General features: G+C 34.4%; 50 protein-coding genes (2 of these 50 running past the window's edge). 18 read left to right on the forward strand and 32 right to left on the reverse strand.

Annotated features, from left to right (window positions below):
• The 4 genes from ACNQGJ_RS00560 to ACNQGJ_RS00575 all read right to left on the reverse strand — a co-directional run.
• On the reverse strand, window positions 1-74 hold the 5' portion of the coding sequence (locus ACNQGJ_RS00560; RefSeq protein WP_417971132.1) for a response regulator. Its footprint begins 613 nt before the window's first position; 74 of the gene's 687 nt are visible here — the first part of the coding sequence; it begins with the start codon at window positions 72-74; its stop codon lies off the left edge, out of view.
• Window positions 75-94: 20 nt separating this feature from the next.
• Window positions 95-2,119: a tetratricopeptide repeat-containing sensor histidine kinase gene (locus tag ACNQGJ_RS00565; protein ID WP_417971130.1), complete on the reverse strand. Its 2,025-nt coding sequence runs from the start codon at window positions 2,117-2,119 to the stop codon at window positions 95-97.
• A gap of 116 nt (window positions 2,120-2,235) precedes the next feature.
• Window positions 2,236-2,520 carry a 3-oxoacyl-ACP reductase gene (locus tag ACNQGJ_RS00570; RefSeq protein ID WP_417971128.1) on the reverse strand — a complete coding sequence of 95 codons (285 nt, stop codon included), beginning with the start codon at window positions 2,518-2,520 and terminating at the stop codon, window positions 2,236-2,238.
• Between the two features lie 175 nt (window positions 2,521-2,695).
• A complete protein-coding gene (locus ACNQGJ_RS00575) occupies window positions 2,696-3,508 on the reverse strand; it encodes a LytR/AlgR family response regulator transcription factor (RefSeq protein WP_417971126.1) in 813 nt (270 codons plus the stop codon).
• Between the two features lie 491 nt (window positions 3,509-3,999).
• On the opposite strand from ACNQGJ_RS00575, the gene ACNQGJ_RS00580 reads away from it, so the two are divergent.
• Window positions 4,000-4,545: a DUF3575 domain-containing protein gene (locus ACNQGJ_RS00580; RefSeq protein WP_417971124.1), complete on the forward strand. Its 546-nt coding sequence runs from the start codon at window positions 4,000-4,002 to the stop codon at window positions 4,543-4,545.
• Between the two features lie 42 nt (window positions 4,546-4,587).
• Here ACNQGJ_RS00580 and ACNQGJ_RS00585 read toward each other — a convergent pair whose 3' ends face one another.
• A complete protein-coding gene (locus ACNQGJ_RS00585) occupies window positions 4,588-6,129 on the reverse strand; it encodes a glycine--tRNA ligase (protein ID WP_417971122.1) in 1,542 nt (513 codons plus the stop codon).
• Between the two features lie 97 nt (window positions 6,130-6,226).
• On the opposite strand from ACNQGJ_RS00585, the gene ACNQGJ_RS00590 reads away from it, so the two are divergent.
• The 3 genes from ACNQGJ_RS00590 (at window position 6,227) to ACNQGJ_RS00600 (ending at window position 9,040) form a co-directional block, all read left to right on the forward strand.
• The gene (locus ACNQGJ_RS00590; RefSeq protein ID WP_417971120.1) at window positions 6,227-6,910 is read left to right on the forward strand and encodes a ComF family protein; all 684 of its coding nucleotides are present in this window, start codon (window positions 6,227-6,229) and stop codon (window positions 6,908-6,910) included.
• Window positions 6,911-7,290: 380 nt separating this feature from the next.
• Window positions 7,291-7,899, forward strand: a complete 609-nt coding sequence (locus ACNQGJ_RS00595; RefSeq protein ID WP_417971118.1) for a superoxide dismutase — start codon at window positions 7,291-7,293, stop codon at window positions 7,897-7,899.
• 517 nt (window positions 7,900-8,416) lie between these two features.
• A complete protein-coding gene (locus ACNQGJ_RS00600) occupies window positions 8,417-9,040 on the forward strand; it encodes a hypothetical protein (protein ID WP_417971116.1) in 624 nt (207 codons plus the stop codon).
• A gap of 409 nt (window positions 9,041-9,449) precedes the next feature.
• Here ACNQGJ_RS00600 and ACNQGJ_RS00605 read toward each other — a convergent pair whose 3' ends face one another.
• From ACNQGJ_RS00605 to purN, 4 genes are all read right to left on the reverse strand, one after another.
• Window positions 9,450-11,348, reverse strand: a complete 1,899-nt coding sequence (locus ACNQGJ_RS00605) for an amidophosphoribosyltransferase (RefSeq protein WP_417971114.1) — start codon at window positions 11,346-11,348, stop codon at window positions 9,450-9,452.
• 138 nt (window positions 11,349-11,486) lie between these two features.
• The gene (locus ACNQGJ_RS00610) at window positions 11,487-12,410 is read right to left on the reverse strand and encodes a PfkB family carbohydrate kinase (RefSeq protein ID WP_417971112.1); all 924 of its coding nucleotides are present in this window, start codon (window positions 12,408-12,410) and stop codon (window positions 11,487-11,489) included.
• 106 nt (window positions 12,411-12,516) lie between these two features.
• The gene (locus tag ACNQGJ_RS00615) at window positions 12,517-12,996 is read right to left on the reverse strand and encodes a ribonuclease HI (protein ID WP_417971110.1); all 480 of its coding nucleotides are present in this window, start codon (window positions 12,994-12,996) and stop codon (window positions 12,517-12,519) included.
• 42 nt (window positions 12,997-13,038) lie between these two features.
• Window positions 13,039-13,608: a phosphoribosylglycinamide formyltransferase gene (gene purN, locus ACNQGJ_RS00620; RefSeq protein WP_417971108.1), complete on the reverse strand. Its 570-nt coding sequence runs from the start codon at window positions 13,606-13,608 to the stop codon at window positions 13,039-13,041.
• 176 nt (window positions 13,609-13,784) lie between these two features.
• Here purN and ACNQGJ_RS00625 point away from each other — a divergent pair, with 176 nt between their 5' ends.
• The 6 genes from ACNQGJ_RS00625 (at window position 13,785) to ACNQGJ_RS00650 (ending at window position 19,191) form a co-directional block, all read left to right on the forward strand.
• Window positions 13,785-14,021: an acyl carrier protein gene (locus ACNQGJ_RS00625; protein ID WP_007137004.1), complete on the forward strand. Its 237-nt coding sequence runs from the start codon at window positions 13,785-13,787 to the stop codon at window positions 14,019-14,021.
• Window positions 14,022-14,205: 184 nt separating this feature from the next.
• The gene (gene fabF, locus ACNQGJ_RS00630) at window positions 14,206-15,462 is read left to right on the forward strand and encodes a beta-ketoacyl-ACP synthase II (protein ID WP_417971106.1); all 1,257 of its coding nucleotides are present in this window, start codon (window positions 14,206-14,208) and stop codon (window positions 15,460-15,462) included.
• A gap of 4 nt (window positions 15,463-15,466) precedes the next feature.
• Window positions 15,467-16,207 carry a ribonuclease III family protein gene (locus tag ACNQGJ_RS00635; RefSeq protein WP_417971104.1) on the forward strand — a complete coding sequence of 247 codons (741 nt, stop codon included), beginning with the start codon at window positions 15,467-15,469 and terminating at the stop codon, window positions 16,205-16,207.
• Window positions 16,208-16,321: 114 nt separating this feature from the next.
• Window positions 16,322-16,810 carry an IPExxxVDY family protein gene (locus ACNQGJ_RS00640; RefSeq protein ID WP_417971102.1) on the forward strand — a complete coding sequence of 163 codons (489 nt, stop codon included), beginning with the start codon at window positions 16,322-16,324 and terminating at the stop codon, window positions 16,808-16,810.
• Window positions 16,811-16,815: 5 nt separating this feature from the next.
• Window positions 16,816-18,246 carry a pyruvate kinase gene (pyk, locus tag ACNQGJ_RS00645; protein WP_417971100.1) on the forward strand — a complete coding sequence of 477 codons (1,431 nt, stop codon included), beginning with the start codon at window positions 16,816-16,818 and terminating at the stop codon, window positions 18,244-18,246.
• Window positions 18,247-18,420: 174 nt separating this feature from the next.
• A complete protein-coding gene (locus tag ACNQGJ_RS00650) occupies window positions 18,421-19,191 on the forward strand; it encodes a Bax inhibitor-1/YccA family protein (protein WP_417971098.1) in 771 nt (256 codons plus the stop codon).
• A gap of 58 nt (window positions 19,192-19,249) precedes the next feature.
• Here the strand turns inward: ACNQGJ_RS00650 and ACNQGJ_RS00655 are convergent, their stop codons facing one another.
• The 3 genes from ACNQGJ_RS00655 to ACNQGJ_RS00665 form a co-directional block, all read right to left on the reverse strand.
• The gene (locus tag ACNQGJ_RS00655; protein ID WP_417971096.1) at window positions 19,250-19,765 is read right to left on the reverse strand and encodes a PAS domain-containing protein; all 516 of its coding nucleotides are present in this window, start codon (window positions 19,763-19,765) and stop codon (window positions 19,250-19,252) included.
• A gap of 96 nt (window positions 19,766-19,861) precedes the next feature.
• Window positions 19,862-20,944 carry a DNA polymerase IV gene (dinB, locus tag ACNQGJ_RS00660; protein WP_417971094.1) on the reverse strand — a complete coding sequence of 361 codons (1,083 nt, stop codon included), beginning with the start codon at window positions 20,942-20,944 and terminating at the stop codon, window positions 19,862-19,864.
• Between the two features lie 53 nt (window positions 20,945-20,997).
• Window positions 20,998-23,061 carry a recombinase gene (locus ACNQGJ_RS00665; RefSeq protein WP_417971092.1) on the reverse strand — a complete coding sequence of 688 codons (2,064 nt, stop codon included), beginning with the start codon at window positions 23,059-23,061 and terminating at the stop codon, window positions 20,998-21,000.
• A 425-nt stretch (window positions 23,062-23,486) separates the two neighbouring features.
• Here ACNQGJ_RS00665 and ACNQGJ_RS00670 point away from each other — a divergent pair, with 425 nt between their 5' ends.
• Entirely contained in the window at window positions 23,487-23,954 is a 468-nt protein-coding gene (locus ACNQGJ_RS00670; protein ID WP_417971090.1) for a CYTH domain-containing protein, read from the forward strand.
• 1 nt (window position 23,955) lies between these two features.
• Here ACNQGJ_RS00670 and ACNQGJ_RS00675 read toward each other — a convergent pair whose 3' ends face one another.
• From ACNQGJ_RS00675 to uvrC, 11 genes are all read right to left on the reverse strand, one after another.
• Window positions 23,956-24,438 (reverse strand): septal ring lytic transglycosylase RlpA family protein, encoded by a 483-nt coding sequence (locus ACNQGJ_RS00675; protein WP_417971088.1) that lies wholly within the window; start codon window positions 24,436-24,438, stop codon window positions 23,956-23,958.
• A gap of 81 nt (window positions 24,439-24,519) precedes the next feature.
• Window positions 24,520-24,954 (reverse strand): hypothetical protein, encoded by a 435-nt coding sequence (locus tag ACNQGJ_RS00680; RefSeq protein WP_417971086.1) that lies wholly within the window; start codon window positions 24,952-24,954, stop codon window positions 24,520-24,522.
• Between the two features lie 93 nt (window positions 24,955-25,047).
• Entirely contained in the window at window positions 25,048-28,290 is a 3,243-nt protein-coding gene (locus ACNQGJ_RS00685; RefSeq protein WP_417971084.1) for a TonB-dependent receptor, read from the reverse strand.
• Window positions 28,291-28,660: 370 nt separating this feature from the next.
• A complete protein-coding gene (gene pgi, locus ACNQGJ_RS00690; protein WP_417971082.1) occupies window positions 28,661-30,304 on the reverse strand; it encodes a glucose-6-phosphate isomerase in 1,644 nt (547 codons plus the stop codon).
• Window positions 30,305-30,491: 187 nt separating this feature from the next.
• Complete coding sequence (locus ACNQGJ_RS00695; RefSeq protein WP_417971080.1) at window positions 30,492-31,712, reverse strand: peptidoglycan DD-metalloendopeptidase family protein; 1,221 nt, start codon at window positions 31,710-31,712, stop codon at window positions 30,492-30,494.
• A 20-nt stretch (window positions 31,713-31,732) separates the two neighbouring features.
• Window positions 31,733-32,668 (reverse strand): tryptophan 2,3-dioxygenase family protein, encoded by a 936-nt coding sequence (locus ACNQGJ_RS00700; protein ID WP_417971078.1) that lies wholly within the window; start codon window positions 32,666-32,668, stop codon window positions 31,733-31,735.
• On the reverse strand, window positions 32,668-33,438 hold the full coding sequence (locus ACNQGJ_RS00705; protein WP_417971076.1) for a DUF3108 domain-containing protein: 771 nt from the start codon (window positions 33,436-33,438) through the stop codon (window positions 32,668-32,670). The genes ACNQGJ_RS00700 and ACNQGJ_RS00705 overlap by 1 nt, the downstream gene beginning before the upstream one ends.
• A 294-nt stretch (window positions 33,439-33,732) precedes the next feature.
• A complete protein-coding gene (gene hppD / locus ACNQGJ_RS00710) occupies window positions 33,733-34,893 on the reverse strand; it encodes a 4-hydroxyphenylpyruvate dioxygenase (protein ID WP_417971074.1) in 1,161 nt (386 codons plus the stop codon).
• Window positions 34,894-35,106: 213 nt separating this feature from the next.
• Window positions 35,107-36,264 carry a homogentisate 1,2-dioxygenase gene (locus ACNQGJ_RS00715; protein WP_417971072.1) on the reverse strand — a complete coding sequence of 386 codons (1,158 nt, stop codon included), beginning with the start codon at window positions 36,262-36,264 and terminating at the stop codon, window positions 35,107-35,109.
• A 189-nt stretch (window positions 36,265-36,453) separates the two neighbouring features.
• The gene (locus tag ACNQGJ_RS00720; protein WP_417971070.1) at window positions 36,454-38,652 is read right to left on the reverse strand and encodes a patatin-like phospholipase family protein; all 2,199 of its coding nucleotides are present in this window, start codon (window positions 38,650-38,652) and stop codon (window positions 36,454-36,456) included.
• A 67-nt stretch (window positions 38,653-38,719) separates the two neighbouring features.
• Window positions 38,720-40,519, reverse strand: coding sequence for an excinuclease ABC subunit UvrC (uvrC, locus tag ACNQGJ_RS00725; RefSeq protein ID WP_417971068.1), 1,800 nt, complete (start codon window positions 40,517-40,519; stop codon window positions 38,720-38,722).
• A 127-nt stretch (window positions 40,520-40,646) separates the two neighbouring features.
• Here uvrC and ACNQGJ_RS00730 point away from each other — a divergent pair, with 127 nt between their 5' ends.
• From ACNQGJ_RS00730 to ACNQGJ_RS00740, 3 genes are read left to right on the forward strand one after another with little or no spacing between them, the layout of a single operon-like run.
• Entirely contained in the window at window positions 40,647-41,630 is a 984-nt protein-coding gene (locus tag ACNQGJ_RS00730) for a succinylglutamate desuccinylase/aspartoacylase family protein (protein WP_417971066.1), read from the forward strand.
• Window positions 41,631-41,640: 10 nt separating this feature from the next.
• A complete protein-coding gene (locus ACNQGJ_RS00735; RefSeq protein ID WP_417971064.1) occupies window positions 41,641-42,204 on the forward strand; it encodes a 5-formyltetrahydrofolate cyclo-ligase in 564 nt (187 codons plus the stop codon).
• A gap of 43 nt (window positions 42,205-42,247) precedes the next feature.
• Window positions 42,248-42,445: a hypothetical protein gene (locus ACNQGJ_RS00740; protein WP_417971062.1), complete on the forward strand. Its 198-nt coding sequence runs from the start codon at window positions 42,248-42,250 to the stop codon at window positions 42,443-42,445.
• A gap of 63 nt (window positions 42,446-42,508) precedes the next feature.
• Here ACNQGJ_RS00740 and ACNQGJ_RS00745 read toward each other — a convergent pair whose 3' ends face one another.
• The 7 genes from ACNQGJ_RS00745 to gdhA all read right to left on the reverse strand — a co-directional run bounded on the left by ACNQGJ_RS00745 (window position 42,509) and on the right by gdhA (window position 53,268).
• Window positions 42,509-43,105, reverse strand: a complete 597-nt coding sequence (locus ACNQGJ_RS00745; protein WP_417971060.1) for a lipoprotein signal peptidase — start codon at window positions 43,103-43,105, stop codon at window positions 42,509-42,511.
• Window positions 43,106-43,190: 85 nt separating this feature from the next.
• Window positions 43,191-43,571 (reverse strand): TraR/DksA family transcriptional regulator, encoded by a 381-nt coding sequence (locus ACNQGJ_RS00750; protein ID WP_417971058.1) that lies wholly within the window; start codon window positions 43,569-43,571, stop codon window positions 43,191-43,193.
• A gap of 7 nt (window positions 43,572-43,578) precedes the next feature.
• On the reverse strand, window positions 43,579-47,037 hold the full coding sequence (ileS, locus tag ACNQGJ_RS00755; RefSeq protein WP_417971056.1) for an isoleucine--tRNA ligase: 3,459 nt from the start codon (window positions 47,035-47,037) through the stop codon (window positions 43,579-43,581).
• Between the two features lie 309 nt (window positions 47,038-47,346).
• A complete protein-coding gene (locus tag ACNQGJ_RS00760; RefSeq protein WP_417971054.1) occupies window positions 47,347-48,384 on the reverse strand; it encodes an alpha/beta hydrolase in 1,038 nt (345 codons plus the stop codon).
• 334 nt (window positions 48,385-48,718) lie between these two features.
• Window positions 48,719-49,432, reverse strand: coding sequence for a DNA repair protein RecO (gene recO, locus ACNQGJ_RS00765; RefSeq protein WP_417971052.1), 714 nt, complete (start codon window positions 49,430-49,432; stop codon window positions 48,719-48,721).
• A gap of 72 nt (window positions 49,433-49,504) precedes the next feature.
• Window positions 49,505-51,802 carry a type IX secretion system anionic LPS delivery protein PorZ gene (gene porZ, locus ACNQGJ_RS00770; RefSeq protein ID WP_470303543.1) on the reverse strand — a complete coding sequence of 766 codons (2,298 nt, stop codon included), beginning with the start codon at window positions 51,800-51,802 and terminating at the stop codon, window positions 49,505-49,507.
• Between the two features lie 122 nt (window positions 51,803-51,924).
• Window positions 51,925-53,268: an NADP-specific glutamate dehydrogenase gene (gene gdhA / locus ACNQGJ_RS00775; RefSeq protein WP_417971048.1), complete on the reverse strand. Its 1,344-nt coding sequence runs from the start codon at window positions 53,266-53,268 to the stop codon at window positions 51,925-51,927.
• A 270-nt stretch (window positions 53,269-53,538) separates the two neighbouring features.
• Between gdhA and ACNQGJ_RS00780 the strand changes: the two genes are divergently transcribed.
• Window positions 53,539-54,342 carry a THC0290_0291 family protein gene (locus tag ACNQGJ_RS00780; protein ID WP_417971046.1) on the forward strand — a complete coding sequence of 268 codons (804 nt, stop codon included), beginning with the start codon at window positions 53,539-53,541 and terminating at the stop codon, window positions 54,340-54,342.
• Window positions 54,343-54,414: 72 nt separating this feature from the next.
• Here ACNQGJ_RS00780 and ACNQGJ_RS00785 read toward each other — a convergent pair whose 3' ends face one another.
• A complete protein-coding gene (locus ACNQGJ_RS00785; RefSeq protein WP_417971044.1) occupies window positions 54,415-55,560 on the reverse strand; it encodes a cystathionine gamma-synthase in 1,146 nt (381 codons plus the stop codon).
• 102 nt (window positions 55,561-55,662) lie between these two features.
• Between ACNQGJ_RS00785 and ACNQGJ_RS00790 the strand changes: the two genes are divergently transcribed.
• Window positions 55,663-56,406, forward strand: a complete 744-nt coding sequence (locus ACNQGJ_RS00790; RefSeq protein ID WP_417971042.1) for a DUF3298 and DUF4163 domain-containing protein — start codon at window positions 55,663-55,665, stop codon at window positions 56,404-56,406.
• Between the two features lie 94 nt (window positions 56,407-56,500).
• Here the strand turns inward: ACNQGJ_RS00790 and ACNQGJ_RS00795 are convergent, their stop codons facing one another.
• Window positions 56,501-56,956 (reverse strand): DinB family protein, encoded by a 456-nt coding sequence (locus tag ACNQGJ_RS00795; RefSeq protein ID WP_417971040.1) that lies wholly within the window; start codon window positions 56,954-56,956, stop codon window positions 56,501-56,503.
• A 75-nt stretch (window positions 56,957-57,031) separates the two neighbouring features.
• Between ACNQGJ_RS00795 and ACNQGJ_RS00800 the strand changes: the two genes are divergently transcribed.
• On the forward strand, window positions 57,032-57,388 hold the full coding sequence (locus ACNQGJ_RS00800; protein WP_417971038.1) for an arsenate reductase family protein: 357 nt from the start codon (window positions 57,032-57,034) through the stop codon (window positions 57,386-57,388).
• Window positions 57,381-57,671 carry the beginning of a DMT family transporter gene (locus ACNQGJ_RS00805; RefSeq protein WP_417971036.1) on the forward strand. It continues 591 nt past the right edge of the window, so only the first 291 of its 882 coding nucleotides appear in the window; it begins with the start codon at window positions 57,381-57,383; its stop codon lies off the right edge, out of view. Before ACNQGJ_RS00800 ends, ACNQGJ_RS00805 begins: the two co-directional genes overlap by 8 nt.

Genomic DNA, 57,671 nt, shown 5'->3' on the forward strand with positions numbered 1-57,671 from the left:
TATCCTTCTATAATGAAAGGGTGGTCATCAACGATTAATATATTTTTTTTTTTTGTTGATTGGTCAATTATCATTTCTTTGTAAGTTTTTATATTTATTCTATTGGGACTGTAATGGTTATCCTTGTACCTTCTCCTTTTTTCGATTTTATATCAACTACTCCATCGCATTCATTGGTTCGGAAAAGTATATTCTGTAAGCCTATCCCTTTTTTAGCTTTTTTAACATTGAAGCCCGTTCCGTCATCACTCATTATCAAAATTAGACGATCTTCTTCTTTTTTTAGTTCAATTTTAATGTTATCAGCAGTAGCATATTTATTGACATTTTGAAGTACTTCTTGAAGAATTCGATACAAATTAATTTTAATTGAATTGCTTATTAATTCCCATTTAATCCCAGAATCTATAATTGAAACTAATTTTGATTTAAATGTCTTCTTTTGGTCTTCAAAAAGATTGTCAACAATGGCAACGAAGTTATTAATTAATTCTGATTTTTCTCTATTTAAATCATGAGAAATTTCACGAATATCCTGTTCGATACTTTTCAACTCTGTTAAGTAGTTATTTCTTTTTTCAATAGCAGTTCCGTCATCAATTTTATTTAGGCTATCTAAGTTAATGCGAACTCCAAACATCCTTCCTAAAACTCCATCGTGTAATTCACGAGCGACTCTTTTTTTCTCCTTAATTCTGATCCCTTCAATGGTATTCTGTTGGGAAATCATTAAGTTATAGATTTCCTCATTTGCTTTTTGCTGTTGCTGCTTGAACAACAGTTCTCTATTTTTAGTTTTTTGGGCTTTAATTAGATATGTAAATAATCCCAACATCGCTAATCCACTAAAAATATAAACTAAATTCCTGTTTTGAACCTCAAGATTAGTATTCTCATCTTTTATTTTATCAGTTTCGTACTCTATTCGTGAAAACTTCTCTCCTTTCTTTCGATCTGCTTTTTGCAAACTATCGTTAATTTGAATGTATTCTTTGTTATAAATTATCGATTTATTAGGCTCTATTATCGCTAATTGTTTGAGTCCTCCTAAAACATTTCTATAATTTTTGGTTTTTCTAGACAACTCTAATGCTTCGTTAGTATATTGAATCGCTTTAAGAGTATCCTTTCTTGATGCAAAATATTCTGATAAATGTATTTTGTTCAAAAAAATTCCTGAAGCTAGTCCTAAACTATCTCTCAGTTTTAAAGATTGATAAAACAATTCGGGAAGTCCATCAGCCTCATTCAATTTGAATTTGGAATAAGCAAAATTATCTAACAACATAGCATAAACAAAGGCTTTTTGAGAACGGAGATTTTGTTGATCTAACCCTAATTGGAAATAGTTTTTTGCCTGATTATGCATATTAAGGTTTTGATATACTAATCCCATATTATTTAATGACGTGGCTTTTGACTGAAACTCTACAGGAATTACCTTTTCATCAATACTGGCCAAAGCTTTATTATGATATTCGATGGCTTTGTCGTATTCCGCAAGTTCATTGTATATTACACCTAAAATATTATACGATTCATAGAGTATGTCTTTTGCCTTTTCTTCTTTTATAACGCGTAAAGCATTAAATACCGATATTTCACTCGCTAAAAAATCACTTTCGTTGTATTGTAAATTTGCTTTATTTAACAACGCTCTGGCAAGATTATAGTTATCATCAAGTTGCTGGTACATTTTCTCGGATTTAAGGTAATACATAAATGCACTATCAGAAACGGCTTGAGCACCATAATAATCCCCTAGATAAGTGTAGGCTTTGGCCATATTCACGGTGTCACTACTGCTTCTCGAATTATCTACAACAACACGAACCGTTTTTTTATAACCCTTCCAATCGTTCATATTATAGTAACGATTGGCAACCCTGAACAAATAGACCTTACTCATCGAATCATTAGGTTGATCCATTATAATGGCAAATGCTTTCTGATTGTATTCTTGTTTTTTTTTGAGAGGCAAGTTGGCGTCTTTTGCTAAAGATAAATAAACAGCAATACTGTCCTTTAATGAAATGTCGATAAACTTTGCATCGTTTTTCTTGGCACAACCAATAAAAACAAGCAGCAGTAGCAAAAATATGTAGTATGTCTTTTTCAATAGTAGATCTTGAATTGCATCAAAAATACTAAAATAAAACTATCGACATAAAAAAAAAGCTATCAAAAAATTTGATAGCTTAACTATTAGTTATAAAAAAGAGAATAATAAAATGACTAATCTAATTTTTGATTCCCGCCTACTGCTGCTCCTCCAACTAAATCTAATTTTTGATTCCCGCCTACTGCTGCTCCTCCAACTAAATCTAATTTTTGATTCCCGCCTACTGCTGCTCCTCCAACTAAATCTAATTTTTGATTCCCACCTACTGCTGCTCCGCCAACTAAATCTACAATTGCATTGTTTTCTACTTTAGTATTACTTTTAGTCTCAGGTGTAGTAAAAGAAGTTAATACCATCACTAAAGAGAAAAATCCGATTGTTAAGATTGCTTTTTTCATAATTTGGGTTTTATATTGTTGTTTTGTTTTGACTTACTTTAGAATCACGTTCACACGGAATTCTTTTGTAAAACTACTCAGACAACTTCAAAATTTCCTACAAAAAAAGACGTTTATGGTAGAATGCATCCGTTTGATAGTGAATGACCATCAAATTTAAGTGAATGACTATTTTTTAGATTTCGAGATAATTACCACTAGAAAAATCAGAAATGATAAGGTCGATATTAACCTTATAGGATTTGGAGAAAGGAAGCTTTACAGTACTATTCTTAATATAACACACTGCATTCCCACTATGAATTCTGGAAATATAATCACGGTTTACGATATAACTGTTGTGAATTCTAATAAAAGGAAAAGATAAGATGCCTTCGAAATGCTTCAACGTCTTGAATGCAGTTATCATCTCGCCACTATTTAGGTATATATCCGTAGAATTATTATCGGCTTGAAGATAGCAAATGTCTTTGGCCGCAATATATCTGTAATCACCGTAGGATTTAATACACAGAATAAGAGATTGGTCTCGATTTGGCGTTTCTTGTCTTGCAAAAACTATCGGTTCTGTATCAGCAATGTATGATTGTTCTAAAAAAACTTCTTTTGCAACAATTGATCTATTAAATTTTAAAACTGATTTTATGAGATCGATTCGTGTCACTGGTTTTATTAAATAATCGAACACCTCATATTTTATAGCATCAAAAGCGAAATCTTTCCGAGCCGTTGTAATGATAATTTTCGGAATCACTTTCAAATATCTGTACAACTCATTTAGTAGTGCCAACGATAAATTACTAGTCTTATCCGCGGGGTCAATTTCCAAAAAAACGATTTGAGGAGTATGTTCTAAGATGAGATTTAAACCATCTTCATAATTACATGCCGATGCCACAAAAGTCAGCTCCGAAAAACTATCAGCAATGGCTTTCGTTTTCAAAACACTTTCTTGATCGTCGTCAATAATAATGTACGAATAATTCATCAGTGGTTTTTCCTAGAATTGTTAGGTATTTTATAAAATATCCAAAGTAAAATATACTTCAAACCATTAAGTTATATAAGGTAGTTTGGGGAAACTAATTAAAAAAAAACATTAAATATTGAATAAAAAACTCTTATTTAACATTTTAAAAATAAGCATTTACGCATTTTTACATGGTTGTTGTTGATATGTTTTAAACAAATGTTGATACATTAGGATGAAGTGCAAATAAATCCGATAAAGAGCATAATTAATTTTTTGAAAGAAATTAAAAATAAAAAATTATTCAGAAAATTATCCTAAAAAATATTTTTATTGTCAATCCTGCAAAACTTTTCACCTAGTGATTTTAGGACCTTCTTCATTGAAAAATCAACAAATGCCTTACTCAATTTATGATTTTTTTATTCAAAATAACTGTCGGAAAATTAAATCAAAAAAATATTTTTTTATACAAATTTATCTTACTTTTATCTAAAAAAACCAACGCTATGAAAAAACTATTTATCTTACTGTGTTTATCTTCTTTTTTATTTGGTTTTGGCCAAGAAAAAGAAACAGTCGATTTTAAAAGAAATGAATTAAAAGTAAATGCACTTTTATTGGTGATAGGCGCAGGTGAATTCACTTACGAGCGATTACTTAACGAAGAATCCGGAGTTGGAGTATCATTATTTTTTAATTATGATGATCAATTTTACACTAAATTTAGCCTGACTCCCTTTTATCGTTTTTATTTCAGTAAAAAACCGGCGGCTGGTTTTTTTGTGGAAGGTTTTGGGATGCTAAATTCTTATGATAGTTATATTTATAATAATAATTTATATGATCCATATAATCCAAACAATTCATATAATTCAAACATCGAAAACAGAACCGATTTTGCTCTTGGTTTTGGTATGGGTTCTAAATGGATTAATAAAAAAGGATTTCTTTTTGAAATAAATGCTGGAGTTGGTAGAAACTTATTTAATAGTGATGATACTAATAATGAAATAGTAGGACGAGGCGGAATAACATTAGGTTATAGATTTTAAACAAAAAAGCTTCTCAATCGAGAAGCTTTTTTTTAATATTAATTACATTTTCATCAACCAATTTTTCATTGAAACTTCATTTTCTATAATTGATTTCAAGTCTTCAATCGCTACACGGTCTTGTTTCATCGTATCTCTATGACGAATCGTTACCGTCTGATCTTCGATAGTTTGGTGATCTACTGTAATACAAAATGGAGTTCCCAATGCATCTTGTCTTCTATAACGCCTTCCAACAGCATCTTTTTCATCATAGCCTACATTGAAATCCCAACGTAAATCATCAATGATTTTATGCGCGATTTCTGGCAATCCGTCTTTTTTAACCAAAGGCAAAATTGCCGCTTTAGTTGGAGCCAGAACAGAAGGCAATTTCAGAACCGTTCTTGTGGAGCCATCTTCTAAGGTTTCTTCCTTTAACGAAGTTGCAAAAACTGCCAAAAACATCCTGTCTAATCCAACCGAAGTTTCAACTACATAAGGAACATAATTCTGGTTCAATTCCGCATCAAAATACTGTAATTTTCGGCCTGAAAATTGTTCATGTGCTTTCAAGTCAAAATCAGTACGAGAATGAATTCCTTCTAACTCTTTGAATCCAAAAGGGAAGTTAAACTCAATATCAGCGGCTGCATTGGCATAATGTGCCAATTTTTCGTGATCGTGGAAACGGTAATTTTCTTTTCCTAGTCCTAATGACAAATGCCAATTCAGTCTAGCCGTTTTCCAATGTTCATACCATTTCATTTCATCGCCTGGACGCACAAAGAACTGCATTTCCATTTGTTCAAACTCTCGCATACGGAAAATAAATTGTCTGGCTACAATCTCGTTTCTAAAGGCTTTACCCGTCTGTGCAATTCCAAAAGGAACTTTCATTCGTCCTGATTTTTGAACATTTAAAAAGTTAACAAATATACCTTGCGCCGTTTCTGGACGTAAAAATAAATCCATTGCCGAATCAGCTGAAGCTCCTAATTTAGTACCAAACATTAAGTTAAATTGGCGCACTTCAGTCCAGTTTCTAGAACCCGTTTCCGGATCTGCAATTTCTAATTCTTCAATTAATGCTTTTACATCTTGTAGATCTTCGTTGCCAAGTGAGCGCGCCATTCTTTCAAGAATTTCTCTTTCTTTAGCTTTATACTCAACAACACGGGCATTTGTAGTTACAAATTCCTGTTCGTTAAAAGCATCCCCAAACCGAGTTCTAGCCTTCTCGATTTCTTTGATTGCTTTTTGATTCAACTTTTCGGCGTAATCTTCAACTAAAACATCAGCTCTATATCTTCTTTTTGAATCTTTGTTATCAATCAAGGGATCGTTGAAAGCATCGACGTGGCCTGACGCTTTCCATGTGGTTGGGTGCATCAATATTGATGCATCAAGACCTACGATGTTATCGTTGATTTGAACCATTGCTTTCCACCAATATTCGCGTATGTTCTTTTTTAACTCTACGCCGTTTTGTGCATAATCATAGACTGCACTTAAACCATCGTAAATTTCGCTTGACGGAAAAATAAATCCATATTCTTTTGCGTGCGAAATTACATTCTTAAATAAATCTTCTTGTTTTGCCATAGTACTGCAAAAATATAAAAAGTGAACTTAAAAAAAGGAAAATTATTAAAGATTGAAGCATTGATTTGTTTATTTTTATAAATAAATCCTTGATTACATGTTTGAAAGCATTATAAATCTCTTTTTCCCAAAAGTCTGTTCTGGCTGCACCTCCTTTTTATTGAACAACGAAAATGTAATTTGTACCGTTTGCAGGCATGATATACCGTTGACAAATCACCACTTAAATCCGGAAAATGACGCTTTCAAAAAATTTTACGGCAGAATTCCTGTAATTCATACTTCGGCATTGTTTTATTTTCATAAAAAAGGAATTGTTCAAAGACTCATTCATAATTTGAAATACAAAGGACATGAAGAAATCGGGACAATTCTTGGAGAATGGTACGCCGAAGATTTAAAAACAATCACATTGTTACAATCAGTAAATGAGATTATACCCGTTCCTTTACACCGAAGAAAACTTAAAGAACGAGGATACAATCAAGTGACCGCTTTTGGAAAAGCACTTTCCTCAAGTTTAAATGTAAATTATAACGACTCACTGTTGATTCGGAATGTGTACTCAAAAACGCAATCCAAGAAAAACTTATTAGGAAGAACGGAAGGAATTGAAACCATTTTTGATGTTTCCTTTACCAAAAAAGACCATGATAAACATTTTCTTTTAATTGATGATGTAATTACAACCGGAGCTACATTAGAAGCCTGTTCGCGCGCTTTACTGAAAATCCCCAATGCAAAAATCAGTATCGTTTGTATGGCGATGGCGCAATCGTAATTTGGAAATTTTGATTCTAAAACGTGTATTTAAAACAGAATGATACCTTAAATCACAGTCGTTTTTTAGCCCTGATTACTTCACCTAACTTTTACACTCATAGGAGTTCAGTGAACTTCGTTTGCAGTGGAAATCCTTTTTATACGCCTTTTCGGCGGATAAAAAGAGTACTTCACTATACTTTTATTTTAAATGGTGTTCAGTGAATTTCATTTGTAGCGGAAAGCAGGAAATAGCTCCTGAAAACAAGTCTGTTACCACTCCAAAGAGCACACTATCAATTAATTTAATGAAATTATAACGAAATAGAATTTCCGTTTCCAAAGTTTAATGTTTAAATTTGAATAAATATATTTATAAATCATTTAAACAATCATATTATGGCTTTTGAATTACCACAATTACCTTATGCGTATGACGCATTAGAACCTTATATTGATGCTCGTACAATGGAAATTCACCATTCTAAACATCACAATGCGTATACTACCAATCTTAATGCAGCTATTGCTGGAACGGATATGGAAGGTAAGACAATTGAAAATATTTTGATTAATCTTGATTTAAAAAACCCAGCCGTTCGTAACAATGGTGGTGGTTTTTACAATCACAACTTGTTCTGGACTGTAATGACACCAAACGGTGGCGGACTTCCAACAGGAGATTTACTAGTTGCAATTGAAGCTGCTTTTGGAACTTTTGAAGAATTTAAAGCATCGTTCAGCAAAGCTGGAGCGACTCAATTTGGTTCTGGATGGGCATGGCTTTGTGTTCATAAAGGGGGAAAAGTAGCAGTTTGCGGAACTCCAAACCAAGATAATCCACTAATGCCTGGTGTAGGTTGCGAGGGGACTCCAATTTTAGGAATGGATGTTTGGGAACATGCTTATTACTTGCATTATCAAAACAGAAGACCTGATTATATCGAAGCTTTTTTCAGTGTAATTAACTGGACGGAAGTTGCAAGAAGATATGCCTTAGAGAAATAATCCTTAACTTAATAAAAAGGAAATAAACAAAACAGGCTGTTAAAAAGATTTATTCGTCTTTTTAATAGCCTGTTTTGCTATGTTTAAGAATTAGTATACTCTATATAACTTCTTTGGATTTTACTTTGGATTTGGGAGGCTTTAATTTTATTCCAATAAAAAAGTAACTCTAAAAGTAAAAGTTATTAACTTTATTATTCTTGATTTCAATCAATTTATTTAGAATTTTTCTGCTGAAACTGTCAACCTAGTCCTTTTTATTTTCCCTGTTTTCTCTTCTATAAATAGGGCTCAATTCTTTTACGCAACAATTAAAATTTATACTTGTTTATTAATTTAAAACACTAAAAAAGAAGCATATAGTTTTTTACAAATAGTATAAATAGTGTTATTTTTATGTTAAATAAATTATTTTTAGAATAAATTTAACGTAATTTAACTTACATATACTAACCATAAAATATTAGTCATGAAAAAAATCAAAAGAAGAAAGTAATAAAATACAACAACTCAAAACATGAAATCACTAGTCCTTTTATTATTCTTTTTTCCAGCATTGCTTTGTGCTCAAGACACCACAACACTTTTAAATAAATCCTTACAAATAGAGATGGGTACAGGCTTGCATGGCAGTGGCGATCTTGCTGGATTAACATTAAATACAAGTTACACTCACTATTTCAGAAAAAAAGTATCGTACACTGTCGAAGTTGGAACAAGTATCCACTATGGCTCTAGCGCTCTATATTACACTGACAAATCTGGAAAAAACATTGATGGATCGTATCGATTTACTACGGCAGGAATTCAATTAGCCGGTAAAATTGGATTGAGTGTTTTTAGAAATAAAAAAAATGACCTAGGCTTACGACTAGGACCATTAGTACGCTACCAATCTTCATCTACCCCTGACGATATAAATACTGTATTTCCTATTGCCGGAACAGGATTTGATGTGCCAATTAGCTTTGTTAGTAATGAAAGCCCACAGAATACTTTATCTATTGGAGGTGTTTTTCAACTATTTTATAACTATTCTATTTCTAATAAAATCTATATCGGACCCAGCGCAGGGTTTCAAATTGATTCAAATGGAGATACCATCACAAATATTTCTTTGGCTTGTGGTATGAAATTTTAGTTAAAAGGCACAGCAAAAACACTCAAGTTTCAAGAAGATTTGCTTTAGAGAAATAGTTTTTTTTGCAAAAAACCTAGATTAAAGAATAAAGAGAATAGACAAAATAGCTTAAAAGTTAGTTTGTCTATTTTTTTATGCCTAATAGTTTTCCCAAATTTTTTATACCAAAAAAGACGATTAAACTCGTGGCTTATTCGTCTTTTTTCTATTCTCTTTCTTCTATTCTCTTTTCATCAGACTTTATTCCAATAAAAAAGGTGGAATTTCTTCCACCCTTTTTGCCCCAAATCTACCATAAACTTAACCTACTAATGTTATGGTGATACAAATTTATACTAGTACTTCGTTGCCACCAAATAAATTAGATAAACAACTTAGAAAACCGATTAAAAACTTATGGCCCCAGTTATTAGTACGCCCTAGCATCTTTTCCTTCATAGAAATTCATGAATGCTCTGTTCACTACTCGGTTACCTCCAGGAGTTGGATAGTCTCCGGTAAAATACCAATCTCCTAAATTTTTCGGACAAGCAATATGCAAATCTTCTACTGTTTGAAAAATAATTTTAACTTCGGCTTTAATCTCAGGAGAACTCAACATTTGTGCAATTTTATCAGAAACCTCTTGTGGTTGAAAAGGCGCATATATTGCTGTTACATAATTTACAACATCACTGTCCTTGAAGTTTTCTTGTGCTTTACACTTTACATATACTTCGTCAACAATATGATACAAGTTTCTTTCTTTTAGCAATTCTAAAGCAGCTTTAAACGCTACCAAACCTTCCAGTTTAGCCATATCAATACCGTAACAATCTGGATAGCGTATTTGTGGTGCCGATGACACTATAACAATTCGCTTTGGATTCAAACGATCCATCATTTTGATAATACTCATTTTTAAGGTTGTACCACGAACTATACTATCATCTATAATTACTAAATTATCTGTTGGTTTAATCACACCATACGTAACATCATAAACGTGCGCTACTAAATCGTCGCGACTGCTATCCTCTGTAATAAAAGTTCTTAATTTAGCATCTTTAATGGCTACTTTCTCAGTACGTATTTTTACTGAAAGCAATTCTTGCAACGATTCCTTTGTTAAGGTATTTCTATTTTGAAGAATGTAATTGTTCTTTCTTTGATTCAAGAAATCTTGCGCTGCTTCAACTAATCCGTAGAATGAAGTTTCGGCCGTATTTGGAATATAAGAGAAAACCGTATTATCCGTGTCTTCGTCTATGGATTTTAAAACAGCTGGTAAAATAAGCTTACCTAATGTTTTTCTTTCCTGATATATTTCGGCATCACTACCTCTGGAGAAATAAATTCGCTCAAAAGCACAGGCTTTTTTAACCGTTGGTGGAAGGATTTCCTGCATAGAAACCGTTCCGTTTTTCTTGATGATTAAGGCATTTCCAGGCTCAATTTCTTGAACTTTTTCAAAAGGAACATTAAAAACAGTTTGAATTACGGGTCTTTCCGAAGCTACTACAACTATCTCATCATCTTGATAAAAATAAGCGGGCCGAATTCCTGCCGGATCTCTAAATACAAATGAATCCCCATGACCTAGAAGCCCTGCCATAGCATACCCACCATCTAAATTTTTAGAAGCTCGGGTTAAAATCTTGGCAACATCCAGTTTTTCGGCAATTATTGGCGAAGCTTCTCGCTTTGTTAATCCATTAACTTTACATTCTTGGTATAGATCAGTTACGGCATCATCTAGAAAATGACCAATTTTTTCCATTACCGTAACCGTATCTGCCATTTCTTTTGGATGCTGACCAAGTTCAACTAAACTTTGAAAAAGCTCTTTAACATTCGTCATGTTAAAATTTCCAGCCAAAATTAAGTTTCTGTGCATCCAGTTATTCTGACGTAAAAATGGATGTACGCTCTCAATGCTATTTTTACCAAAAGTTCCATAACGAACGTGTCCTAAAAATAATTCTCCTAAATAAGGGATTTTTTGTTTTTGTAAAGCTACATCATCCGCATATTCGGGATGAGCAGTCATTTCCTCATTTATTCTTTCGTTTATTTGAGCAAAAACGTCTTGAATAGGTTGCGCATTATTCGAACGAACACGGCTGATGTAACGTTCTCCTGGCTCCACATCTAATTTTATGCTTGCAAAACCTGCTCCGTCTTGGCCGCGATTGTGCTGCTTTTCCATAAGAAGATACATTTTTTGTATTCCGTAGAAAGCAGTTCCGTATTTCTCTTTATAAAATTCAAGCGGTTTTAGTAGTCTAATTAAAGCTATACCACATTCATGTTTTAAAGCATCACTCATCGTAAGGTTGTTTGTATTGTTGTGTTGTGTTATTCTAAAAATAAATTGAACTGATATTATTGTTTACAAGAATCAAACCAGATGCAATTTGTTGCGTTTGTTTAACAAAAAAAACCTCGTTTCCGAGGTTTCAGTACATTATAATTCTATATCGAATTGTGTCAGTGATTTGAATTGTTGTAATCTGGACACAACCTCTTCTTTCTCTAAATTAACCATCCGTGCTGTTCCAAATTTCTCCACACTAAATGAGGCTAAATTAGACCCATATATAACGGCATTTTTCATGTTCTCAAAAGATATGTTTTCACTCTGTGTTATGAAACCTGCAAATCCGCCTGCAAAAGTGTCCCCTGCCCCTGTTGGATCATAAACCTCTTCTAATGGTAATGCTGGCGCAAAAAACACTTCCTTTTTATGAAACAAAAGTGCTCCATGCTCTCCTTTTTTTATCACCACGTATTTTGGCCCCATTTTTTGAATTTTTGCAGCTGCTTTTACCAAAGAATATTCTCCCGAAAGCTGTCTTGCTTCTTCATCATTAATAGTGATTACATCTATACGTTTTATAACGTCAAGCAATTCTGGTAAAGCACAATCCATCCAAAAATTCATAGTGTCTAACACTACTAATTTGGGTTTGTTTTCCATTTGATCTAAAACACTACTTTGTACTAATGGGTGTAAGTTTCCTAACATCACTACATCGGCACTTTTAAAGTTTTGAGGTACTTTTGGCTGAAAATCACCCAAAACATTAAGTTCAGTAACCAAGGTATCTCTTGAATTCAAATCATTGTGATAAAGACCGCTCCAAAAAAACGTTTTCCCGCCTTTTACCACTTCAATTCCCGAAATATCAATATTTCTTGCTGTTAATAAATCTAAATATTCTTGTGGAAAATCATCGCCAACTACAGAAACGATGGCAGATTGTAAATTAAAAAAAGAAGCCGAAAGTCCTATATAGGGTGCAGCTCCACCTAAAATTTTATCAGTTTTGCCAAAAGGGGTTTCAATGGCATCAAAAGCAACGCTTCCAACAATCAATAATTTATTCATTTATATAGGTTTCGAATTAAGGCGCAAAGATAGTTTATAAGTTGTAAAGTTGCAAAGAGTGTTAATTGTAAAGTTTTGCCAATTTATCACCTTGAAGTACATTGCATTACAACAACTTCCCTTCTTCTTTTTCGTAAAAAGCATCGACTGAAAGTTGCTTTTGCATCGAAGCCATCACGGCTAAGGCATCACATCTTTCGTTTTGAACATGATTGTTATGTCCTTTGATCCATTTAAAATCGACTTTGTGTTTTCTGTAAACAATTAAAAATCTTTTCCACAAGTCGGAATTTTTCCTGTCAACAAATCCTTTTTTTTCCCAGCCTAAAACCCATTTTTTTACGACTGAATCTACCACATACTTAGAATCAGAAATCACTAAAACTCTTGTGTTCAGGTTTTTTAATTTTTCCAAACCTACAATAACGCCCAGTAATTCCATTCTATTATTAGTAGTGCGACGAAAGCCTTCATAGAATTCTTTTTTATACGGTTTTCCTACCCATTCCATTACTACACCATAACCACCGTTTCCAGGATTTCCTTTGGCAGCGCCATCCGTATATATATGTACTTCGTGTTCCATTGTAGACTATCAGAATTAAATATTGTTAGCTTTTTTGCGATACTAGAGCAGCTTTTCTAACAATTTTTCAATTACCTCCGGGAAATATTTTTGTTCTAACTGATGTATCTTACCCGCAACTTCTTCTGGAGTTTCATCTCCCGATAAAGCTATCTTTTTTTGAAAAATAATATTTCCTTCATCATAATTTTCATCAACAAAATGAATGGTAATTCCAGTTTCTATTTCTTTATTCCCTACAATTGCTCGATGAATGTACATCCCGTACATTCCTTTTCCGCCATACTTTGGCAGCAATGCGGGATGAATATTTATGATCTTATTAGGATACGCTGCAATGATATTTTCGGGGAATTTTAATAAGAATCCTGCCAAAACAATCAAATCAGGTTGGAGTTCATTTATTTTATGTAGTACAAAACTCTCATTTAACTCTTCTTTTGAGAAAGATATTGTTGGAACTCCACAGTTTTTTGCCTTTTCAATCACTGCAGCACTTTGGTTATTTGTAAACACCGCTTCAACTGTTCCAATTTTTGTTTTCGCAAAATACTTTATGATATTTTCAGCATTCGTACCCGATCCAGAAGCAAAAACCACAATTTTTTTCATAACCTTACCTGTTTTAATTGCACAAAAAAAGGCATAAAAATCGAAAATAAATAACATTGCGACAGCTTTGTTAAAATAAATTTCATAAATTAGTTGTCACATTTATTAACTAAATAGTTATTTTAAAATAAAGTTTTTTATTTTTGCCAACAAATTAAATTCTAAAATTAAAGATTATGTCAGACATTGCATCAAGAGTAAAAGCGATTATCGTAGACAAATTAGGTGTTGACGAAAACGAAGTTGTAACAGAAGCAAGCTTCACTAATGATTTAGGCGCTGACTCATTAGACACTGTTGAGCTTATTATGGAATTCGAAAAAGAATTTGACATTCAAATTCCAGACGATCAAGCAGAAAACATCGCTACTGTAGGTCAAGCAATCTCTTACATCGAGGAAGCTAAAAAATAATAAAGTACACACCCGTTTGCAATCTTGTAAACGGGTGTTATTATTTTTTTTAAAAAATTAAATTCGAGATTGAATTTCAATCAAAAACTATATTTATTGTAATACCCATGGCTCTTTCGTAATAGTAATACAGCAAAGATAGCATGGGTTTTATTTGTTTAAAGATAACAAAAATAAAGAATTTATGATATTAAGACGAGTTGTTGTAACAGGTTTAGGCGCGCTTACACCCATTGGAAATAACATTGAAGAATATTGGAACGGACTAATTAACGGCGTTAGTGGCGCCGCTCCAATCACTTATTTCGACGCTTCAAAATTTAAAACTCAATTTGCATGTGAATTAAAAAATTTTAATGCAGAAGATTTTTTAGACAGAAAAGAGGCTAGAAAAATGGACCGCTATGCACAATATGCAATGGTTGCCTCTGATGAAGCTGTAAATGATGCTGGATTCAACATGGAAACATTAGACAAAGACAGAGCTGGTGTAATTTGGGGTTCAGGAATTGGTGGATTAGAGACCTTTCAAATCGAAATGTTGAATTTTGCTGCAGGGGATGGAACTCCTAAATTCAATCCTTTCTTTATTCCAAAAATGATTTCAGATATTGCCTGTGGTCATATTTCAATAAAATACGGATTTAGAGGACCAAATTTTGCTACAGTATCCGCCTGTGCATCTTCCACAAATGCAATCATTGATGCTTTTAATTATATCAGATTAGGTCACGCCGATGTTATGGTAACCGGAGGATCTGAGGCTGCAGTAACAATAGCCGGTATGGGAGGATTTAATGCCATGCATGCTTTATCAACGAGAAATGACGATCCTAAAACAGCTTCCAGACCAATGGACAAAGATCGTGACGGATTTATTTTAGGAGAAGGAGCCGGTGCTTTAATTCTAGAAGAATACGAACATGCTATTGCTCGAGGTGCAAAAATATATTGCGAAATTGGCGGTGGCGGTATGTCAGCAGATGCGCATCATATAACCGCTCCACATCCCGATGGATTAGGTGCTAAAAACGTAATGTTAAACTGTTTGAGAGACGCAGGATTAAACCCATCTGATGTCGACGGTGTAAACATGCACGGAACTTCAACGCCCCTTGGTGATATGGCCGAATCTAAAGCTATACTTCATGTTTTTGGCGAACATGCCTATAGCATGAATCTGAATTCAACAAAATCGATGACTGGTCATTTACTTGGCGCAGCAGGTGCTATTGAAACAATTTCTTCTATTCTTTCTATGAAATATGGAATTGTGCCACCAACAATAAATCATTTTACTAATGATGAAAGCATTGATTCTAAATTAAATTTTACTTTCAATAAAGCGCAGAAAAGAGAAATGAACGTTGTTATGAGTAATACTTTTGGTTTTGGCGGTCACAATGCTTGTGTATTGGTGAAAAAATTAGAAATTAAATAATTATATGCGTATAATCAGAAAAATATTTTCAAAATCCCGTTCTCCAGAAGACGGGATTTTTTTTGATTCTATTCAGAAAATATTGGGTTTTAATCCACTAAACTTAGATTATTACAAGAAAGCCTTCACACATCGTTCCTCAAATCGCCTCGACATATTAGGCAATCCAATTAATTACGAACGTTTAGAGTTTTTAGGTGACGCCATGCTTAGCTCTGTAATTGCAGCACATTTATTTAGCAAGGCACCCGCTGGAGACGAAGGTTATTTAACCAAAATGCGCTCCAAAATTGTAAGCAGAGAGCATTTGAACGAATTAGGGAAAGACCTAAATTTAGTACAATATATAGAAAGCAAAGTCCCGATACAACATTTTGGTGAAAACATACATGGCAATATTTTTGAATCTCTAGTAGGAGCAATTTATCTTGACAGAGGATATATATATTGTGAAAAGTTCATTCAGAAAAGAGTGATAGTCCCATACGTCGATATCGCAAGACTCGAAGGAAAAGTAATTAGTTATAAAAGTTTGGTAATAGAATGGTGCCAAAAAGAAAAGAAAATATTTCATTACGATATTTTTGAAGATAACGCAATTGATGGGCAACGTTTATTTGGCGTGAAACTTAGTATCGATGACAAAGTGATTGCAAAAGCACGGGCAACCTCAAAAAAGAAAGCAGAAGAAAAAGCATCCCAACGTGCTTATTTTGCATTTCAAGAAAAAATGGATCGCAAATAATAATGCTTTCCGGAAAACTACAACGTTTTCGTTCATAAATTAAGAAAAACATCTTATTTTGAGCACTCTAGACGTCAATAGAAATACTATATTTACACCTTATCTTTTCATGAAATGGCAATTCATAAATTGAATCTTGACGAATTTGACGAAATAGATTACTATCTCATCGCAATTCATACTTCATTAGAGGACTACAGATTGGCGTATTTCATCAATCAAAAGCTGCCTATAAATTTGAATAAAAGCAGAAATGAAATTCAAATTACTATCACAGAAGGAGAAACAAATTTTTCAAGATTTTATTATAATGATACCGAAAAAGATGTCTCTTGGAATTTGATTCAAAATAAAAATGAGGTCATTCAATATAAAAAAGGGAATACTCAAAATTTATTTTCGAACGTAACGATGGAAGTTTCCACAAAAGTTTTTTTACTTCCGGAATTTAGAAAAGTAGATTACTTTTTAAAAATAGAAAATAATGATGATACTATTAATGTATCAAAAATACAGATCCTATTAAATACCATCGATAACGTGTCAACAGTTTATATGGTAGATACAAATCGGATAAAATCAAAAAACAATTTAATTTTTTAATACAAATGCTTACAAACAAAAAAACAAAAATTGTAGCCACACTTGGGCCCGCATGTAGTACAAGAGAAATCATAAAAGACATGATTGATGCCGGTGTAAATGTATTTAGAGTAAATTTTTCACATGCTGACTACACTGATGTAAAAGAAAAAATTAATATCATACGAGGTCTTAATGAAGAATTTGGCTATACAACTGCAATCCTGGGCGATTTACAAGGACCTAAACTTCGTGTAGGAGTTATGGAGGAAGGTGTAGTGGTACATGATGGAGATTTAATAACATTTACAACTGCAGAAGACGTTCTTGGAACGGCAAAGAAAGTATTTATGAAATACCAAAACTTTCCTAATGATGTAAATCCTGGAGAAAGAATTTTGCTGGACGATGGAAAGCTTATTTTCGAAATCGTTGAAACTGATAAAAAAACAGAAGTTATCGCTCGAGTAATTCAAGGGGGTGAATTGAAATCTAAAAAAGGTGTAAATCTACCTAATACAAAAATTTCTTTACCAGCGATGACTGAAAAAGATATTGCTGATGCTATTTTTGCTATTGGACAAAACGTTGATTGGATTGCATTATCTTTTGTAAAAACGCCAAGAGACTTGCAAGATTTACAAGAATTAATTGCAGAACACTCTGACTATAAAATCCCAATTATTGCCAAAATAGAAATGCCAGAAGCATTAGAAAATATTGACAAAATTGTTGCTTATTGCGATGCACTTATGGTTGCTCGTGGAGATTTAGGAGTTGAACTTCCTGCACACGAAGTGCCTTTGGTTCAAAAAGAATTAATTCGCAGAGCTAAAACTGCAAGAATACCAGTAATTGTTGCCACTCAAATGATGGAAACGATGATCACTAGCTTGACGCCAACACGTGCCGAAGTTAATGATGTTGCCAATTCAGTTATGGATGGCGCAGATGCAGTAATGCTTTCTGGAGAAACAGCTACCGGAAACTATCCCGTTCAGGTAATTCAAAAAATGACTCAAATCATTGAAGCAGTGGAAGATTCGCCGCTAATTCATGTGCCACAAAACACGCCGCAAATTAAAACAAAACGTTTTATCACTAAAACAATTTGTCATCATGCAGCAACTATGGCTAACGTAATTAAAGCGAAAGCAATCTGTACTTTGACAAATAGTGGGTATACCGCTTTCCAAATTTCCGCTTGGAGACCTAATGCACATATTTTAGTATTTACATCGAATAAAAGAATCCTTACGCAACTTAATTTATTGTGGGGTGTAAAATCTTTCATGTATACTAAAGATGTAAGCACAGATGATACCGTAACGGACATAAACGAAATTGTAAAACAAAAAGGTTTTGTACAAAAAGGAGATTTTCTTATCAATTTAGCGGCAATGCCAATTAAAGATAAAGGAATGGTGAACACCTTGAGAGTATCAGAAATAGAATAGTTTAAAACTACGTAAATTCTTATCCGTCTTGTATCGTTTTAAAAAACGAAATAAGACGGATTTTTTATGCCTTAATCACAGCAATATGATTTTTACATGAAAAAAATTTAAGACTATTTAAACAATCTTCTGCAAAATAAAATTTATATTTGAGCAACAAATAACCCAACAATTATGAGTTTCAATTCTAAAAATCCATTTTTAAATAACAAAACTTTTTCCACTGCAGTTTCAAAAAATGACCACGTACATAATGCTACTATAATTGATTACAACGAGGCGATGACTTTGTCCGGGACCATCAATAAAAGCTTAATTTTATTTTTGCTTCTTAGCGCATCTGCAACTGTAATCTGGTGGTTGACTTTTAACGGAATGAACCCATTGGTTCCCGCAATTGGTGGTGCTGTTGTTGGATTGGTTTTAGTACTTATCGCTGCTTTCAAACCACAATATTCTCCCTACTTAGCTCCTGGATATGCGTTGTTTGAAGGATTATTTATTGGTGGAATTTCAGCAATATTTGAAGCGATGTATCCTGGAATCGTAATTCAAGCAGTAGGTGCAACTTTTGTAACTTTTATGGTATGTCTGGGATTGTATAAATATAAAATTGTAAAAGTAACAGAGCAATTTAAATCAGTTGTTGTGGCAGCGACACTTGCTATTGCAACTTATTATCTCGTATCATGGGTTTTTTCTATGTTTACGAGTTTTGTTCCCGTACATTATGGAAACTCCATGATGAGCATTGGAATTAGTGTTTTTGTCATTGTAATTGCCGCTTTAAATCTGTTTTTAGATTTTGACCGAATAGAAAAAGGAGCCGAACAAAAAATGCCAAAATACATGGAATGGTATGGTGCAATGGGGCTAATGATTACGTTGGTTTGGTTGTATATCGAATTTTTAAGATTACTCTCTAAATTGAACAGTAAAAATTAAAACTATCATGAAAATTTTATAAAGAGACAATTTTTCCAACTTAAAGAAGTTTGCTCTTTTATGCAGCTTTCTCAAAAGCTATATAGTGACTTAACTTTCCTTTGCGATTAAAAATTGGAAACCCTTTTATCAAACAGACATAGACATCACCATTTTTTTTATAATTCATAACTGTTTTTTCAAAAGGTTGCTGTAGCGATATAGCAGTTCGAATTTCATTTGAAATAGCCAAATCAGTAGACTTGCCTTGAAAAATTTTAGGGTTTTTACCCAAAACTTCCGACTCCACATAACCATTCATTTTTATCATATTATACGATGCAAAAACAATATTTAATTTAGTGTCGGTCAAAATTATTACCTCTTCCCTCAGCCGCGTTTTCAAATCCCAGTTATTATGAATCCATTTACTTTGGGACGCGAGCACGCCTAACTTGTTTACATCCACAAAGATATTTTTAATTAAACCTAAAAAATCATTGTGAAAATTCCAAGATGTAACAGGAACCGTTTTTACATTTAAACTACTGTGATACTTCGCAATAGCCTCGTCATATTGTCTAAAATTATTCATGTCGTTTTCTATTAAGAAATCAAATATAATTTTATTTACAAGAAAAAGACACTATTTTACAGACTTTAACCATTGTTGAAGTACTACATAAATTCATCAAAACTCAAATTTTAACTGGACGACAACAAACTTTTTCTCATCAGTGTTTAAATTGCCAAGGGAAATCCCAAGCAATCTAACGGAATCTTTCATGCGTTCTTGATACAAGAGGTCCTTTACTACTTCAAGAATCAATCCTTTATCTGAAACAAAATAAGGCAATGTTTTGCTTCGTGTTTGTTGTGTAAAGTCACTGTATTTTATTTTTAAAGTGATTGTTTTACCAGCTACATTATGTCTTTTTAATCTTTTTTCCAATGAATCGGCGATGATCTGTAGTTTTTCAATCATGAAAATTTCTGACGAAAGATTGACATCAAAAGTATGTTCGGCGGCAACTGATTTTGTAATTCGATTTGATTTTACTTCGCTGTTGTGAATTCCCCTTCCAACATTGTAATAAAAATTTCCTGATTTCCCAAAATGTTTTTCCAAGAACTCCAGTGTTTTGCTTTTCAGCTCCAGTCCGGTGAAAATTCCCAGTTGGTACATTTTTTCGGTCGTTACTTTTCCAACACCATGGAATTTCCGAATGGGCAATACTTCCAAGAACGAAATAACGTCCTCCGGATTAACTGTTTTTTGACCATTAGGCTTGTTGAAATCACTGGCAATTTTAGCCACAAACTTATTCATTGATATTCCAGCAGAAGCCGTTAAACCCACTTCGTTGAAAATACGTTGTCGTATTTCCTGTGCCAATAATGTGGCGCTTGGGTTTCCTTTTTTATTAATAGTAACGTCTAAATAAGCTTCATCAAGTGACAATGGCTCAACTAAATCAGTATATTCATAAAAAATCTTATGAATTTTATTCGAAATTTCTTTGTACCGATCAAAACGCGGCCGGACAAAAATAAGTTCCGGACAATTTTTTCTGGCCATAACACCGCTAATAGCACTTCGGACTCCAAATTTTCTGGCTTCATAACTTGCGGCAGCAACAACACCTCGGTTTTCTGAGCCTCCAACAGCAATAGGCTTCCCACGCAATTCTGGATTATCCATTTGCTCCACTGAAGCATAGAAAGCGTCCATGTCAACGTGTATGATTTTTCTATAGGGAATTAGTTCCTGCATCTAACTGACTGAATATCCAATTCTATTTTCGAATGATTTCGTAACACTAAAAACTATTTTTGATCTTCCACTTGCAAATAGTTTTCAACAACTTGCGATTTACTTTTCTTTTCTGTTGGAAAAAAGAAGCTAATGGGTCTCGACTTAAAATGATTCCAAATTGAAACAGTAACAAATCGCAATTCAAATAATGAGATCGCCCTTGAACGAAACGCCAGTCCCAGTGAAAGACCGAAACTCACCATAAAGTTAATCGCTCCTATAACACCAATTCCAAAAATTCCCCAAAATAACATAGAGTCGCTTACTTGATAATTTGCTCCATATAAACCTAAAGCAAGATTACCACTTACAAAAGTGATGTGTCTAATATCGAGATTCAACCCTAAAAACAACCCTATCGAAGCCGTACTTCCCATAAAAACACCAAACCAAAAATTAGAAATAATTCCAGCTCCTCTTTTTTCATACAGTTTGGCTAATTTTAACGTGCGTGCTTTCCCTAAGCTTCTTTTCAACATGGGGTGTTCCGTTATCCGGAAAAAAACTTGATTGTGTTTATCTCTATTGGCAACACTTCCTGAGATAATCCCAGATAAAAACAGAAAAAATCCTGCTATCGCCGCATGAAAAATCGCTAGGGAATGAATTGGACTAATGTCTATAAGTAAACCTTCCCATTTAGTAGCCGCAATATTGTAGTGTGCTGTATAATCTATAAGCCAAATTCCAAGTAATGAAACCGGAAAAGCCATGATTACATTCCCCACAAAAGCGATAAACTGTGAACGAAATACGCGCGCAAAAAGGATAGCAAAAGCGGTATACTTTTCAGCATCTTTTCCTTTTTTTATTACGCCTTCCTCCAATGCTTTTATTAAAGCGGAAGCTGTCATCGCCGGTTGTTTTGTAGCGAGCGTAAAACCTAAAAGATAGATCGCGATAAATCCAAAAGCATAATTCATACTGTATAGAAAAGCGTGTCCAAAAAAACTGGTATCTGCATTAGAAAGAAAAACTTTAATGACGCATAAAATACCAACTATGAATCCTCCGCCTAAAGCAGTTCTAAACATTTTGAAATACTCTTTTCGGCTCTCAGTAATATAATGTTCTCCCGTTTTAGCCGTATGTTGTGTTATTTCATAAGAAATTAATTGGGTACTTTCACCAATAAATTTCCGTACATTATTCTTGTAGCAATTGTATTTAATTAAGTGCAACGCCAATGTAATTCCGTTAATTTTTTTATTGTTCCCTTTTTCTATAGTCAATAACGAAATTAAAAATTTTAGCCGTACTAACTGCTGGCTAATTTTTAATAAATTCTGATTTACCCGGAGTGAAATTCCATATTTAGAACTGTTGTGAAATGCTTTTTCCACAAAGTCCTCACACTGCTTGTGTAAAACTAATAATTGCGCATAGGACAAATCGTCGGGTTGAACGATGTGGCTTTCAGAATTTCTAATTCGGTCTTCAATCAGGAATAATTCCTTTTCAAAAGCCGTGAAAGGACTTTCATAATCATCAAATTCCGGCACCATTTTCATAACATCAGTTTCCAAGGCACGGCCACTTATTCGTTGCGTAATTAAATCCATGGCAACTACAATTTCCGATAAAGCTGAATTAGGCTCAACACTTTCATAAATTGATTTAAATTGTAAAATCCCGTATAATTCCTCTAATTGACTGGACGGGATTTTATTAACCCAAATTGTGTCACTGGCCAAGTAGAAGACTTGATTCAATATATATTCTAAAGTGTTTTTTTGAGGCTGATAAGGTAATAACTTAGCAAAAATTCTTTTTTTGACCTCAAAAATAAAATCTACATCTTGGAGAATAGCTGCATCAGAAAGTATTTTATTGAATTTTTTATCTTTTACTATTTCTTTAAAATATGCTGCGAATTGTTGTCTGCAAGAATCATTTTCATTAAAAAACGATATAATGTCATGCAAATCTACCGTTTCTAAATTTTTAATTTTCAACGGTCTAATCAGCCGAATCAGTTCGATTAAAGGCTCTAAGGCATCATCTGTTTCACGCCACAACTGACTTTCTCCAAAAAACTTAAGTAGGAGTGTTGCTGGTGTTAGTTTAGATTTCACTTTAAAAATTGGCATATTCAGAATTTATTCAGATTTTTTTGTAAAAATACAAATCGCTGCATCAACTTCCATTAACTTCTTCATAAAATAACTAATAGACAAGGTACAAATAGCGATCTAAACCTATAACATCGTACAAATGTACATTCACTACAAAACTAATTTATTGTACAATAAGAGCGCTGTGCATAAATCTAATGCCTGAACAAAAGATATTAAAACGCAAAAAATAGAAATATTTGATACCTTTGATTTTCTGGATTAGCCCAGATAGAAGTGAAAATCATCGAATGAAAAAAATTATTTTTTCTTTTTAAAAAGAGCGACCCAAGAAGCTCCTGTTTTAAAAATAGAAAAAAAGTTTTATGATTGAGATATTGAAACGGATAGCTGGAAAGAGCTCTTAATACTTAGACAACCGAAAAATGATTGAAATAGAAAGAAAATTTTTAGTGACAGACGACTCGTTTAAGAAAGAAGCTTTCATGCAGAATCGTATTGCCCAGGGCTATTTGAGTTCAGTCCCAGAACGTACGGTGCGAGTACGCATCAAAGGCAACAAAGGATATTTGACCATAAAAGGAATTTCAAATGACTCCGGTATGTCGCGTTTTGAATGGGAAAAAGAAATTCCTGTTGCCGAAGCACAAGATTTATTATTATTGTGCGAAAAAGGTGTTATTGAAAAAACACGTTTTGAAATAAAACTAGGAAATCATGTTTTTGAGGTTGATGAATTTTATGGTGAAAATCAAGGGTTATGTGTGGCTGAAATTGAGCTCGATTCTGAAATGGAACCTTTTGATAAACCAAATTGGCTGGGTGAAGAAGTGACAAACATTAGCCGATATTACAATGCCTACTTAAGCAGCAATCCCTATAAAAACTGGTAATTTAATTATTTAATATTGCTATTGTCACTTGCATCCCTCCACTTCTTTTATTAGAAGCAATATCCATAAATGCGCGTTTCGAAAGATCAATTTCTCTAGATTTAACAAATGGTCCTCTATCGGTAATTTCTACAATTACGGACTTACCATTTTTCTCATTAGTCACTTTTACTTTAGTACCAAAAGGAAGCTTTTTGTGGGCAGCTGTATATTTGTTATTGTCAAATTTACTACCGCTTGTAGTCCGTCTTCCATTAAATTTATCTGCATAATAGGATGCATGCGCCTCCTTTTTATAAATTTTAAATTTTCCCTCTGCAGTACTTACAGAATCTCTTTTGTATTCTTGCAATTCAATTGCTGTTTTACTTTTCTTAATCGAATCTTTTTGTAATGCTGCTTTTTGTTTTTCGGAGATTGAACTTTGACTGTTCACTAAGCTAATAATTGCAAGTAAAAAAAATAATGTTATTGATTTTTTCATAAATATTGTAATAGTTAAATCTATTTTACAAAAACCATACCTAGATAAAAAAAGCTCTATTTCTAGAGCTTTTTTTGATTTTTAAAACCAGATTTTCCATGGAATCCTGCTTAAAATAAGCACTAATCCTAAACCATAAAAAATAGCAAATGTTTTGAATTTTGCTTCACTTGCTATTAATTTTTTATGTTTTGACCATCCTATAGTGATTAACACGATTGCAATAATATTTATTAAAGGATGCTCTAAGGCCAATAATCTGCTTTCAGTTGTCATTCCACCCATTCCAACTGCTTTTATCATATTAAGTCCATGAGGGGACACGAAATATAATATTATCCCCACTAGTAGTTGCGTATGGATTGCTATTAGTGCAAATAATGCAATTTTCCTGTCTATTGAAGTAAATTCTTTTTTGGAAAACATCCCAATTAAGGAATTAACAACTGCAACTACTAATACTAAAAGTGCTAAATAAGCCCAACCGGAATGGAATTTTTGAATAAAATCGTACATAAATATTGTTTTTGTTTTAACAAATATAAGAAAAAAAGGTATAAAAAAACCCTCATTTCAATTGAAATGAGGGTTGCTCTATTTTAAATTAAACTAGTTGAACGTATAACGAACACCAGTCTGCATTTGCCATCTTGATGAGTTCAAACCTACATCATCAACTTGATTGATGTTGTTTGCCACAGCAGGATTGAAGCTAAAAGTAGGAGTTGTTCCATTAGCTAAGAATCCAACTTGTTGAAGTAATTGTACTTGGTCAAAACTTGTAAAATATCTTTTTCCCCAATTTTTGTTCAAAAGGTTTGTGAAATTAAAAATATCAGCAGTAAATTCAAGCGTATGTTTCTTTTTACCAACATTAATAGTAAACTCTTGAGCGAATTTTAAATCGACAACATGACTTGTTTTTAAACGGTCACCATTACGCTCAGCATAACCCCCTTTTCTTCCTCTTAAATACTCATTACTTTCTATAAAAGTACTTAAAGCATCCCATTGCTGTTGTGGCGTTAATGTATTAGAAGACGTAGAAACCAGTCTAATCTCACTTTGTGCAGCAGGAACATAAATTAATGCTGAATTAGAGAATGTATCTTGTAATAGACGACCAGAATCATTATAAACATAACTGATTGGAGTTCCTTGAGCACCTTCGTAAAATACACCGATTCTAGATTTAGTGAATTTATTCCATTTGAATGTTGCATTACCATTTGAAATAATTCTTCTTCCTTGATCAAAATCAGATCTAGAAAGTGCTAAATAATTTGCACCATTCACCGTTTCAGTATTATTCCATTGTGAACTGTTTTGAGAAGAAGTAGCATCAAGTAATACAGTAGATTTACCGTAAGAGTAAGTTCCAGAGATGTTAGCATCAATGAAATCAGATCTGAAGTTTTTAGTCAATGTAAAAGCAAGGTTATAAGCGGTACCTTCATCTGTATTTGAAGCAAGATATACCCCTAAATAAGAAGGATCTACTCTGCTGTTTCCATTGTAACGTGGTCTTGTATCAGCTCCTGTCAATGTAGTTGAAGCAGCTTTGATATTCAAATTTTCATAAGTGATTGCACTAATGTTATCATTGTAAGTGATTTCAGATGTCAAAACGAAACCTAATGGTAATTTTTGATCCACTGCAAAACTTGCTTTAAAGATTTGAGGTAGTTTGAAATTTTTTGCAAACAAATCAACATTTCCACCTGTACGTCCTGAACCAGGACGGGGATATGATGCTGGAAGCGGTGCAATTTGACTAGCAACACTTGGATTTGGGTTGAATATAGGCATTCCTACAGGGCTTGTAATAGAAATAGCACCTTGCGATACACCATTATTATTGTAAGTTCCACCTGGCCATACTAAAGGCAATCTAGAAGTAAATATACCTAATCCACCTCTAAACTGAGTAGATTTTTTCCCGTTAAGATCGTAATTGAAACCAAAGCGTGGCGCAAAGTGTGCATAATTTGCAATTCCTTGACCTACTCTCGCTCCTTTTAAATCTTTACCAGCATTTTGTAACAAAGCGATTGTTCTGTTATTAAAATCATCATTTCTTAATCCATCTTCCCATACAGGAATATCTACTCTAACACCGTAAGAAACTCTAAGACTACTATTAAGTTTCATGTCATTTTGTATGTAGAAGCCAAATTGTTTAGTTCCAAATTCAGCTGCTCCTTGAGAATCATCTCCTTCACCACCAATTAAGGAATAGTTTAATTGAAATCTATTAGGTTTTTGGTCATTTAAGAAATTATCTAAAGAAGCATATCTATAAGATCCAAAATTATTCCCAAAGAAAACATTTCTAGAAGATGAAAATTCATTGTGAGTACCAATTGTTATTTTATTCATTCCTGCATTAATTTCAAAATTATCTGAAATTGTCAATGTTTTTTGACTTAAGAAATTTGCAGTTGAAAAACCTTCTGCTCCAAAGAAAATACTTTGATTAGCACCGTCAAAAATCTGAACAGATGGAAATGGATCTCCAGCTGCATCTCTATCATCGATTACACTAGTATACGCAACAACTAAATTATTTGAAAATTTGTTCCCAAATCTTGAATTTAATTCTAAAGCCGTTGAATTTGTGGTAGAATTGAATAATTGGCTACCATTAATGAAACTAATAGCAGTTGCAGAAGATCTGCCTGGCGAAAAATTCTCCGCTTTCACATAACTGTGTTTCAAAGATAATTTATGATTATCATTAATATTCCAGTCAATTTTACCAATTAATTTATCACTTACAAGCGTTCTGACATTATTATCAAAAGAACCTGGGTCATAACCATAACTAGTAAGCTTAGTTCTTAATTCTCCCAATCTACTCCCAGATAATCCTGTATAAGTTGATAAATCGAAGGGCTGTGGAGTTTCATTGTCTTGGCGCTCATAATTCACAAAATAAAATAATTTATTTTCAACAAGAGCTCCTCCAGCACGAACACCATAAGTCTGAGCAGAAAAATCAGCTAATTTTTTTCTTCCATTTGTTCCCGCTAATGAAGGAGGTGTTTTTGCTGCTAAAGATTCATCTCTATTAAAGAAATAAGCCGAACCTTCAAAATTATTAGTTCCTGAACGAGTAATTGCACTAATAGCTCCACCAGCAAAACCAGATAGTTTTACATCGTAAGGAGCAACACTTACTTGAAATTGCTCAATTGCATCTATAGAGATAGGACTTACTCCTGTTTGGCCTCCATTAGTTCCATTTGCAGCTAATCCAAAAACGTCATTACTTACAGCTCCATCAATGTAAATTGCATTGAATCTGTTGTTTTGACCTCCAATAGACAATACATCATCTCCTCTTAATTGAGCCTGAGGCGTTAGTCTGGCAAAATCTGAAATGTTTCTAGATAAAGAAGGTAATGCTTTGATTTTATCTGAATTAATTACTGTTTGAGCGCCAGTTCTTTGTGAATTAAAAGTATTATCTCTTGAAGTTCTAACTACCACTTCTTGTAGTTCATTTGATTCTTCTTGCAAAACAACTTTAAAATCCTTAGTTTCACCTAATTGAAGATAAACATCAGTCCCTTCAAAAGTTTTAAATCCAACGAAAGTGATTAAAATTTGGTATGGACCTCCAACTCTCATGTTCGATATTCTAAAGTTTCCGTTACCATCTGTCGACGCAGTGTATCGCGTGCCTGATGGTGTGTGAGTTGCAAGAATTGAAGCCCCTGGTAAGGTTTGAGAGTCCTTATCATAAACATTACCACTAATAGAAGAGGTAGTGTTACCCTGAGCATAAACTTCAGAGTTAGCAAACATTAGTACAACTAGAATTAAAAATAATTTTAATAATTTTTTCATATTGTTTAGTTTATTAATATTTGGCAAAAATATAACATTTTTGTTTTAAAAAGTTAACACAACGTTAAGAATATCATCTTTTGATGTTGGGTTTTTAACGTAAAATAATTTTAGGGTTTTTGTTGTTGAAAAACATTGTTTTCATCTAATATTTTGATTATTTTATTATCTTTTAACAAATAAAATGAAATAAATTTAATGCCAAAACAGAGGTGTTTTTAAAACAATAATAAAACAAAGTGTCATATAAACAAAAAGCCCTGATTTTACCTAAATCAGGGCTTTAAACTTCTTATACCTGGAAAAATACGAGGATTTTAAATACTTAGAATATTTTGTGACATTGTAAAAACTACCATCACTAATTATTTTATTTATTCATCAAAAAATGATTCAATAAAAAGGTTGTAGAACTGTCATGGTTCTTAACTGTTTTTGTATTGATTTCTTCTAAAATAGAATTAGCTAATTGTTTTCCTAGCTCTACGCCCCATTGATCAAAACTAAAAATATTCCAGATAACTCCTTGTACAAAAATCTTATGTTCATACAAAGCGATCAAAGAACCTAAAGTTTTAGGCGTTAACTTTTGGATTAAAATAGTGTTTGTGGGCTTATTGCCAGTAAAAACTTTAAACGGTAAAAGAGACTTCGCTTTCTCTTCTGAAACACCCTGTTTATCAAATTCAGCCTGAACTTCCTCTCCAGATTTCCCGTTCATTAATGCTTCTGTTTGAGCAAAAAAGTTAGACATTAGCTTATCATGATGGTCATTATTTCCATATAAAGGAGAAACAAAGCCAATAAAATCTACAGGAATTAATTTCGTTCCTTGGTGAATTAACTGAAAAAAAGCATGCTGTGCATTGGTTCCCGGCTCTCCCCAAATAATAGTTCCTGTTTGATAGTTTACCGGTTTGCCATCACGACCAACACGTTTGCCATTACTTTCCATCGTGCCTTGTTGCAAATAAGGAGCTAACTTTTGTAAATATTGTGTATAAGGAATTAAAGCTTCACTTTCGGCACCAAAAAAATTGTTGTACCACACACTTAACAATGCCAATATTACGGGCATATTTTTGTCAAAATCAGCAGTTTTGAAATGTTCGTCCATTTCGTTTGCTCCTTGCAGCAATTCATCAAAATTATCGTACCCAACGGCTAAACTTATCGTAAGACCTACGGCACTCCACATCGAGAATCGTCCACCAACCCAATCCCACATAGGAAATACATTGTCTGGATTTATTCCAAATGCTGATACTTTTTGGATATTGGTAGAAACCGCAACAAAATGCTTGGCCACATCTTTTTGAGTAGCGGATTCCAAAAACCATTTTCTGATTGTTTCAGAGTTAGTTAATGTTTCTTGTGTTGTAAATGTTTTAGAAACTATTACAAAGAGCGTCGTTTCTGGATTTAGTTTCTTAATGATTTCGTTGACATGATCGCCGTCTATGTTCGAAACAAAATGAACGTTTAAATGATTTTTATAAAATTGCAAAGCCTCAACAGCCATAACAGGACCTAAATCAGAACCTCCGATACCTATATTGACAATATCCGTGAAAGTTTTTCCCGTATAACCAGTTCTTGTGCCCGAAGTGACTTCATTAGTAAAAGCTTTAATTTTACTTTTTACCTCATAAATTTCAGAAATCACATTACTTCCATCAACATTTATTATTGCTGATTCTTTGGCGCGCAATGCGGTGTGAAGTACTGCCCTATTTTCGGTTTGATTAATTATTGCACCATTAAAATAATCAGCAATAGCGCTTTTAAGTCCAACTTCATCTGCTAGTTCTACTAACAACTGAAGTGTTTCTTGATTGATAATATTTTTCGAATAATCAATTAAAAAATCATTCCATTTCAAATTGAATTTTTTTGTTCTGGATGCATCCAATTGAGATAATTCCTGGATCGACGCTTTTTGCATTTCGTTGTAATGCTTTTCAAGTTTTTTCCAAGCACTTGTTTCTGTTGGGTTTGTCGTATTTAAAGCCATTTATAGGTAGTTTGTAGTATTATTTTAATTTGGTAAAAATACTAAAATTAGTTTTAATGCTAAATGAGTTTTCATTTATATAACAATTTCTCAGCAAAAACAATGAATAATGACCTTCCTATAATCACATTACGTATTTCTATTTTTCCACAGAATAATTATTTTCAACAAATTTTCAGCTGCTGCATTATAAGTTAGCAACACTATCCAATTGAAATTTCAAAGGCGTTATCTCTTTAATATATCGCTCTTTATTTTTTCCGCTCATCGGTTCACCGCTAGGCAATTTTAGTCTCAGTGCATCCACTTGCCTGCCGTTTTTCCAAAATCGATAACAAACATGCGGCCCCGTTGCTAAACCTGTGCTTCCTACTAAACCGATAACCTGTCCCTGACTGACGCGTTGCCCTCGTCTTACGAGTATTTTAGACATGTGCAAATATTGTGTCGAGTAGGTGCCGTTGTGCTTTACTTTTACAAAATTCCCGTTTCCGGCAGTAAAACCACTTTGCTCCACAACCCCGCTTGCCGTTGTGGTTATAGGTGTACCGCGTGGTGCCGCATAATCTGTCCCTTTATGTGCTTTCCATCTGTGCTGAACCGGATGAAATCTACTGTTTGAAAATCGTGACGAAATTCTACTGAATTTTATTGGAGACTTAAGAAAGAAATTTTTTAGTGTTTTCCCTTCTTCATTATAATATTGTATTTTATCTGAATTGGGATTCTGCGCAAAAGGAAATGCATAAATAATTTTTCCTCCATATTCAAAAAAGGAAGCTTCAAGTTCTTCCACACCATCATAAACGGTATCATTTATAAATCGCTCTGTAAAAGTTATCGCAAAACGATCTCCTTTTTTGAGCTTCATAAAATCAATTGAATAGGCGTAAATTTTAGCTATTTTACTTGCTAGAGCCCCTTCAATCTTGGCATTGCCTAAAGTTTCCGACAATGATTCTTTTAAAACTCCACCAATGGTACGCCGTCTGATCGTAATGGGTTTGGTTTTTTTATAGACAACTACTGCTGTGTCCCGCATATCAATCACGTAATAACTTAGCGCATCCGGTTGATAAATAAAAACCTCTAACTTATGTTTCTTATCTTTGGACCTTAATAAAGTAAAAGGTCTGTTGATTCTTATACTCCTTACATCAAAAGAATCTCTCACTTTGGCAACAATTTCAAATACTTTTCGATCCCCGATATTCTGATCTTGAATAATCGTTCCAAAAGTGTCGCCTCTTTCTACAGTATCATTAACGATATTAAAATTAGCAAGAACAAATCCAAATTCGCTCTTTTTAGCAATACGTTTCACTACTTTTTCCGGTACTATTTCCTCTTTTTTATTACATGATCCTAAAGTAAATAGCGCAATTATAATTATAAATATTTGTTTCAAACCCTGTTTTTTTATTCAATCTACATTTCTACTCCCCAATTTTCTAATTCATGGCTACTCCATAATTCCGGAAAAAAGATCCTTCGTTGGTATTTTGGATGCATGTATTTTTTCCAGTCACTTCCACCAGTCGCTTCACCATCACCTTTACCGCTCTGATCTATATATTTTTTTGCTGTATTCAAGTGCTGCATCACCCAAGTAATATTTACCGTATGATCATAATGACGCATCGCTACTATTAACTCTGGATTTTTTTGATCTAAATCTGGAAGTTGTTTGAATTTTTGCCAAATATTTATGGTATTATATTCTTCCATATGATTTAAAAACAACTTTTTATATTTTCTTTCAAATTCCTCCAGTAAAAAAGATTTTTGACCTGTATGATAATCTTTTCCGGCTGCTTGCCAATACAAATGCTCAAATGCAAATGCATACGGCGTATTCCTATCTATTGAATCTTTATAACGGTGATCGATAAGATTTATTAGGTCTGTGGACGAAAATTCTATTAAACGATATTGCGCGCTTTGAAAGCCACTTGCAGGCGTTAACGTATTTCTAAATTTCATGTATTGATCTACTTCCATTCCATCTCCCATTATGCTGAAAGAAGTGGTGAGCATGTCAAAATAGCGACTAATTCTCATTAATCTTTCGGTAAAAAAATCAGTTTGAATGTTTTTACAATAAGAAATTTGTTGCATTTCCCAAAGTATCATCTTGAATATCAATTCATTAACCTGATGATACATAATAAAAACCATTTCATCCGGAAGAGTTGTTCTTTGAACTTGAAGATTTAACAATGCATCAGTTTGGATATAGTCCCAATACGTAATTGGTTTTGACCATAATAATCCTTCCAGTTGTGTTTCCGTTTTTTGATTTATTGCTTGGTATTTAATTTCAATCTCTTTTAAAATCGCTTCTGAACCATCAATACTATTCATTATTTATTTGTTTTAAAAGGATTTTTTAATCCTCTATATGCCTCTATATCTGCTTTTATTGATCCTACTGCCAAACTGGCTTTTATTCTAATTGGCAACTTATTATCGTCATCTGAAATCCAAACTGTAAGACTTTCTTGTTCTTTAAAAACACGTCCTGATTGCACCAAAGGTCTGAAAACCATTGTTGATACTATTCCAAATTTAGTTGTAATATTTTCAAGACCTATAAACTTCAGTTTAAACTTGGTCGTTTCATCATCAAAAAACATATCAATTGCAACGGACTCTCCTATTTTCAACATATCAATTCCAGGATAATTTCTTAGATAGTAGAAGGTAGACAAAATGTCTTGTGTGTTTTTAGGAACGTAAAGTGTTTTCTCTGTTTTATGCTTGTAATCTTTGACAAGCACTTTATTTGTAGACTGATTAAAAAAGCCTTCTTGGTTTTTTGTATAGCCGCCCTCATTGATTTTTCGGACAAACTGATATGGATTTCCGCTGTCTTTATCAATATAGCTTTCGTATAAATCGTCGACTTTAAAGAAAAACCGAGACATTCCGGTAGTATATCCTTTACCTACAACATGAAATGTTTTTTTGTTGTTTATGGTTGCGTCTTTTACTTCCAATGTGGCGTAACCTGCATTTACAATTCCATAATGAATTCGAAATTTAAACCACTCGCCCACGTCATAGGCATCCTCTTTTGGAGAATCAAAACTTACGGTCATTATTACTACAAGGAATAGTATTATTTTTTTCATAATTACTTTATTCGTCAATTAATAACACTACTAGCAAATTTTGTTCCAAATATATTAAAACAAAAAAACTCAGTCAAATAATGACTGAGTTTTTATGCTATTAACTAACCAAAAAACTATAAACTATGAAATTTATATGAAATCAGGAAGGAAACCACCCCTTCCCTTTTTGCGAGTGCAAAGGTAGCTAACGAATTCAGTTATTTTATAAAAAAATAAAGTTTAACACAACATTTATAAAAAAACATGCTGTTCATCGGTTATTTTTTTACAATATGTAAAAAAAATGCTTTTTTATAGCGTTCCTCGCAATTCCTGTTCACGCTCTATTGATTCAAATAAGGCTTTAAAGTTACCGGCACCGAAACCTTTGGCACCCATTCTTTGAATAATTTCAAAAAACAAGGTTGGTCGGTCCTGTACTGGTTTTGTAAATATTTGCAATAGATATCCTTCTTCATCAGCATCAACCATGATGGCAAGTTTTTCGATTTCAGTCAAATCTTCTTTCATCATTTTCATATGATCTCCCAATCGTTCCGGAATAGCCTGATAATAAGCATGTGGAGGAGCAGACAAGAATTCGATTCCTCTTGCTTTCAATTGCGAGACCGTTTTTATAATATCATCCGTTGCAATAGCAATATGTTGAATTCCTGGTCCGCCATAAAAGTCCAGATATTCCTCGATTTGTGATTTTTTCTTTCCTTCGGCAGGTTCGTTGATCGGAAATTTAATTCTTCCGTTTCCATTTGACATTACTTTACTCATCAACGCCGAATATTCAGTCGTAATTTGTTTATCATCGAAAGACAGGAAATTTACAAATCCCATTACGTCTTCATAAAACTTTACCCAGGTATTCATTTCGTTCCAGCCTACATTTCCCACCATGTGGTCGATGTATTTTAAACCTGTTGGTTCTGGATTGTAATCGGATTTCCATTCCTTGTATCCCGGCAGGAAAACACCATTATAGTTTTTGCGTTCTACAAAAACATGTACCGTTTCACCGTAGGTATAAATCCCCGAGCGCACTACTTCTCCAAATTCATCTTTTTCAACAGTTGGCTCCATAAAAGAGCGTGCACCTCGTTTCATTGTTTCTTCGTACGCACTTGTGGCATCTTCTACCCAAAGCGCTGCAACTTTCACGCCGTCTCCATGTTTTCTCAAATGGTCGTGTATCGGCGAATCTTGCGTTAATGGTGTAGTTAATACTATGCGGATCTTATCTTGTTTTAGCACATATGATGTCCTGTCTCGTACTCCGGTTTCTAATCCGGCATACGCCAAGGATTGAAATCCAAAAGCCGTTTTATAATAATGTGCCGATTGTTTTGCATTTCCTACGTAGAATTCTACATAATCGGTTCCTAATAATGGAAGGAAATCTTGTGCTCCTTCAAATATTTTTTCTAGTCCGTATTCTACTGATTTTACTTCTTTTGACATGGTATTTATTTGTTTATTCGGTAAATCTAATTTGGAACGCGAATGACGCGGATAAATCTGACGTATACGAATTTTATTACTTTAAATTATGTTGTAATTTATGCTAAAGCCTTAACCCTGATAGAAGTGAAAATCCTTTTATTACCCTGTCAGGGTTTTGAACCCTGACAGGGTAATAAAAGATTGCAACGAATAGCAGGAAATAGCTCCTAATTACTCTACCCAAGATTTATAATACTCGCCATCATCTAATCCCATTGCTTCTTCGGTTACCATTAACGGGCGAAATGTGTCGACCATTACCGCTAATTCGTGGGTTTCAGTATGACCTATGCTACGCTCCATTGCTCCCGGCGCGGGTCCGTGCGGAATGCCTTTTGGATGCAATGTAATGTGTCCTTGCTCAATATTGTTGCGGCTCATAAAATCCCCATCCACGTAATATAACACCTCATCGCTGTCTATATTACTGTGATTATAAGGTGCCGGAATTGCTTTTGGATGGTAATCATACAATCGTGGACAAAAGGAACAGACTACAAAAGTTGCGGTTTCAAATGTTTGATGAACCGGTGGTGGTTGATGCACGCGGCCTGTAATAGGTTCAAAATTGTGAATGCTAAATCCGTACGGAAAATTATATCCGTCCCAACCTACTACATCAAAGGGATGAGTAGCATAAACGAATTCATGTATCATTCCTTCTTTCTTGATTTTAATTAGAAAATCACCTTTTTCATCGTGTGTTTCTAACTCTGTTGGCAAAATAAAATCGCGTTCGCAAAAAGGAGAATGTTCTAAATGCTGCCCAGATTCGTTTTTATACCTTTTTGGCGTGTAAAAAGGTGCAAACGATTCTACGTAAAAAAGTCTGTTTTCCGATGTTTCAAAATCGATTTGATAAATCATACCGCGAGGAATAATCAAGTAATCGCCATATTCGAAAGGAATATTGCCCATCATGGTGCGCAATTTCCCTTTTCCCTTATGGATGAAAATCATTTCATCGGCATCGGCATTTTTATAGAAATAGTTGCGTAATGATTGCCTTGGCGCTGCTAATCCAATGGTACAATCTTTATTGACTAACATGGCTTTACGACTGTCCAAAAAATCATCTTCGGGTCGCAGCTCAAATCCTTTTAATAATAACGATTTTATGTTTTTTCCAATGGCAATTTTTGGTTCTACCGAATAGGATTTTAAAATTTCCTTTACCTGTGTTGGTCTGTGAACGTGATATAGTAATGAGGAATGGCCATGAAAACCTTCCGTTCCAAAAAGCTGTTCGTAATACAAACCGCCATTAGGCTTTTCAAATTGCGTGTGTCTTTTTTGGGGGAAATTTCCCAATTTATGATATAAAGGCATGATTTTTTTGCTTAAAAGTTAAAGTTTAAAAGTTTAACGTTTTATCGAAATAAACTTATTTAATTAAATCAAAAAAAATGCAATCTATTCAGGATTCCTCTTAATGAGGAATTGCAGATATCCTAATAAACCGCTCCAAGTTGTTTTCATGATAACAAATATCGGAATTAAAATTGAAATAAATTACAATTAAAACATAAACCCGATGCTGAACCAAGTATAGCCTTTGGGTTGCTCCGGCGACCAAGAGTATTTTATTTCAATAGGTCCAATTACGGTTTCTAAACCATATCCGACCGCATATCCTGAATATTTGGGGATTGAAATCCAATCTACAGTTTCAAAAATTCTATCTCCAAGATTAGCAAAGTTTGCCGAAAAATTGAAATGATTGTTGTTATAAAACTCATAATCAACAGTTGCTGTAGATTTTATATAACTATTCGCCGCAATACTCAAGTAATCATACCCGTAAAAATATTTGAAATTGTTTATCGGATTGTAACCATAGCCTCCCAAAATGAAATTAAAAAACGAAACACTTTCTTTGTTAAATGAAAAACCGGCATCGGTATGAAACTTAATCGTTGCATTTCTAAAAAGTGTTGCCGCCACACCAAAATCCGCCTTGGCGATAGAAAACGGCTGAAATTCTCCTGTATAGTTTGATGAGACTAAATATGACTGTATATCCCCTGAGAAATACCAACCTTTTTTAGGGAAATATTTATTATCAAAGGAATCAAACTTCATATAACCAAAAAGACTTAAGTAATTACTGTTGTCAATTATCGGATCAATATTGGCCAATGTTCCCGACTTTATTTTTAAATATTTTAATTCAACTCCTCCTCCTATTAAATATTTCTGAACAAATAACGATTGGAAATAAGCCTGATTTGTCATGTCGTAAAAATCAACATTAATAGCATTCAAACCCATAGCGCCTAAATCTAAACTGCTTATTTCTCTGGCTACGTTTCTATTAAATTGGTTAAACTGCGATTTAAAACCAAAACTCAAATTAAATCCATTCTCAATGTAGTAATCTAAATTGTACCTAATATTATCTCCCAAAACAATATCTAGCGAGGTTCTGTCATTTTTAAAAAACGTTTTTTTATGGGTGAGGTTAATCAAAACGGCGCTCTTAAATAAATTGTCATAATGCAGTCCAAATTTTAGGTACGTTTTTGAACCGTTTTCCTTTAATGTTAAATTTAAATCATTCCCGTTTTTATTTTCATCTAATGAATACGATATTGAACTGAAGTTTTGAGTTGCGTTTATATTATTTATTCCGTTCAATAAATCGTCATAGCAGGTTTTAACTCCTGGTTTGAACCTTAGTTTACCAATCACATATTCTTTGGTGTAATTATCCAATTCATTGCTATTGATATCTATGATCTGCAAGCTGTCTGTAATCAATTTCAGCTTTGGTTTCTTATATGGATGGGACTGGTCAGCCAGCACTTTTATTTTTTCATACACTGAAAAAGTCGCTTCTTCTCCTTTTCTAATGATTTCCTTTCCTCTATCGAAAGATACGACTCCGTAGTTTTTTATATCCGGCTTTATGTAAATATCCGTTTCTTTTACATTTTTGTTCATCCTACCAATAGTTTGAAGATTTGTAATTTGAACTAAAATTCTGGTCGCGTCTTTGAGTTGGCTTCTGTCTAATAAATCATCTTGAACATCAACTCCTATGATAATTTCAGCGCCTAATTTACGAACCTCTTCAACTGGATAATTATTAACGACACCACCATCAACTAGTAATTTTCCATCAATTTCCACAGGAGAAAATAAAGACGGAAACGCAGAACTGGCAATCATAGCCTTAGCTAAATTTCCTTTATTCAACACTACTTCTTCCCCTGTTTCTATATCGGTTGCAATGCATAAAAACGGAATTGGAAGTTTGTTAAAATCCCTTATATGCCTGACGTTTCTGGTAATTCTACTTAACAAATTATAATTATACATTCCTTTTGACAATGCTTCCGGAATGCCTATTTTAAATTTATTAAATGGCAAAACAAGCGCGTATAATTCGTCGTTTCTTTTTTCGTAAAAATTTTTAGAAGATCTGGGAATGAAATCGTTCAGCAGTTCATTAAAATTTGTAGCTTGAAAGATTGAATCAATTTGGCTGGCATTGTATCCCGAAGCATAAAGCCCACCTATAACCGCTCCCATACTGGTTCCCCCAATGTAATCAATTTTGACACCTGCTTCTTCCAGTACTTTTAAAACTCCAATATGCGCAAATCCTTTTGCTCCGCCGCCACTTAAAACTAAACCTATTTTTGGTCTCTTTTGCTCTTGCGAAAACACAGTCAAACTAGCAAAAACAATAAATAACAGCGTTATTTTCTTCATAAAAAGCAATTTGGTAGTAATAGAATTTAGCACAATCAGATATCGGTTATTCAAAAATTGAAGTTAATCATTCATTTGTAGCCTTGTAAAATTCGGTAATTTTTTTGGCTTTAGACATACCTATAACGTCCGAAATTTCTTTTTCTGTCGCTAATTTTAATCTTTTAACACTTTTAAAATGTTGAATTAAGGCCATCATGGTTTTTTCGCCAATGCCCGGAATACTTTCTACAGATGAATTTAGCGCTGCTTTACTCCTTTTATCCCGGTGATGCGTAATCCCAAAACGGTGTGCTTCGTTTCGTAACTGCTGGATTATTTTCAAGCTTTCTGATTTTTTATCTAAATACAACGGAATAGAATCTCCCGGATAAAAGAGCTCCTCCAGCCTTTTAGCAATTCCAATTATAGCTATTTTTCCGCGCAAACCTAATTCATCAAGGCTTTTCAGTGCCGCTGATAATTGTCCTTTTCCACCGTCAATAATTATTAAATTCGGTAGCGGTTGATTTTCATCCAGCAATCGTTTGTATCTTCTGTAGACGACTTCGGTCATCGAGGCAAAATCATCCGGTCCTTCGACTGTTTTTATATTAAAATGACGGTAATCCTTCTTACTTGGTTTGCCATCTTTAAAAACCACACAAGCCGCAACAGGATTCGTTCCTTGAATATTTGAGTTATCAAAACATTCGATATGTCTGGGTTCCACCGGCAATCGCAAGTCTTTTTGCATTTGTGCCATAATTCTTTTCGTATGACGGTCTGGATCTACAATTTGCAGTTGTTTCAATTGTTCAATCCGGTAAAACTTAGCATTGCGAATGGACAAATCCAAAATTTGCTTTTTGTCGCCAAGCTGCGGAACGGTAATTTTTATTTGTTCCCCTAAATCTACGTGAAACGGGACGATAACTTCGCGAGACAGCAACTGAAAACGTTCTCGCAACTCGACAATCGCCAGTTCTAGTAATTCTTCATCGGGTTCATCCAATTTCTTTTTGATTTCCATTGTGTGCGAACGAATAATCGATCCGTGTGAAATTTGCAGAAAATTCACATACGCCGCGCTTTCATCCGAAACGATTGAAAACACATCGATATTAGTGATTTTGGGATTTACAATCGTAGAGCGTGATTGGTAATTTTCGAGGACTTCTATTTTCTCTTTGATTTTTTGGGCTTCTTCAAAATGCATATCAGCAGCTAGATTCGTCATGACCCGCTTAAATTCCTTCATGCTTTCTTTGAAATTTCCTTTAAGGATTTCGCGAATGGCATCGACCTGCTTTTGATAATTTTCTAAAGTTTCGTGACCTTCGCAAGGCCCCATGCAATTTCCTATATGATATTCGAGACAGACCTTGAATTTCCCGCTTTCGATATTGCTTTTACTTAAATCATAATTACACGTTCGCAATGGATACAATTCTTTGATCAGCTCTAAAATAGTGCTGACGGTTTTGAAACTGGTATACGGACCAAAATATTCCGACCCGTCTTTGACCATTCTTCGGGTGGCAAATATCCGCGAAAAAGGTTCTTTCTTGATACACAACCACGGATAACTTTTATCATCTCGCAACAATACGTTGTAACGCGGCTGCAAAGTTTTTATTAGGTTATTTTCTAGTAACAGCGCATCAGTTTCCGTAGGAACCACAATGTGTTTTATGGTTACAATCTTCTTTACAAGCACATTGGTTTTGGCCGTATCGTGAATTTTATTAAAATAGGACGCAACTCTTTTTTTTAAATTTTTGGCTTTGCCCACATACAAAATTTTCCCTTCCTTATCGTAATATTGATATACGCCAGGACCATCCGGCAAGGTTTGAATTTGTAACGCTAAAGTTGTTGGGTTCATGAAACAAAGTTAATCTCAATAATCCCGAAATACAAATCAATACTCTTGAAATCTCGCTTGCGAAATTTTTATCAAAATTTTAGTTTCTAATTCGTTATTATCGTTATTTTTATGTTTTCAAGAATCTATGATAAAAATCAATACCACTCCAATCGTTCTTTTTGGCGAAAGCATTATTCCTGGTGAAAGCAAAACCATCAATGTCGAGATTGCCAGATTACACACCACGACAAAACTGAATATCCCCATTATGGTAAGACGTTCAAAGTATGAAGGTCCCGTAGTTCTTTTCTCGGCAGGGATTCATGGCGACGAAATCAATGGAGTAGAAATTGTAAGACAACTTATTTACAAAAAAATAAATAAGCCGAAAAGAGGCACAATCATCTGTATTCCAATAATAAACGTGTATGGATTTGTCAATAAATCCAGAGAGTTTCCAGACGGTCGGGATTTAAATCGTGTTTTTCCGGGAAGTAAAACCGGTTCTCTGGCCAGCCGATTTGCGTTTCATATTTTAGCTGAAATCATGCCACTTGTAGAATATGCCGTGGATTTTCATGCCGGAGGAGCGAGCCGTTTTAACGCCCCACAAATCAGAATAGCACATAATAATCCGGAATTAAAAATTCTAGCCGATGTATTTAATGCGCCATTCACCTTATATTCCCGAAATATAATAGGTTCATTTAGGAGTTCAAGTGAGAGAATGGACGTTAAAATGTTGCTTTTTGAAGGCGGAAAATCACTGGACATCAATAATGCTATCGCCGATGAAGGTATAAATGGGGCAAAACGCCTGCTTTCGCACCTTAATATGTTAGACCCAAAACATACTGTTGTCCAACAGAAATCCAACACTATTTACATTGAAAAATCAGGTTGGATTAGAGCCAAGTGCTCCGGATTATTACACGATTATAATACAATAGGGAATTTTGTAAAAAAAGGAACTGTTCTGGCTACCATAACAGATCCCTACGGAAAGTTTGAGCGAAAAGTAAAAGCACCAAACGACGGTTATATCATCAATGCCAACCATTCCCCTATTGTTTATGAAGGCGATGCTATTTATCATTTGTCGAATGCTCTTGGAGAAGAAGGCGAATAAAATTATTAAAATGAATAAAACAGCATTACGACAAAAATACAAAGCCTTACGGAATTCTCTTTCTGAAAATGAAGTGGAAGAAATGAGTTTGGCTGTTGCCAATACAATACTAAGACTTCCTATTTGGGACAAAACGTATTTCCATATTTTCCTTCCCATTACGGAACACAAGGAAGTCAACACCGAATATGTTTTGCACGTATTATCGGGAAAGGATAAAGAAATTATTGTTTCGAAAGCTGATTTTAAAACTCGAAACATGACTCATTTTCTTTTGACTGACAATACCCGAATCAAAAAAAATGAATACAACATTCCCGAACCGGTAGATGGAATTGAAGTGCCTTCAACTAAAATTGAGGTGGTTTTTGTACCGCTTTTGGCTTTCGATAAACAAGGACATCGCGTGGGTTATGGCAAAGGGTTTTATGACAAATTTTTATCAGAATGCAAACCGGATGCAGTCAAAATTGGGTTGTCTTTCTTTGACCCCGAAGAACTAATAACCGATGTTTTTGAAGGCGATATAAAACTGAATTATTGCGTGACTCCTAATGAAGTTCACTTGTTTTAATTTTTAATCCGTACTTTCGCCACAGTTAATATCTAATCAAGTTATGAGAACATTTAAAAATTCAAGATTTGCCGTAAGTGTTATGGTTATTCTATTTGCAGTTTCATTTTCAAGCTGCAGTGTTTACACCGGAACCAGCAGATCAACCTATAAAGCTAAAAGACTTCCACCGGGTCAAGCTAAAAAAATATATGGCGGTAAAAGTGCTAAACATTACGCACCCGGACATAATAAACATTAATAAAACAAAAAAGACCTGTCAGTACTGAACAGGTCTTTTTTTATAGTGTAAACATCTTTGAATTTAATTGTTATGAAAAGCTTTTTTGTTGAAAAAAATCAAGATTCCAACCCCTGTTGAAATCGCCATATCTGCAACATTAAAAATAGCGTTGAAAAACGTAAATTCTTTTCCACCCCATATTGGCAACCAACTCGGTAAACTTCCGTGCCAAAAAGGGAAATAAAGCATATCAACTACCTTCCCGTGAAACCAAGTACCATAGGGTTGATCCGAAAATAAAGTAGCTAATTGTTGTTGACTGTCATCAAAAATAACTCCGTAAAAAACAGAATCAATGATATTGCCGAATGCGCCAACCAGAATTAAAGAGATCGCAATAATTAAATAATCTGAACTTTTTTTCTGCACTGAATCCCACAACCAATATCCAATTCCGCCAACAGCGACAATTCTAAAAAGAGTTAAAAATAATTTTCCATAAGTCCCCGGAATTTGAACTCCCCAAGCCATTCCCTCATTTTCAATGAACAGAATTTTAAACCATTTGAATACTTCAACTTCTTCTCCTAAGATAAAATTAGTTTTAATGTAAATTTTAGTAATTTGATCAACAAGCAATAAGATAAAAATAAGGAGATACGCTTTTCGTAATGACATTTTATAAATTTTAATGGCGCAAAAATAACAATTTAATCAAAAAAAACGCTCCCTTTAGAGCGTTAAATCTTGTTTAACTAGATGTTTATCGTTGCAAATTCTTCGCTTCGATGCTCATCGTGGCATGAGGAACGATTTTTAATCTTTCTTTGCCGATCAATTTGCCTGTAACTTTACAAACACCGTACGTTTTATTTTCCACACGAAAGAGTGCATTTTTCAAATCACGAATAAACTTCTCCTGACGAATCGCCAGTTGTGAGTTTGCTTCTTTAGACATTGTTTCGCTTCCTTCTTCGAAGGCTTTGAATGTCGGAGACGTGTCGTCAGTACCATTATTCAAATCATTCATGTACGCACTTTTTATCAAATCTAAATCTGCTTGTGCTTTTTGTATTTTATTAAGTATTATTACTTTAAACTCTGCTAAATCTGAGTCAGAGTATCTTGTAGCTTCATCTACCATTTTTATATCATTTTGAAATTAATAACATTGTTTTTATTTCGTCAAATTCAATTTCTACTCCTTTTTCCAGTTCATCTACAAAAACCAATTCATCAGTTAATGTTTCCGATTTAATATAGTCTACATTTTTAAGAATTGCTACTTCTAGCAGTCCATTTCTTTTCACTTGGACCTTAATTTTATCTGTAACTTCAAATCCTGAATCTTTACGGATATTTTGAATTCTGTTTACTAATTCTCTTGCAATCCCTTCCTGTTTCAACTCCTCAGAAATTGTAATATCTAGCGCCACCGTTATTCCGTTAGCATTGGCAACTAGCCATCCTTCAATGTCTTGCGACGTAATTTCTACATCTTCTCCTGTTAAAATTACGTTATTTCCTGCAATAACAATACTTAAATTGCCTTCTTTATCTAATTTATCGATTTGTTCTTTCGAAAACCCTTGTATTTCCTTAGAAATCAGGCCCATATCCTTTCCAAAACGGGGTCCAAGTGCCTTAAAATTGGGCTTAATTTGCTTAACTAAAATACCCGAAGCATCATCCAAAAGTACGATTTCTTTTACGTTTACTTCTGCTTTTATGAGGTCAGAAACGGCCTCTATTTCAGCCCTTTGATTCTCGTCAAGTACTGGAATCATTACCTTTTGCAAGGGTTGGCGTACCTTTATCATTTCCTTTTTTCGGAGTGATAAAACCAATGACGAGATGGTCTGCGCCTTCTGCATTTTGCTCTCTAACATTTTATTAACATAGTTTTCAACTGAAACTGGAAACTCTGCCAAATGTACACTGTCATATTTTTCTGACTGTGTTGTTAAAGTTAAATCTCTGTAAAGTTTGTCCATAAAGAAAGGGGCAATAGGCGCACCCAGTTTACTTATGGTCAACAAACAGGTGTATAATGTTTGATACGCTGCAATTTTATCCTGTGCATATTCCCCTTTCCAGAAGCGTCTTCTACACAAACGTACGTACCAGTTGCTCAAGTTTTCCTGAACAAATTCAGAGATCGCACGAGCCGCTTTTGTTGGTTCGTAATCCGCGTAAAAACCATCTACTTCTCGTATCAAAGTATTCAATTCGGAAATTATCCACTGGTCAATTTCAGGTCTTTCGTTTACTGGAATCTCGGCTTCCTCGTACTTAAATCCATCGATATTCGCATATAAACTAAAAAACGAATACGTATTGTATAATGTCCCAAAGAATTTTCTACGAACTTCTGCAATTCCCTCTAAGTCAAATTTCAAGTTGTCCCAAGGATTCGCATTCGCTATCATATACCAACGGGTAGCATCCGGACCGTATTCTTTTAATGTTTCGAATGGATCTGCTGCATTTCCAAGACGTTTGGACATTTTTTGCCCGTTTTTGTCTAAAACCAATCCGTTAGAAACTACATTTTTATAGGCTACCTTATCAAAAACTAATGTTCCAATTGCGTGCAAGGTATAAAACCAACCACGGGTTTGATCAACTCCTTCTGCAATGAAATCAGCAGGAAAATCTTTATTCTCATCTATTTTATCTTTGTTTTCAAAAGGATAATGCCATTGTGCATACGGCATGGAACCCGAGTCAAACCAAACATCAATCAAGTCCGCTTCACGTATCATCGGTTTACCAGAAGCCGAAACCAGCGTAATTTCATCGACTACATTTTTATGTAAATCCACTAAATCGTAATTTTCTTCCGCCATATTTCCAACTTCGAAACCTTTGAAAGGATTTTCTTTTTGGAAACCTGCCGCGATCGATTTTTCGATTTCGTTGTATAATTCTTCAACAGAACCAATTAAGATTTCTTCTTGTTTGTCTTCAGTTCTCCAGATTGGCAATGGAATTCCCCAGAATCTGGAACGTGATAAATTCCAGTCATTGGCGTTTTTCAACCAATTTCCAAAACGTCCTTCTCCTGTCGCTTTTGGCTTCCAGTTGATCGTTTCGTTCAGGTCAAACATTCTGTCTTTTACTTCAGAGATTTTTATAAACCACGAATCCAAAGGATAATATAAAATAGGCTTGTCTGTTCTCCAGCAATGCGGGTAACTGTGGACATATTTTTCTACTTTAAACGCTCTGTTTTCTCCTTTTAATCGAATGGCGATTTCAACATCTACGGAACGCTCTGGCACTTCACCGTCGTTGTAATATTCGTTCTTTACATATTTACCTGCATATTCTCCCACATGCGAGGTGAATTTTCCCTGTAAATCTACTAACGGAACCGGAGTTCCATTCTCGTCAAGAACTAACATTGGCGGGATTTCTGGCGTAGCTTCCTTAGCCACCTTGGCATCATCAGCACCAAAAGTTGGAGAGGTATGCACGATTCCCGTTCCATCTACGGTAGTTACAAAATCTCCTGAAATTACTCTAAAAGCATTTTCAGCATTCTGATACGGAAGCACTAATGGCATCAATTGTTCATACCGAATGTCAACTAAATCAGCTCCTTTGCATTCCGCCAAAACCTGATATGGGATTTTTTTATCACCTTCCTTGAAGTTTTCAAAATCTGCAGGATCAGCACTTTCAAAAAAGCCTTTTCCGAACTGTTTTCCAACTAAATTCTTAGCTAAAATTAATGTGGCCGGACGAAACGTATATTGATTGAATGTTTTGACTAAAGCGTATTCAATTTTTGAACCTACCGTTAAAGCGGTATTACTTGGCAAAGTCCAAGGTGTTGTGGTCCAAGCCAAGATAAAGATTTCCTCTAAATCCAACGCTTCTAATTTATAGTGCAGTAAATTATTAGAACTGATATAATTGTAAAACTTAGAGAATAACAATTCTTTGTGCGCATCAATTACTTTGAATTGCGCCACAACAGTCGTATCCGTTACATCACGATAACTTCCCGGTTGATTTACTTCGTGTGAACTCAGTCCGGTCCCAGCTTTTGGAGAATACGGTTGTATGGTGTAGCCTTTGTACATCAAATCCTTGTTATAGATTTGTTTCAAAATCCACCAAACCGTTTCCATATATTTGGATTTATAAGTCACATATGGGTCTTCCATATCCACCCAATAACCCATTTTTTCGGTCAAATCATTCCAAACATCCGTATAACGCATTACGGTTTTTTTACACGCTTCGTTATATTCCTCAATGGAAATCGTTTTCCCAATATCTTCTTTGGTAATTCCTAATTCTTTTTCAGTACCCAATTCTACAGGCAAACCATGCGTATCCCAGCCGGCTTTACGCTTAACTTGGAACCCTTTTTGAGTTTTATACCTACAAAAAATATCTTTAATTGCACGCGCCATTACGTGGTGAATCCCAGGTAATCCATTTGCCGAAGGCGGCCCTTCAAAAAACACAAATGGTGGGTTTCCTTCACGCGTGCTTACACTTTTCTCAAATATATTTTCTTTCTTCCAAAAATCAAGTACTTCTGACGCCACAGTTGGTAAGTCAAGTCCTTTGTATTCAGTAAATTTTGTGCTCATTTTATCCTTTTCTATATCAAAGTGCGAAAGTAATAAATAGTTATGAGTTATAAGTAAAGAGTGACGAGTATTTGCGTTACCGAGGACGTTAGCGTTCTTTTACGCTGTCCAAATGGAATGAAAACTGAGGTGAATCGCACAAACTAGGAAAAATAAAAAAAGATTGCGTTTCGATTTAAATCAAATTTTAAAAAACATTCTATTTCACTTGACTAGTCGCGAGAAAACAATAAAAAAAGCATCCAGATTGATAGATCGCGGATGCTTTTTTTTAAAAATTATATTGATTTGCACTTAGAAAGTCAAGCTTTATTTCAGTGCTTTTTTTATTTCTGAAGCTGCTTGCAACAACGCTGATTTAGTTCCGGAAACCGTACTTATTGGATTTAATAGTCCCCAATCGTGAATCATGCCATTATAACGTGTTGCCGTTACTTTTACCCCTGCCTCGTCTAACTTACGCGCATACGCTTCTCCTTCATCTCTTAAAATATCATTTTGTGCTGTTTGCACTAATGCTGGTGGCAATCCTTTCAACTGACCGTTTGATGCCTGCAAAGGTGAAGCATAAGCTTCTTTACGCTGTTTTGGGTCAGTTGTATAATTATCCCACATCCACATCATTAAATTTTTAGTCAGGAATCGATCTTTTGCAAATAAGTTGTAGGATTCAGTTTCAAAATTAGCGTCGGTAACGGGCCAAAATAAAACCTGTAATTTAATAGTCGGTCCTTTTTTTTCTTTAGCCATCATGGCAACTACGGTAGCCATGTTTCCTCCAACGCTGTTTCCCGCAACTGCAAGTCGTTTACCATCCACTCCAATTTCTTTTCCATGTTCAGCCACCCATTTTGTAGCATTATACGCTTGATTGATCGCAACTGGATAATGAGCTTCTGGAGATGGCGTATAATTGACAAAGACCGCCGCTGCACCAGATTCAACCACTAAATCTCTAACCATACGTTGATGAGTAGGAAAATCTCCAAGCACCCAGCCTCCACCATGAAAAAACATAAATACAGGTAATGTGCCTTTTGCATTTGCAGGTTTGACGATGTTGAGCATAATGTTTTGTCCATCCACGACAATCGTTTTGTCTGTGACAACTATGCCAGAGATGTCAACTTTTACTGACGATTGTAAGCCGCTCAGCACTGCCCGGCCTTCTATTGGCGGCAATTGTTCTATTGGCTTACCTGGTGCTGAATTAAGGCCTTTCAAAAATTCTCTGACATTGCTATCAATGTTGGGATCTTTTGAGGCTTCTTTTGTCTGTGCAGCTACTTCGCCAGAAAAAGCAATCGCTAACAACAATGTTCCAAATTTTTTTAATTTTGATTTCATTTTATGAGTTTTTAAATTTAATAAGAAAACTGTATTCTGTAAATAAATTCTATAAAAAATCAGGGCTTTTGTTGTACTAAATTATACTATGAAATTTGATGTCTTAAAATTTGACTACTACTTTACTAAAGAATAGTCGAAATAAGCTTCATAGTGATCAAGTTTATGATTATCAGTAGGTTGAAACATAAAAATGAATAATTATATCAAATATACTAATTAATTATTTGACAATTTTAAAATTTATAAGTTCTTTTTAACAGTGTTTTTAATTGGAACTTAAATCAAAATAATGGATAAATTAGTAATTATAAAAAGGAGTAACCGAGAGAAATCAAGAGAAAACTTCTCTTAAAACATCTAAAGATTTTGGTTTTTTGAATCCGTCCAAATGAAAACTGTAGTAATCAATCAGTATTCTCAATACGATTTGTCTTTCGATGACATGGAATGTTTTTTGATTGTTGTCGAATTTTAAATCAATCAGTTTTTTAAATAAATTACTTTCATGTTCTGTCAGTGAACTGATGGCGTTAAAAGGCGTAAAAACACCTTCGTTCATTTCGAAAAAAGGCATATCCATATCCGAAATATCAGGATAAAAACCCAAATATTTTGTGGTTTCCAATAATAGAATTAAATGAAAATTAGCAATTTCATCGTGATTGTCCAACCAATGCAAAGCCGTTTCCAGAAAGGTAAACAAATGCTCATTCGTTTCTTCTTCGTGAATGGAATGATGCAGCATTTCAGAAATGAACATCACAATCGTGCTTTTATAAATATCCGAATGAATGGAATGAAAAGGCGAGGCAATTTTTATTTCCTTGAAATTTTCTAAAGTGCCTTTGTTTTTATGAACCGCCTCAATTTCAAGAATAGTCAACGGCTGGAAATAGGCAATTTTTTGATTGGCTTTTCGGCTCGAAAAAGCATCCCGAACAAAATAGGACTTCAATCCATGCGACAGCGTAAAGCATTTGACAATAAGGCTTTTTTCCTGAAATTTTAAAGACGAAAGGACGATTGCTTTAGTTTTTACTAACATTTTAGGTATTGGTTTTTAGCTTTTAGATATTGGTGTTGAATTTTCTAAAACCCAATACCCAGCACCTGAAACCTATCTGATAATCATTACTTTTTTAACTTTGGTTTCCACTCCGTCTTGTGCCGAAATAAATATCATGTACACTCCAGAAGCGACTTTGTGTTTTCCAAAAGCAGTGGTATCCCATTCTAATGTCCCACCTTCAGAGATTTTTTCAAAAACTAGATTCCCTTCAATATCGGTGATTTTAATAGTAGCTTTATCGAGCAATCCGGCAATTTTAACCGTTCCTTGATATTCGGGCCGCACTGGATTGGGATACACGTAGGCATTATTTAAATCTTCATTTGGCGCTGTCGCAGTCCCTTTAAAAGAAACTAAACCTTTAGCCGTTGCAATAAAAACTTCGCCCGTAGTGCTATTGATATCAATATCATTGATAACATTGCTGGGCAATGGTGAATTATTTATCGTAAAGTGATATTTGGTTTCCTGACCGTTTGGTGAAACAAGAAACAAACCCGAATCGGCAGTGCCAATCCATTTGTTATTAGCGCCATCAACAGCAATATCCGTAATAAATTGCTCGTATAATAACTCTTGCGCAAGATTATCGTCTAAAATAATTATGGGATTGGCCTTCAGCTGGTCCTCGGTTTGAAAACTACCTACATTGGATAAAACCCGCAATCCTTTTGTAGTTCCTATCCAAAGTTGGTTTCTAGCATCAACAGCAAGCGCTCTCACATCTGAAATTGGTAGATTCCCCGTGTCCGATCCCGTTGTTAATTTTTTAAAGACATTATTACTTTCATTAAAACCAATAACTCCATCACCAACAGTACACAACCATTTTGTTCCATTTTTATCAATAACCATTCGACCCAAACTTGCATTGATACTGGAATCCAAAATAGTATTCATTGAATAGCTTTGCCATTGTCCGTTAGCTCTAAATACTTTCAATCCGTTTTTTATTCGGCTGTTAGTAACCCAAAGATTTCCTGATTTGTCGAATGCTGCTCCATTAATTCTGACATCGATATAACTTGGCCCCAAATAGGTTAGCGACTCTAAACCACTATTCGTTTGATTGTATAAAATTGTAGGGATGTCATTTTCTATTTTTAGTAATCCTGAGAAAAAAGAACTCGCGTATACTTCGCTTTCATTGCTGGGATTAACTGTTATTCTGGTCATCGATTGTGCTCCTAAAACTTGTTCATATGGAATATTCAACCATCCAGTTGCGCTAAATTTACTGATGCCGTACCGATCTAACGGATATGGATTATAATCTGCCGTATAATCTCCATACACCGTCCAAAGCGCAGTGGTCGTGACTTGAAGCGCAAATATATTGTTGCGCGAAGGGCCGATAGGCGTACTATTCTCGAAAGTTGCTGCCGAAGAAAGTGACGCCGTAATCAATCCATTTTCTTTTGTTCCAATAAAAATAGCATCACCTATTACTGTTGCACTGGTAAAACTTGGATTACGATCTGTAATTTGATTTGTATTTATCTGGCGCACCAAAGCCATCTGATTGTTGTAAATATAAATACTGTTCGCCGTTGTTACTATTACATAATTTGCCGTTGCCCTCATATCGAGTGAAGGCTGAAGAAGGACAATAACTCCTGAAAACAAACTGGAAACTGAATTAAATTTATGAATGTATCCCGCAGCATTTATGGCAAATAAGTCCGCACCAAAAGTCACGACATTTGACCAGTTCCCTGTAGCAATTGTTTCCCACTGATTGAAATCAATTAAGTTTTTATTAGCAACACTGGCTCTTCTTATTCCGCTATTTGTGGCGGCATAAATAAATCCATTGTAAATTGCTGTTTGGTTCACCATGATTTCGCCTCCATTATCGCCGATAAAATAAGTATCGCCAAATTGCATGGTAGCCAGATTAAACTGAACAATTCCAAAATCACAGGAAACATAAGCAACACCTTCATATTCCATGAAGTGATTGATTTTTTTTATATTGGGAGGAAGTTGTTTATTGATGACATCGACCACATTCAGCATGCTTGCATCGCCTTCATTAATGACTATCATCAGTCCGTTTTCGTATCCTACAATTGTTTTATTGAATGTTACACTGTAGTATAACGATGAAATTGTTTGTCCGGAAAGACCGTCAATAGTATTTGTTGTTTTAATTACGTTTGTCGCTACATTTTTTGAAAATAGTGCGTTTTCGGAAGCAGCAAAAACAGCCGTCGCAGATTCTGATAGGTCTTTAATTTCATTGTAAGAGAAATAACCTTGCCACGACAAGTTACTTTGGGAAAAACCCATTTGGAAAAAAAGTAAAAGCAAAAAATATAAAACGCTCTTTTTCATTATTCGCATCAATATTGGTTTACAAATATAGAACAAAGGAAAGTCATAGCATTTTGTTACGCAAAAAAAAGCCTTTCACCTTACGACGCATCGCAACAGTGAAAAGCTTTCTAATTAAAACTAAATTTTATTTACACCACTCCTTGAGCAAGCATAGCATCTGCTACTTTTACAAATCCGGCAATGTTTGCACCTTTAACATAATTGACATAACCTTCTTTGTCAGTCCCATATTTTTTACATTGATTGTGTATTCCAACCATGATTTCTTTTAATCTGGAATCCACTTCTTCACTAGTCCAGTTTAAACGAATAGAGTTTTGGGTCATCTCTAATCCTGACGCTGCAACACCTCCTGCATTTGCTGCTTTACCTGGCGCAAAAAGCACTTTCGCTTTCAAGAACAACTTGATTGCTTCTAAAGTACATGGCATATTTGCCGCTTCAGTAACACAAGTAACACCATTTGCAATTAGGTTTTTAGCATCTTCCTCATTCAGCTCATTTTGGGTAGCACAAGGAATTGCAACATCCACTTTTACTTCCCATACACTTTTCCCTTTGTGGAAAACTGCCTTTGGATACTTTTCTAAATACGCTTCGGCTCTATTATCGCCTCGTGCTCTCATTTCAAGCATAAATTCAATTTTATCACCAGAAATTCCTTCCTCGTCATAAATATAACCATCCGGACCAGAAATAGTAACTACTTTTCCGCCAAGATCATTTACTTTCAAGGCTACACCCCAAGCAACATTTCCAAATCCAGAGATAGAGACTGTTTTTCCTTTTATGTTTTGACCAATAGTATTTAGCATTTGTTCTGCGAAATAAACTACTCCGTAACCTGTTGCTTCAGGTCTGATTAAAGAACCGCCATATGCCAATCCTTTTCCAGTTAAAACGCCTGTAAATTCGTTTTTGATTCTTTTGTATTGACCAAATAAATATCCAATTTCTCTGGCTCCAACTCCGATATCCCCAGCAGGAACGTCTAATTGTGGCCCAATGTGTCTGCAAAGTTCTGTCATGAAAGACTGGCAAAAACGCATTACTTCACCATCAGATTTTCCTTGTGGATCAAAATCAGATCCTCCTTTTCCGCCACCCATTGGCAAAGTAGTCAAACTGTTTTTAAATACTTGTTCAAAAGCTAAAAATTTAAGCACGGATAGATTTACAGTATGATGAAAACGAATTCCACCTTTATACGGGCCAATAGCTGAATTCATTTGAATTCTAAAACCTCGATTAACCTGGATTTCACCGCTATCATCAACCCACGGAACACGAAATATAATAGAACGCTCCGGCTCTACTATTCTTAGCAGCAGATTTTTTCCGTCGTATTTTTTTTGCTCTGCAATAAATGGAATTACAGTCTCTGCAAATTCCCTAACAGCTTGAATAAATTCAGGTTCATTTGGATTCTTGGCCTCAACTTGGGCCATAAAATCATTTATTTTTAGTAACATAGATTATAAATAATTAATTAAGAAAACGATTTCGTTATACTTGACAAAGATACATTTTATAAAAATATTCCGACTCTGTTTTTTTTAATTTATAGATAGAATTATCTTTTTATTAAGCATTTTTAATCAATTGTGTTTATGATATCCACAAATAAACCAAATGGTTAAGACTTTCGTAAGTAAATAAGAATTTGTCTGCTTATTTTTAATTTTATTTTTATATGTGTATGATGTTTTTATATATTTGTGAAGATTAGCAAAACAACCCTAATGGTCAAACAAATAATGCTCTTATTATTAATCTGTTTGGGATTTTCACCTGATTCAATTGCGCAATTCGGTGGGTTTTCGCATGAAATAGGGGTAATAGTGGGACCTGTTGCATTTCAATCTGATTATGGAGAACGCCATGATCTTACAACAAACGCTGGAAATACGGGATATGGAATCGGGATTATTCACTATCTCAACTTTTCTTATAAAGCGGAATGCAACTGTTATACGCCCGAAACATATTTTAATGATCACTTTAAATTAAGATCTGAACTATCGTATAATAAAACTGAATTGCAACATTTTGGAGAATATGTTGAAGGAAAACCTTCGCTAGGAAAACAGCAATTAAAAGCAATGACTGGGAGTACTGCCGTAACGAATATCGGGATGCAACTTGAATTTTTCCCTTTGAGCATTCGTGATTTCACTGCAAGAACAGGAAGTTTAGGGCCATTTGTCAGCCTTGGCGGACAATTCAGTCATTACAACGCTAAAGCCTCATCATCCTTGGGGCCATTAGGAACTCCATTGACTACATTTCCTAAATATTTAACGCCAACAGATGGACGCCCTTATGGATTTTCTAACGAAGGAGGAACCGTTTGGTCCGTTGTCTCTAGTGTAGGTACGCGCTATAAACTAAGCCCATTACGAGATTTAATGGTTGATTTAAGATTTCAATATTTTTTCTCCAATTGGGTTGATGGTTTAAATCCTAATCCCGAACTTTATAAAGAAAACAAAGCAAATGATTGGTTGGTATGGTTCAATGTTGGTTATATTTATTACTTACAATAACATCTACCTAATCATTTATAAAAAATAAAACCCCAATTCTGAGATTTAGAACTGGGGTTTCATTGTATTAAGTTATGCTAATGCTTGCTTCAAATCTTCAATCAGATCCTCGGCATCTTCTATACCTACACTTAATCGAACCAAATCATCTGTAATCCCAACTGCTGCGCGCTTGTCTTCGGGAATGGATGCATGCGTCATTAAAGCCGGATGATTTGCTAATGATTCAACACCACCTAAAGATTCTGCTAATGTGAAAACTTTTAATTTCTCCAGAAAATCTATCGCATCTTCTTTTTTCCCAGAAACAAAAGTAAATGAAACCATTCCTCCAAAACCACTCATTTGTTTTTTGGCAATTTCATGATACGGATGGCTTGGTAATCCCGGATAATATACCGTTTTAACTTTTGGATGATTGTCCAAAAATTCCACCACTTTTCCTCCATTTTCACAATGTCTTTCCACGCGAAGATGCAAGGTTTTAATTCCTCTTAACACCAAGAAACTGTCCATTGGTCCTAATGTTGCTCCTGTTGCAAATTGTTGAAAATGCAATTGTTCACCCAGCGCTTCATCTTTTACAATCAACGCTCCGGCAATAACATCAGAATGGCCTCCCAAATATTTAGTTGCCGAATGCATTACGATATCAGCTCCTAAGTCTAATGGTTTTTGCAAATAAGGTGTTGCAAAAGTATTGTCAACCGCAAAAAGAATTTTCTTCTCCTTAGTGATTTTAGCAATTTCCTGAATATCGGCTAATTTCATCAAAGGATTTGTTGGCGTTTCTACCCACACTAATTTCGTGTTTTCGTTGATTAATGACCTGAACTTCCCAATGTCATTCATATCCACAAAATGAAATTTTATCCCTGAATCTTTATAAATACGGGTAAACATTCTATAGGTTCCGCCATACAAGTCATCCATAGCAATAATTTCATCACCTGCTTTAAAAGAACGTAAAACACAATCTGTAGCTGCTAATCCTGACGAAAAAGCTAATCCACGTGTTCCATTTTCGATACTGGCCAGCGCATTTTCCAAAGCGCTTCTGGTAGGATTTGCAGCCCTACTATACTCATAATCTGGATTTATAGGTTGCCCCGGACTGGTTTGTACAAATGTTGACGTTTGGTATACTGGCGGCATAACCGCACCCGTACTTGGATCATGATGCTGACCACCATGGATTACCTTCGTATTGAATTTCATATCTTTTTTATTTTAAATGCTAAATAACTTCACAAATTTACCCTTTAATTTATTTAAGCAAGCCACAAGTCGATACCTTTGTATATAATTAACAATTTTGAGATGAAACATTATATAATTTTTGCTGCATTCCTTTTATTAATAACCAGTTGTTCGGACGAGTTAGCTTTTAAAGACCAATCTTTTCATAAAAAAACAACGTTACCATGCAACGAAAATTGTCCTGAGATAACGGTAAAGATTCCTATCGCAAAAAACGATCCTATTGTAGCGGACAGCATTAATAAAAAAGTGTTTTCAGTATTGAAGGAGATCATTTATTTTGGCGAAAAGCCATATACATCAACGGATTATAATGGATTATTAGCCTCTTTTATTGATTCCTATGAAAAACTCCAAAAAGAATTTCCTAATGACACCTTTGGTTGGGAAGCTGAAGTTAAAGGAAGTTTAAAATACCAGTCCGAAAGTGTTTTGAATATAGAAATTAACCATTACACATATACTGGTGGTGCTCATGGATACCAGGGATTGCGTTCTTTGCTGTTTGATCCATCTACAGGAAAATCCATTTCGAATGAGGAATTGTTTAATGACACAGATGCTTTTATGGCTTTCGCCGAAAAAAAATTCAGAGCTAAATATAAAATCCCTGCAAACAAATCGATCAATGCAACCGGATTAATGTTTGAAGGCGAAAAATTCAATCTGCCCCAAAATATATTTTATACCGATAATGGGCTGCTGCTATATTACAATTCCTATGAAGCCGCATCGTATGCTGATGGACCTAAAGAATTAGTATTACCATATAAAGAAGTGAACGATTATTTAGTTATTAAGTAAAACTATTTAATTCTAAATTGCAAAAATCTTTTTTAAGTCTTTCAAAAAAAAGGATTTTTACCAACTTGATTTATAAAATAAGTGCGATTAGGTACTAAATAAACTTTTTAAGGTTCATCATAATACCGATGTGAAGTCCTTCGTGAACATTATTAAAGACCAACGCATCTTCAACATTTCTCAAGGTAAAACCAGTTGAAGTAGGATATTCATTATAGTCTTTGAAAGTTTTATTGTCAAAATCAGCTTTAGTTTGATCAATTGTTTCAAACAATAATGCCTTAATTTCCGCTATTTCGACTTGTGTCACGATGTGTTCCGGCTTGGTTCCCTTTTTGTATTTTTCGACTAATTCCTCCGAAACCAACATAGGCAAACCCGAAAGTTTGTACACTAACAATTGCTGCGTCACGATAATGTGGCCAATATTCCAAATTAAATTGTTGCTGTACCCTGCTGGAATCGTATTAAGTTGCTCCAAAGTATAGCCTGTTAGAAATTTTGAAACCATATTTCTGGTTGTAGTGTTGACCTCAAATGTTTGATTCATTTTTTTATTTTTTGATAAAATTACTCATTTTCCATCTCAAATGATTTTTCTTTGCACAAATAAATCGCTTTTTATATGAACAAAATTTATTATCTCGCCTCTTGCGACACCTGTAGAAAAATCATAAAATCATTACCGAAAGACCACAACTTGAAGTTTCATGACATCAAACAAGATCCGATTACAGTCCAAGAATTGGAACAAATGCGCGAACTTTCTGGAAGTTACGAAGCGCTTTTTAGTAAAAAAGCACAGTTGTATAAATCAATGGATTTAAAGAATAAATCGTTAACCGAAGACGATTACAAAAAATACATTTTAGAGCATTATACCTTTTTGAGTCGTCCTGTATTTATTATTAACGGCAAGATTTATATAGGCAACACACAGCAAAACATGCACCAGGTAATGCTTGCGTTTGCAAATGTCTAAAAGAAATCTCGCGCTCATTGCCGCCACAATAGTTTCTTTGATTTACGGCGTTACGTTTACCATTGCCAAAGATGTCATGCCCTTGTACATTGACGCCTATGGTTTTATCGTTTTGCGTGCCGGTGGCTCACTAATTTTGTTTTGGATTGTATGGCTATTTATGCCGAAGGAGAAAATTGCGTTTCGTGACTTTCCCCGAATTATTGCGGCAGCTTTCTTTGGCGTAGCTTTTAATATGCTCACGTTTTTCAAAGGATTAAGCCTTACTTCTCCCATTAGTGCT

The sequence above is a fragment of the Flavobacterium cryophilum genome, from assembly GCF_048286555.1.
Taxonomy (GTDB): Bacteria; Bacteroidota; Bacteroidia; order Flavobacteriales; family Flavobacteriaceae; genus Flavobacterium.

Bases quoted from the DNA above. Each gene is read 5' to 3' on its own strand.
- ACNQGJ_RS00570 (WP_417971128.1), bottom strand. From the start codon at position 2,520: ATGAAAAAAGCAATCTTAACAATCGGATTTTTCTCTTTAGTGATGGTA.
- ACNQGJ_RS00575 (WP_417971126.1), bottom strand. From the start codon at position 3,508: ATGAATTATTCGTACATTATTATTGACGACGATCAAGAAAGTGTTTTG.
- ACNQGJ_RS00580 (WP_417971124.1), top strand. From the start codon at position 4,000: ATGAAAAAACTATTTATCTTACTGTGTTTATCTTCTTTTTTATTTGGT.
- ACNQGJ_RS00585 (WP_417971122.1), bottom strand. From the start codon at position 6,129: ATGGCAAAACAAGAAGATTTATTTAAGAATGTAATTTCGCACGCAAAA.
- ACNQGJ_RS00590 (WP_417971120.1), top strand. From the start codon at position 6,227: ATGTTTGAAAGCATTATAAATCTCTTTTTCCCAAAAGTCTGTTCTGGC.
- ACNQGJ_RS00595 (WP_417971118.1), top strand. From the start codon at position 7,291: ATGGCTTTTGAATTACCACAATTACCTTATGCGTATGACGCATTAGAA.
- ACNQGJ_RS00600 (WP_417971116.1), top strand. From the start codon at position 8,417: ATGAAATCACTAGTCCTTTTATTATTCTTTTTTCCAGCATTGCTTTGT.
- ACNQGJ_RS00605 (WP_417971114.1), bottom strand. From the start codon at position 11,348: ATGAGTGATGCTTTAAAACATGAATGTGGTATAGCTTTAATTAGACTA.
- ACNQGJ_RS00610 (WP_417971112.1), bottom strand. From the start codon at position 12,410: ATGAATAAATTATTGATTGTTGGAAGCGTTGCTTTTGATGCCATTGAA.
- ACNQGJ_RS00615 (WP_417971110.1), bottom strand. From the start codon at position 12,996: ATGGAACACGAAGTACATATATATACGGATGGCGCTGCCAAAGGAAAT.
- purN (WP_417971108.1), bottom strand. From the start codon at position 13,608: ATGAAAAAAATTGTGGTTTTTGCTTCTGGATCGGGTACGAATGCTGAA.
- ACNQGJ_RS00625 (WP_007137004.1), top strand. From the start codon at position 13,785: ATGTCAGACATTGCATCAAGAGTAAAAGCGATTATCGTAGACAAATTA.
- fabF (WP_417971106.1), top strand. From the start codon at position 14,206: ATGATATTAAGACGAGTTGTTGTAACAGGTTTAGGCGCGCTTACACCC.
- ACNQGJ_RS00635 (WP_417971104.1), top strand. From the start codon at position 15,467: ATGCGTATAATCAGAAAAATATTTTCAAAATCCCGTTCTCCAGAAGAC.
- ACNQGJ_RS00640 (WP_417971102.1), top strand. From the start codon at position 16,322: ATGGCAATTCATAAATTGAATCTTGACGAATTTGACGAAATAGATTAC.
- pyk (WP_417971100.1), top strand. From the start codon at position 16,816: ATGCTTACAAACAAAAAAACAAAAATTGTAGCCACACTTGGGCCCGCA.
- ACNQGJ_RS00650 (WP_417971098.1), top strand. From the start codon at position 18,421: ATGAGTTTCAATTCTAAAAATCCATTTTTAAATAACAAAACTTTTTCC.
- ACNQGJ_RS00655 (WP_417971096.1), bottom strand. From the start codon at position 19,765: ATGAATAATTTTAGACAATATGACGAGGCTATTGCGAAGTATCACAGT.
- dinB (WP_417971094.1), bottom strand. From the start codon at position 20,944: ATGCAGGAACTAATTCCCTATAGAAAAATCATACACGTTGACATGGAC.
- ACNQGJ_RS00670 (WP_417971090.1), top strand. From the start codon at position 23,487: ATGATTGAAATAGAAAGAAAATTTTTAGTGACAGACGACTCGTTTAAG.
- ACNQGJ_RS00675 (WP_417971088.1), bottom strand. From the start codon at position 24,438: ATGAAAAAATCAATAACATTATTTTTTTTACTTGCAATTATTAGCTTA.
- ACNQGJ_RS00680 (WP_417971086.1), bottom strand. From the start codon at position 24,954: ATGTACGATTTTATTCAAAAATTCCATTCCGGTTGGGCTTATTTAGCA.
- ACNQGJ_RS00685 (WP_417971084.1), bottom strand. From the start codon at position 28,290: ATGAAAAAATTATTAAAATTATTTTTAATTCTAGTTGTACTAATGTTT.
- pgi (WP_417971082.1), bottom strand. From the start codon at position 30,304: ATGGCTTTAAATACGACAAACCCAACAGAAACAAGTGCTTGGAAAAAA.
- ACNQGJ_RS00700 (WP_417971078.1), bottom strand. From the start codon at position 32,668: ATGAATAGTATTGATGGTTCAGAAGCGATTTTAAAAGAGATTGAAATT.
- ACNQGJ_RS00705 (WP_417971076.1), bottom strand. From the start codon at position 33,438: ATGAAAAAAATAATACTATTCCTTGTAGTAATAATGACCGTAAGTTTT.
- hppD (WP_417971074.1), bottom strand. From the start codon at position 34,893: ATGTCAAAAGAAGTAAAATCAGTAGAATACGGACTAGAAAAAATATTT.
- ACNQGJ_RS00715 (WP_417971072.1), bottom strand. From the start codon at position 36,264: ATGCCTTTATATCATAAATTGGGAAATTTCCCCCAAAAAAGACACACG.
- ACNQGJ_RS00720 (WP_417971070.1), bottom strand. From the start codon at position 38,652: ATGAAGAAAATAACGCTGTTATTTATTGTTTTTGCTAGTTTGACTGTG.
- uvrC (WP_417971068.1), bottom strand. From the start codon at position 40,519: ATGAACCCAACAACTTTAGCGTTACAAATTCAAACCTTGCCGGATGGT.
- ACNQGJ_RS00730 (WP_417971066.1), top strand. From the start codon at position 40,647: ATGATAAAAATCAATACCACTCCAATCGTTCTTTTTGGCGAAAGCATT.
- ACNQGJ_RS00735 (WP_417971064.1), top strand. From the start codon at position 41,641: ATGAATAAAACAGCATTACGACAAAAATACAAAGCCTTACGGAATTCT.
- ACNQGJ_RS00740 (WP_417971062.1), top strand. From the start codon at position 42,248: ATGAGAACATTTAAAAATTCAAGATTTGCCGTAAGTGTTATGGTTATT.
- ACNQGJ_RS00745 (WP_417971060.1), bottom strand. From the start codon at position 43,105: ATGTCATTACGAAAAGCGTATCTCCTTATTTTTATCTTATTGCTTGTT.
- ACNQGJ_RS00750 (WP_417971058.1), bottom strand. From the start codon at position 43,571: ATGGTAGATGAAGCTACAAGATACTCTGACTCAGATTTAGCAGAGTTT.
- ileS (WP_417971056.1), bottom strand. From the start codon at position 47,037: ATGAGCACAAAATTTACTGAATACAAAGGACTTGACTTACCAACTGTG.
- ACNQGJ_RS00760 (WP_417971054.1), bottom strand. From the start codon at position 48,384: ATGAAATCAAAATTAAAAAAATTTGGAACATTGTTGTTAGCGATTGCT.
- recO (WP_417971052.1), bottom strand. From the start codon at position 49,432: ATGTTAGTAAAAACTAAAGCAATCGTCCTTTCGTCTTTAAAATTTCAG.
- porZ (WP_470303543.1), bottom strand. From the start codon at position 51,802: ATGCGAATAATGAAAAAGAGCGTTTTATATTTTTTGCTTTTACTTTTT.
- gdhA (WP_417971048.1), bottom strand. From the start codon at position 53,268: ATGTTACTAAAAATAAATGATTTTATGGCCCAAGTTGAGGCCAAGAAT.
- ACNQGJ_RS00780 (WP_417971046.1), top strand. From the start codon at position 53,539: ATGGTCAAACAAATAATGCTCTTATTATTAATCTGTTTGGGATTTTCA.
- ACNQGJ_RS00785 (WP_417971044.1), bottom strand. From the start codon at position 55,560: ATGAAATTCAATACGAAGGTAATCCATGGTGGTCAGCATCATGATCCA.
- ACNQGJ_RS00790 (WP_417971042.1), top strand. From the start codon at position 55,663: ATGAAACATTATATAATTTTTGCTGCATTCCTTTTATTAATAACCAGT.
- ACNQGJ_RS00795 (WP_417971040.1), bottom strand. From the start codon at position 56,956: ATGAATCAAACATTTGAGGTCAACACTACAACCAGAAATATGGTTTCA.
- ACNQGJ_RS00800 (WP_417971038.1), top strand. From the start codon at position 57,032: ATGAACAAAATTTATTATCTCGCCTCTTGCGACACCTGTAGAAAAATC.